Annotated in this window: 49 protein-coding genes (2 of these 49 running past the window's edge); 30 read left to right on the top strand and 19 right to left on the bottom strand. The window is 73.8% G+C overall.

The features are described 5' to 3' along the window. Positions 1 to 1721: the 3' portion of a CARDB domain-containing protein gene (locus tag HTZ77_RS09455; protein ID WP_175589088.1), read on the top strand. 1363 nt of this gene lie to the left of the window's left edge; 1721 of the gene's 3084 nt are visible here — the last part of the coding sequence; its start codon lies beyond the left edge, outside the window; the stop codon is at positions 1719 to 1721. 81 nt (positions 1722 to 1802) lie between these two features. On the opposite strand, the gene HTZ77_RS09450 is transcribed toward HTZ77_RS09455, so the two are convergent. After that, entirely contained in the window at positions 1803 to 3176 is a 1374-nt protein-coding gene (locus tag HTZ77_RS09450; RefSeq protein WP_175589087.1) for a helix-turn-helix domain-containing protein, read from the bottom strand. 205 nt (positions 3177 to 3381) lie between these two features. Between HTZ77_RS09450 and HTZ77_RS09445 the strand changes: the two genes are divergently transcribed. Next, on the top strand, positions 3382 to 5445 hold the full coding sequence (locus HTZ77_RS09445) for a SufS family cysteine desulfurase (RefSeq protein ID WP_175589086.1): 2064 nt from the start codon (positions 3382 to 3384) through the stop codon (positions 5443 to 5445). 229 nt (positions 5446 to 5674) lie between these two features. On the opposite strand, the gene HTZ77_RS09440 is transcribed toward HTZ77_RS09445, so the two are convergent. After that, complete coding sequence (locus HTZ77_RS09440; RefSeq protein WP_175589085.1) at positions 5675 to 6091, bottom strand: peptidase inhibitor family I36 protein; 417 nt, start codon at positions 6089 to 6091, stop codon at positions 5675 to 5677. Positions 6092 to 6272: 181 nt separating this feature from the next. On the opposite strand from HTZ77_RS09440, the gene HTZ77_RS09435 reads away from it, so the two are divergent. The 9 genes from HTZ77_RS09435 to HTZ77_RS09395 all read left to right on the top strand — a co-directional run bounded on the left by HTZ77_RS09435 (position 6273) and on the right by HTZ77_RS09395 (position 16018). Next, positions 6273 to 7373: a Gfo/Idh/MocA family protein gene (locus HTZ77_RS09435; RefSeq protein ID WP_175589084.1), complete on the top strand. Its 1101-nt coding sequence runs from the start codon at positions 6273 to 6275 to the stop codon at positions 7371 to 7373. After that, entirely contained in the window at positions 7370 to 8290 is a 921-nt protein-coding gene (locus HTZ77_RS09430) for a DUF6807 domain-containing protein (protein ID WP_175589083.1), read from the top strand. The genes HTZ77_RS09435 and HTZ77_RS09430 overlap by 4 nt, the downstream gene beginning before the upstream one ends. After that, on the top strand, positions 8287 to 9078 hold the full coding sequence (locus HTZ77_RS09425) for a cupin domain-containing protein (protein WP_175589082.1): 792 nt from the start codon (positions 8287 to 8289) through the stop codon (positions 9076 to 9078). The genes HTZ77_RS09430 and HTZ77_RS09425 overlap by 4 nt, the downstream gene beginning before the upstream one ends. Before the next feature lie 80 nt (positions 9079 to 9158). After that, a complete protein-coding gene (locus HTZ77_RS09420) occupies positions 9159 to 11711 on the top strand; it encodes a DUF7824 domain-containing protein (protein ID WP_175589081.1) in 2553 nt (850 codons plus the stop codon). Positions 11712 to 11788: 77 nt separating this feature from the next. Beyond that, positions 11789 to 12421: a hypothetical protein gene (locus HTZ77_RS09415; RefSeq protein ID WP_175589080.1), complete on the top strand. Its 633-nt coding sequence runs from the start codon at positions 11789 to 11791 to the stop codon at positions 12419 to 12421. A 173-nt stretch (positions 12422 to 12594) separates the two neighbouring features. Further along, positions 12595 to 13197: a hypothetical protein gene (locus tag HTZ77_RS09410; RefSeq protein ID WP_175589079.1), complete on the top strand. Its 603-nt coding sequence runs from the start codon at positions 12595 to 12597 to the stop codon at positions 13195 to 13197. A gap of 38 nt (positions 13198 to 13235) precedes the next feature. Continuing rightward, positions 13236 to 13691, top strand: a complete 456-nt coding sequence (locus HTZ77_RS09405; protein ID WP_175589078.1) for a hypothetical protein — start codon at positions 13236 to 13238, stop codon at positions 13689 to 13691. Between the two features lie 52 nt (positions 13692 to 13743). Continuing rightward, on the top strand, positions 13744 to 14682 hold the full coding sequence (locus HTZ77_RS09400) for a DUF72 domain-containing protein (RefSeq protein ID WP_175589077.1): 939 nt from the start codon (positions 13744 to 13746) through the stop codon (positions 14680 to 14682). 226 nt (positions 14683 to 14908) lie between these two features. After that, complete coding sequence (locus HTZ77_RS09395) at positions 14909 to 16018, top strand: LacI family DNA-binding transcriptional regulator (RefSeq protein WP_175589076.1); 1110 nt, start codon at positions 14909 to 14911, stop codon at positions 16016 to 16018. Positions 16019 to 16104: 86 nt separating this feature from the next. Here HTZ77_RS09395 and HTZ77_RS09390 read toward each other — a convergent pair whose 3' ends face one another. Next, a complete protein-coding gene (locus tag HTZ77_RS09390; RefSeq protein WP_175589075.1) occupies positions 16105 to 17460 on the bottom strand; it encodes an SWIM zinc finger family protein in 1356 nt (451 codons plus the stop codon). 130 nt (positions 17461 to 17590) lie between these two features. Here HTZ77_RS09390 and HTZ77_RS09385 point away from each other — a divergent pair, with 130 nt between their 5' ends. Beyond that, positions 17591 to 18565 carry a LysR family transcriptional regulator gene (locus HTZ77_RS09385; RefSeq protein WP_175589074.1) on the top strand — a complete coding sequence of 325 codons (975 nt, stop codon included), beginning with the start codon at positions 17591 to 17593 and terminating at the stop codon, positions 18563 to 18565. Between the two features lie 118 nt (positions 18566 to 18683). Continuing rightward, positions 18684 to 19847 carry an NAD(P)/FAD-dependent oxidoreductase gene (locus HTZ77_RS09380; protein ID WP_175589073.1) on the top strand — a complete coding sequence of 388 codons (1164 nt, stop codon included), beginning with the start codon at positions 18684 to 18686 and terminating at the stop codon, positions 19845 to 19847. A gap of 30 nt (positions 19848 to 19877) precedes the next feature. On the opposite strand, the gene HTZ77_RS09375 is transcribed toward HTZ77_RS09380, so the two are convergent. Genes HTZ77_RS09375 through HTZ77_RS09345 form a run of 7 tightly spaced genes read right to left on the bottom strand, consistent with a single transcriptional unit; the run spans position 19878 to position 26710 of the window. Beyond that, positions 19878 to 21008 carry a LacI family DNA-binding transcriptional regulator gene (locus HTZ77_RS09375; protein ID WP_175589072.1) on the bottom strand — a complete coding sequence of 377 codons (1131 nt, stop codon included), beginning with the start codon at positions 21006 to 21008 and terminating at the stop codon, positions 19878 to 19880. A 27-nt stretch (positions 21009 to 21035) separates the two neighbouring features. Next, entirely contained in the window at positions 21036 to 22124 is a 1089-nt protein-coding gene (locus tag HTZ77_RS09370; RefSeq protein WP_175589071.1) for an ornithine cyclodeaminase family protein, read from the bottom strand. Beyond that, on the bottom strand, positions 22124 to 22891 hold the full coding sequence (locus HTZ77_RS09365) for an amino acid ABC transporter ATP-binding protein (protein WP_328808501.1): 768 nt from the start codon (positions 22889 to 22891) through the stop codon (positions 22124 to 22126). The genes HTZ77_RS09370 and HTZ77_RS09365 overlap by 1 nt, the downstream gene beginning before the upstream one ends. An 8-nt stretch (positions 22892 to 22899) precedes the next feature. After that, positions 22900 to 23841: an amino acid ABC transporter permease gene (locus HTZ77_RS09360; RefSeq protein ID WP_175589070.1), complete on the bottom strand. Its 942-nt coding sequence runs from the start codon at positions 23839 to 23841 to the stop codon at positions 22900 to 22902. 37 nt (positions 23842 to 23878) lie between these two features. Continuing rightward, positions 23879 to 24787 carry a transporter substrate-binding domain-containing protein gene (locus tag HTZ77_RS09355; protein WP_175589069.1) on the bottom strand — a complete coding sequence of 303 codons (909 nt, stop codon included), beginning with the start codon at positions 24785 to 24787 and terminating at the stop codon, positions 23879 to 23881. 13 nt (positions 24788 to 24800) lie between these two features. Then, the gene (locus HTZ77_RS09350) at positions 24801 to 25679 is read right to left on the bottom strand and encodes a PfkB family carbohydrate kinase (protein WP_175589068.1); all 879 of its coding nucleotides are present in this window, start codon (positions 25677 to 25679) and stop codon (positions 24801 to 24803) included. Beyond that, positions 25679 to 26710, bottom strand: coding sequence for an SIS domain-containing protein (locus HTZ77_RS09345; RefSeq protein ID WP_175589067.1), 1032 nt, complete (start codon positions 26708 to 26710; stop codon positions 25679 to 25681). The genes HTZ77_RS09350 and HTZ77_RS09345 overlap by 1 nt, the downstream gene beginning before the upstream one ends. Before the next feature lie 174 nt (positions 26711 to 26884). On the opposite strand from HTZ77_RS09345, the gene HTZ77_RS09340 reads away from it, so the two are divergent. Continuing rightward, positions 26885 to 28654, top strand: a complete 1770-nt coding sequence (locus HTZ77_RS09340; protein WP_175589066.1) for a sigma-70 family RNA polymerase sigma factor — start codon at positions 26885 to 26887, stop codon at positions 28652 to 28654. 97 nt (positions 28655 to 28751) lie between these two features. Further along, positions 28752 to 30992 carry a hypothetical protein gene (locus tag HTZ77_RS09335; RefSeq protein WP_175589065.1) on the top strand — a complete coding sequence of 747 codons (2241 nt, stop codon included), beginning with the start codon at positions 28752 to 28754 and terminating at the stop codon, positions 30990 to 30992. A gap of 9 nt (positions 30993 to 31001) precedes the next feature. On the opposite strand, the gene HTZ77_RS09330 is transcribed toward HTZ77_RS09335, so the two are convergent. Further along, entirely contained in the window at positions 31002 to 31706 is a 705-nt protein-coding gene (locus HTZ77_RS09330) for a response regulator transcription factor (RefSeq protein ID WP_328808500.1), read from the bottom strand. 32 nt (positions 31707 to 31738) lie between these two features. After that, positions 31739 to 32875, bottom strand: coding sequence for a sensor histidine kinase (locus tag HTZ77_RS09325; protein WP_175589064.1), 1137 nt, complete (start codon positions 32873 to 32875; stop codon positions 31739 to 31741). Positions 32876 to 33013: 138 nt separating this feature from the next. Here HTZ77_RS09325 and HTZ77_RS09320 point away from each other — a divergent pair, with 138 nt between their 5' ends. The 6 genes from HTZ77_RS09320 (at position 33014) to HTZ77_RS09295 (ending at position 40311) form a co-directional block, all read left to right on the top strand. Then, entirely contained in the window at positions 33014 to 33688 is a 675-nt protein-coding gene (locus HTZ77_RS09320; RefSeq protein ID WP_175589063.1) for a hypothetical protein, read from the top strand. Between the two features lie 139 nt (positions 33689 to 33827). Continuing rightward, positions 33828 to 35102, top strand: coding sequence for a phytase (locus HTZ77_RS09315; protein WP_175589062.1), 1275 nt, complete (start codon positions 33828 to 33830; stop codon positions 35100 to 35102). A gap of 172 nt (positions 35103 to 35274) precedes the next feature. Further along, on the top strand, positions 35275 to 36789 hold the full coding sequence (locus HTZ77_RS09310) for a glycoside hydrolase family 43 protein (RefSeq protein WP_175589061.1): 1515 nt from the start codon (positions 35275 to 35277) through the stop codon (positions 36787 to 36789). Between the two features lie 230 nt (positions 36790 to 37019). After that, positions 37020 to 37964, top strand: coding sequence for an alcohol dehydrogenase catalytic domain-containing protein (locus HTZ77_RS09305; RefSeq protein WP_175589060.1), 945 nt, complete (start codon positions 37020 to 37022; stop codon positions 37962 to 37964). A gap of 6 nt (positions 37965 to 37970) precedes the next feature. Then, the gene (gene melA, locus HTZ77_RS09300; protein ID WP_175589059.1) at positions 37971 to 39266 is read left to right on the top strand and encodes an alpha-galactosidase; all 1296 of its coding nucleotides are present in this window, start codon (positions 37971 to 37973) and stop codon (positions 39264 to 39266) included. Next, positions 39259 to 40311: an amidohydrolase family protein gene (locus tag HTZ77_RS09295; RefSeq protein WP_175589058.1), complete on the top strand. Its 1053-nt coding sequence runs from the start codon at positions 39259 to 39261 to the stop codon at positions 40309 to 40311. The genes melA and HTZ77_RS09295 overlap by 8 nt, the downstream gene beginning before the upstream one ends. A 10-nt stretch (positions 40312 to 40321) precedes the next feature. Here the strand turns inward: HTZ77_RS09295 and HTZ77_RS09290 are convergent, their stop codons facing one another. Both HTZ77_RS09290 and HTZ77_RS09285 read right to left on the bottom strand, forming a co-directional pair. Continuing rightward, positions 40322 to 41314 carry an endo alpha-1,4 polygalactosaminidase gene (locus HTZ77_RS09290; protein ID WP_175589057.1) on the bottom strand — a complete coding sequence of 331 codons (993 nt, stop codon included), beginning with the start codon at positions 41312 to 41314 and terminating at the stop codon, positions 40322 to 40324. 407 nt (positions 41315 to 41721) lie between these two features. Then, positions 41722 to 42495, bottom strand: a complete 774-nt coding sequence (locus HTZ77_RS09285) for a hypothetical protein (RefSeq protein ID WP_175589056.1) — start codon at positions 42493 to 42495, stop codon at positions 41722 to 41724. A gap of 169 nt (positions 42496 to 42664) precedes the next feature. Here HTZ77_RS09285 and HTZ77_RS09280 point away from each other — a divergent pair, with 169 nt between their 5' ends. Beyond that, positions 42665 to 43009, top strand: coding sequence for a DUF4180 domain-containing protein (locus HTZ77_RS09280; RefSeq protein WP_175589055.1), 345 nt, complete (start codon positions 42665 to 42667; stop codon positions 43007 to 43009). A gap of 15 nt (positions 43010 to 43024) precedes the next feature. Here the strand turns inward: HTZ77_RS09280 and HTZ77_RS09275 are convergent, their stop codons facing one another. Continuing rightward, positions 43025 to 43495 carry an RrF2 family transcriptional regulator gene (locus HTZ77_RS09275; protein ID WP_175589054.1) on the bottom strand — a complete coding sequence of 157 codons (471 nt, stop codon included), beginning with the start codon at positions 43493 to 43495 and terminating at the stop codon, positions 43025 to 43027. Positions 43496 to 43573: 78 nt separating this feature from the next. Here HTZ77_RS09275 and HTZ77_RS09270 point away from each other — a divergent pair, with 78 nt between their 5' ends. Further along, the gene (locus HTZ77_RS09270) at positions 43574 to 44326 is read left to right on the top strand and encodes an SDR family oxidoreductase (RefSeq protein ID WP_175589053.1); all 753 of its coding nucleotides are present in this window, start codon (positions 43574 to 43576) and stop codon (positions 44324 to 44326) included. A gap of 12 nt (positions 44327 to 44338) precedes the next feature. On the opposite strand, the gene HTZ77_RS09265 is transcribed toward HTZ77_RS09270, so the two are convergent. Then, positions 44339 to 44881, bottom strand: a complete 543-nt coding sequence (locus HTZ77_RS09265) for an isochorismatase family protein (protein ID WP_175589052.1) — start codon at positions 44879 to 44881, stop codon at positions 44339 to 44341. A gap of 58 nt (positions 44882 to 44939) precedes the next feature. Here HTZ77_RS09265 and HTZ77_RS09260 point away from each other — a divergent pair, with 58 nt between their 5' ends. Beyond that, positions 44940 to 45380: a MarR family winged helix-turn-helix transcriptional regulator gene (locus HTZ77_RS09260; protein WP_175589051.1), complete on the top strand. Its 441-nt coding sequence runs from the start codon at positions 44940 to 44942 to the stop codon at positions 45378 to 45380. 245 nt (positions 45381 to 45625) lie between these two features. Here HTZ77_RS09260 and HTZ77_RS09255 read toward each other — a convergent pair whose 3' ends face one another. Further along, entirely contained in the window at positions 45626 to 47071 is a 1446-nt protein-coding gene (locus tag HTZ77_RS09255; protein WP_175589050.1) for a cytochrome P450, read from the bottom strand. Positions 47072 to 47285: 214 nt separating this feature from the next. Here HTZ77_RS09255 and HTZ77_RS09250 point away from each other — a divergent pair, with 214 nt between their 5' ends. From HTZ77_RS09250 to HTZ77_RS09235, 4 genes are all read left to right on the top strand, one after another. Next, the gene (locus HTZ77_RS09250; RefSeq protein WP_175589049.1) at positions 47286 to 47654 is read left to right on the top strand and encodes a nuclear transport factor 2 family protein; all 369 of its coding nucleotides are present in this window, start codon (positions 47286 to 47288) and stop codon (positions 47652 to 47654) included. A gap of 103 nt (positions 47655 to 47757) precedes the next feature. Continuing rightward, positions 47758 to 48381 carry a TetR/AcrR family transcriptional regulator gene (locus HTZ77_RS09245; RefSeq protein WP_175589048.1) on the top strand — a complete coding sequence of 208 codons (624 nt, stop codon included), beginning with the start codon at positions 47758 to 47760 and terminating at the stop codon, positions 48379 to 48381. Continuing rightward, positions 48381 to 50117, top strand: coding sequence for an ABC transporter ATP-binding protein (locus HTZ77_RS09240; RefSeq protein ID WP_175589047.1), 1737 nt, complete (start codon positions 48381 to 48383; stop codon positions 50115 to 50117). The genes HTZ77_RS09245 and HTZ77_RS09240 overlap by 1 nt, the downstream gene beginning before the upstream one ends. Continuing rightward, the gene (locus HTZ77_RS09235; RefSeq protein WP_175589046.1) at positions 50114 to 52066 is read left to right on the top strand and encodes an ABC transporter ATP-binding protein; all 1953 of its coding nucleotides are present in this window, start codon (positions 50114 to 50116) and stop codon (positions 52064 to 52066) included. Before HTZ77_RS09240 ends, HTZ77_RS09235 begins: the two co-directional genes overlap by 4 nt. Before the next feature lie 22 nt (positions 52067 to 52088). Here HTZ77_RS09235 and HTZ77_RS09230 read toward each other — a convergent pair whose 3' ends face one another. Beyond that, positions 52089 to 53072 carry a DMT family transporter gene (locus HTZ77_RS09230; RefSeq protein WP_205302325.1) on the bottom strand — a complete coding sequence of 328 codons (984 nt, stop codon included), beginning with the start codon at positions 53070 to 53072 and terminating at the stop codon, positions 52089 to 52091. Between the two features lie 154 nt (positions 53073 to 53226). Between HTZ77_RS09230 and HTZ77_RS09225 the strand changes: the two genes are divergently transcribed. Further along, positions 53227 to 54075, top strand: a complete 849-nt coding sequence (locus HTZ77_RS09225; RefSeq protein ID WP_175589045.1) for an AraC family transcriptional regulator — start codon at positions 53227 to 53229, stop codon at positions 54073 to 54075. Positions 54076 to 54078: 3 nt separating this feature from the next. Here HTZ77_RS09225 and HTZ77_RS09220 read toward each other — a convergent pair whose 3' ends face one another. Next, positions 54079 to 54831, bottom strand: a complete 753-nt coding sequence (locus tag HTZ77_RS09220; protein ID WP_175589044.1) for a glycosyltransferase — start codon at positions 54829 to 54831, stop codon at positions 54079 to 54081. 194 nt (positions 54832 to 55025) lie between these two features. Between HTZ77_RS09220 and HTZ77_RS09215 the strand changes: the two genes are divergently transcribed. Then, positions 55026 to 56487, top strand: partial view of an ABC transporter ATP-binding protein gene (locus HTZ77_RS09215; RefSeq protein ID WP_328808499.1) — the 5' portion only. Its footprint extends 293 nt past the window's final position; the window shows 1462 of its 1755 coding nt (coding positions 1-1462); the start codon lies at positions 55026 to 55028; its stop codon lies beyond the right edge, outside the window.

Below are 56487 nucleotides of genomic sequence, written 5' to 3'. Positions count from 1 at the left end.
CCAACTACCTCAGCGTCATGAACTACGCCTTCGACCCCGGCGGCATCCCGACGGGCCCCGACCCGCTGCCGCGCCGCCTCGACTACTCGCGCAGCGCGCTGCCCACGCTCGACAAGGGGCAGCTCCTGGAGGGCGACGGCATCCGCGACGGCGAGGACCTCACCCGCTGGCGGCTCCCCGGCGGCAACCCGCTGTTCGGCCCCGGCACCGGCGCGCTGAACTGGAACGACGACGCCGTGCCGAACGACCCGAACCGCGTGGCCGCCGACATCAACTCCGACGACGACGTCTGCGTCCTCGCCGGCACGGACGGCATCCTGACCACGATGCCCTCCGGCAACGACGTGCGGGAGGGCGACGCCATCCTCAACGGCGGCGACGCCTGCAACACGGCGCCCGGGCCCGGCGACACCGGCCGCGCCACCCTGCTGACCGGCCACGACGACTGGGGAAGCCTCAAGTACCGCGCCGCGGGCTCCCCGGACGCGGGCGCCCCGGCGGCCTCGCCGTCCGTCACCGAGATCGGGTTCCCGGCCGTGCTCGGTGCCGAGCTGGCCCTGCGCGACTTCTACGACCCGGACGTCACCGCCACCAAGACCGTGGACAAGCCCGAGGCGCTGCCCGGCGACACCCTCACCTACACCGTCCTCGTGCGCAACGAGGGCCGGGGGACCGCCGCCGACGTCAAGGTGACCGACACCTTCCCCGACGGCACCACGGCCGAGCAGCGGCTGCCCGACATCCGGGCGGCGGCGGAGCGCTCCGCCACGTTCACCTACGTCGTGCCGTGCACGGCCGACAACGACTCGGTCGTGACCAACAAGGCCACGGTGGCCGCCAAGAACCTCGCCGGCGGCGACGAGGCCGACACCACCGACAACACCGGCACGGCGAAGAGCACGGTCAAGGCGCCGCGCCTCACCCTGTCCGCCGCCACCACCCCGGAGGCGAACGCGGGCGAGGCCACGACCACCACCCTGACCGTCCGCAACACCGGCGGCGCCGCCGCCACCGGCGTCACGCTCACCTACGCGCTGCCCGACGAGGTGTACTACAGCACCGCCCTCGACCAGGGGAGCGGGCCCCGGCCCACGGAGGTCTCCGGCGGCACGCTGACCTGGCGCCTCGACCCGGTGGAGGCGGGCGCCACGGCGACCGTCGCGTTCACCACCCGCTCCAGCCTGCTCGTGACGGGCGGCACGGAGCAGACGGGGCAGGCCAAGGTGGTGTACGTCAACGCGAACGGCTGCGCGTACGACCCGGTGACGGCCTCGGCCACCTCGACGGTCACGGAGGTGGCGCCGAGCCGCGACCCGCGTCCGTCCGGGGTGTGGATGGCGATGCCGGCGCTGCGCACCGCCGAGCTGCTGGCCCGGGTGCAGGCCACCGACACCCGTTTCGACGGGGCCGACGGCTCCACCCCGGACGGGCTGCTGACGCAGCAGGAGGCCTCGGCCGCGCTCGCGCCGCCGCTCCCGCAGCCGCGGGCGCTGCGCACCGAACTGCTCGGCGCGTACCTCAACCTGGGCAGCCGCCGCATCAACGCCGCCACGGCGGTGCGCGGCGTCGCCATGGACCGGATCGGGGCGCGGACGGTCGGCGCCGCCGCCCGGCACGCCCGGACGGTGCTGACCCGGCCGCCGGGCGGCGACCTCGCGGCCTACCAGCAGGCCACGCTGGCCCTCATCGAGATCAACACGGGAGCCGCCGAACGCTACTGATCCCTTGAGCTGATCTCTCGTGGCGCACGCCGCGGGGCCACCGTACGGAGGCTCCGCGGCGTCGCCATCCCTCGGCATGGGTCAGGCGGTGAGGCGGGTCAGCTCGCGCAGCTCGCGGAGCTCGACCTGGGTGGTCGCGCAGTCCAGGAGGCGCAGCTCCGCCAGCAGCCGCACCGCCTGCGCCCCGTGCTTCAGCTCCTCCGGGCAGCTCTCCGCGACCTTGCGGAGCATGGTGGCGGCGGCACGCGGGGCGCGGTCGCGGGCGTGGGCCGCGGCCAGCGTCAGGAAGTGCCGCACGCGCAGGTCACGGGTGGTCAGGCGGGCCGGGTCGAGGTCCTCGGCGAGCCGCAGGGCCTGCCGGTGACGGCCCATGCGGACCGCGGCCGCCGCCGCGCGCAGGTCCAGCTCCACCAGGAAGCCGTCGCGCTCCTCGCCCTCGCCGAGCCGGGCCGCCAGCCCGCGGGCGCGGTTCAGCAGCTCCTCGACGCGCAGCAGGTCGTGCTCGGCCGCCGCGGCGAGCGCCGCCGCCAGCAGGCACGCCCCTAAGGCCGCCGCGTGCGCCGGGCGGTGGCGGGACGCCGGGCCGGCGGCGACGTGGGTGGTGACGTCGGTGGCGAGGTCGGTGGCGAGGTCGGCGGCCGTCAGGCACACGCGGCGGGCGTCGGCCGGGCGCCCCGCGAGCACCAGGACCTCGGCGGTCTCCGCCCAGGCCGGCGCCGCCGCCACGGGATCGCCACGCGCGGCCGACACCGCCCGGTCGGCCGCCAGCAGGGCGGGGGCGTACTCCCCGCTCGCGCGCAGCACCGTCGCGAACAGCCGGTACACCCGTCCGAGCTCCACCGCCGCCATCCCCGCGCTCTCCGAGACCGCGCTCTCCGAGACCGCCCCCTCCGAGACCGCCCCCTCCGAGGCGGTCCCTCCCGAGACCGTCCCTCCCGAGACCGTCCCTCCCGAGGTCGGCCCTTCCGGGGACGCCCCCTCTGCCCGGGCGGCGCGGGACGTGGCCTGGGCCGTCAGCAGCAGGCCGGGCAGGTCGCGGCGCAGCTCCGTGTACCGCCGCGGCGAGCGCCGCCACACCTCCCAGGCCGCCGTCACGTGCCGGCGCACCCGATGGACGTTCTCGGCCGGCCCGTCACCCGCCGGGCGGCGGGGGAGCAGCAGCGCGAGCACCATCTCCGCCGACCCGCCGAACCCTCCGTCCGGGTGCCCCGGGAGTCCGGTCACGGCGGGCAGCGCGACCGGCCCGTCCACCAGCTCCGACAGATCCTCCACCCGCAGGACGCCGGCGATGCGCATGAGGGTGGACAGCCGGTCCAGCGGCCGCACACCCTTCTCCACGAGCCTCAGCCACTCCTCGCTGCACCCCACGAGGTCGGCCAGGACCCGCCGGGACAGGCCGCGCGCCCGCCGCATGGCCATGATCCGCGCCCCGTCGACCAAGTAATCGCCGGCCATGCCGCCAGGTTAGGCGCCAGATCATCAACGGGCCGAAGGCCAGAAGCGGCGGCCGGTTCCTGCCACCCGCGCCCCGCGTCCCGGGCCGGAGGCGGGGCTATCGTACGGAGGACATCGTGGGATCCGCACGGCGCAACTCCAGTTGGGTCCGCGCGCGCCGGCCCGGGCGACACTGCCGCTACACCGCACGGCAGAGGAGGCCACGATGGCGATCGACGTCGAGTCGATTCGGAAGGCATTCCCGTTCTTCGAGACACCCGCTGACGGCTCCCGCCCGCCCGTCTACCTCGACAGCGCCGCCACCACGCAGAAGCCCGCCGCGGTGCTCGACGCCCTGGCCCACTACTACACGCGCGCCAACGCCAACGTCCACCGCGGCGTCTACCGCCTGGCCGTCGAGGCCACCGAGCTGTACGAGGGGGCCCGCCGCACCGTGGCGGCCTTCGTCGGCGCGACCCGCCCCGAGGAGATCGTCTTCACCAAGAACGCCACCGAGGCCGTCAACCTCCTGTCCAACTCCCTCATGTGGGCCGGTGACGAGCTGCGGGTCGGTCCCGGCGACGAGATCGTGGTGACCGAGATGGAGCACCACTCGAACCTCATCCCGTGGCGGCTGCTCGCCGAGCGGGCCGGGGCGACGGTGCGCTACCTCGGCATCACCGACGACGGCCGCCTCGACCTGTCCCGCCTGCCCGAGGTGGTCACCGAGCGGACCCGGGTGGTGGCGGTGGTCCACGCCTCCAACATCCTCGGCACCGTGAACCCGATCGCGCCCATCGCCGCCCGCGCCGCCGAGGTCGGCGCCCTGCTGGTGGTGGACGCCGCGCAGTCGGTGCCGCACCTGCCGGTGGACGTCGCCGCGCTCGGCGCGGACTTCGTGACGTTCTCCGGGCACAAGATGTGCGGGCCGACCGGGATCGGCGTGCTGTGGGGCCGGCACGAGCTGCTGGAGGCGCTGCCGCCGTTCCTCGGCGGCGGCGAGATGATCGAGACGGTCAGCGTCGACGCCATGCGGTACGCCGCGCCGCCACTGAAGTTCGAGGCCGGCACGCCGCCGGTCGCGCAGGCCGTGGGGCTGGGCGCGGCGTGCGACTTCCTGGGCGAGATCGGCATGGACGCCATCGCGGCCCACGACCAGGCCCTCGTCGAGTACGCGCTGGAGCGGCTCGGGCGGGTGCCGGGCATCCGGTTCATCGGGCCGGCCGACGGCGTGGACCGGCTGCCGCTGCTGTCGTTCGTGGTGGACGGGGTGCCGCTGCAGAAGCTGCGGACGGTGCTCGACGAGGCGGGCATCGCCGTGCGCTCCGGCCACCACTGCGCCCAGCTCGCGTGCAGCCGCTTCGGCATCCCGGCCGCCATCCGGTCGTCGTTCTACCTGTACAACGCCGCCGACGAGGTGGACCACCTGGCCGCCACGCTGGAAGGGACGACCAGGTCGGGGCGGGGCGGGGGCGCGGCGCCCGCGTTCGAGGCGGGCGGAACGGCGCGGGTCCGGCCGTACCGGGAGGTGCTGGTGCCGGCGATCTTCGGGCCGTGGGCGGAACGGCTGGTCGGCGCGCTCGCTCCCGCGCCCGGCGCGCGGGCCCTCGACGTGGGCACCGGGCCCGGGACGGTCGCGCGCGTGCTGGCCGCGGCCGTGGGCCCGGCCGGCGCCGTCGTCGGCACCGACCCGAGCCCGGCCATGCTCGCGCTCGCCCGCGAGGAGCCGCCGCCGTCCGGTGCGCCGATCCAGATCGCGTCCATCCAGTACGTCGAGTGCGGGGCCGCGCCGCTGCACGTGTCCGACGAGGCGTTCGACATCGTCACCGCGCAGCAGGTGCTCCAGTTCGTGCCGGACCGGCGGGCGGCGGTGGCGGAGATGCGCAGGGCGGCCCGGCCGGGCGCGCGGATCGCGATCGCCACCTGGCTGCCGCTGGAGCGCAACCCGCTGTTCCGCGCGCTGCGCGACGCCGTGGGCGCCGTGCTGGGGCCGGAGGAGGCCGAGCTGTTCGCCGAGCCGTGGACGCCGGCGGGGGAGGAGGTCGCCGTGCTGGTCGAGGAGGCGGGGTTCACCGGGGTCGAGCGATACGAGTGGACGGTCCCGGTCACGCTGCCGGGCGGGCCGGACGCGCTGTGCTGCCTGTTCGGGTTCTCGTCGGTCGCCTCGTCGTACGCCGCCGGCCACGGTGAGGCGCTGCGCCAGGCCGTACGGGAGCTGCTGGTCCGGCACACGGACGAACGCGGCCTGCACGGGGAGACGGCGGCGAGCGTCGTGACGGCCCGCGCCTGATCGGCGAGCCCGCGCCTGATCTGGCGCGGGCTTCGCCCTTCGGCATACAGTCGGTGAGAATCTTCCCGCGGGAGTCCGGCGGAGAGGGCCCGTGGGCGACGGACCGGAGGACCGATGGCCGAGCGACCTGGGACTGACGCGTCCCTTCTCCCGCTGACGCCGGGTCCCGGAACGGCTCCGGTCCGGCGCCGCGCGTGACCCCTCGCGCGCCGCCGGACCGGAGACCGGGTCAGCCGTGCGAGTCGGTGACCGAGCGGGAGAACGTCACCTCGCAGGAGGGGCCGTTCGGGCCGCCGACGCGGACGGAGTCGAAGAAGTCGCGGAAGGCGCTGTAGAAGTTGCCCTTGCCGCCGGGGCTGGTCACAGCCGAGCAGCCGCCGTAGTCGGCCTCGGAGTACAGGTGGATGTAGGAGCTCGTACGGTTCCAGTCGGACTTGGCGCGGTCCGCCATGTTCAGCGCGCCGAGGTCGGGGGTGTCGCTCTTGATCTCGACGATGTCGCCCGAGCCGTCTAGGCCGGAGAACAGGCAGTAGTAACCGGCGTGGCAGCGGTCGTAGCCGTCGGCGGCCTGGGCCGGGCCGGCGGTCACGGTGGCCAGCGCGATGGCCGCCGCCGGTAACGCCAGCAACTGAAGCTTCTTGCCCACTGTCCCTCCAGGGGTGAAACTTTTCTTCGCGAACGGATCTGACCATACCTGTTGAGATCTTGTAGGTGAAGGGGTGCGGTACCTCTTCCTCGGCCTGGCGACTCTTGACGCTGCCGCGACCCTCCGGGCAGACTTTTGGAAAGCGTTTTCCCACCTCTCTCCGTCCCCCAGGAGCCTCACCTTGTCTCAACGGAACTACCGGTCCGCCATCGTCGGCACCGGTGGGATCGCCACCGCCCACGCGGAGGCCGTCGCCGCCTCGGCCGGGCGGGCGGGCCTCGCCGCCGCCGTCGACGTGGACCTCGGCCGGGCCAAGGCGTTCGCGGAGACGTGGCAGATCCCCCGCGTCCACGCGAGCCTGACCGACCTGCTGCGCGAGGGCGAGGTGGACCTGGTCCACCTCTGCACCCCGCCCGCGCTGCACGCGCCGCTCGCCCTGGAGTGCCTGGAGGCGGGGGTGACGGTGCTGGTGGAGAAGCCGCCGACGCTCTCGCTGGCCGAGATGGACGCGCTGGTGGAGGCGGAGACCCGCTCGACGGCGCACGTCGCGACCGTCCTGCAGCACCGCTTCGGCGCGGGCGCGCTGCGGCTGCGCCGCCTCGCCGACGCGGGCGAGCTGGGCCGGCCGCTGCTCGCCACCTGCGCCACCCAGTGGTACCGCGACGAGGCGTACTTCGCGGTGCCCTGGCGCGGCACGTGGGAGAGCGAGGGCGGCGGCCCCACCATGGGGCACGGCATCCACCAGTTCGACCTGCTGTTCTCCGTGCTCGGGCCGTGGCGCGAGGTCACCGCGGTCGCCGCCCGCCGGGCCCGCGCCGTCGACACCGAGGACGTGTCGACCGCGCTGGTCACCTTCGACAGCGGCGCCGTCGCCACCGTGGTCAACTCGGTGGTGTCGCCGCGGCAGACCTCCGCGCTGCGCTTCGACTACGAACGCGCCACCGTCGAGGTGGAGCACCTGTACGGCTACACCGACGACGACTGGACCGTCACCCCGGCCCCCGGCCACGAGGACGTCGCGTCGCTGTGGAACGGGGAGCGCAGCTCCGTGCCGAGCGGCCACCAGGGCTGGTTCGCGGCGGTGCTCGACGCCCTCGACCGGGGCGAGGCGCCGCCCGTCACGGCCGGGGACGCCCGGCGGACGATGGAGTTCATCGCCGCCCTGTACCGCTCCGCCTTCACCGGCGAGCGCGTACGCAGCGGACAGATCACGCCCGGCGACCCGTTCGCGTCGCGGATGGACGGAACCGGTACACCCTGGGAAAAGGTGAGGAACCAGTGACTCTCCAGGTCGACCACGCCCTCGGCCGGTCGGTCGCCGTCTCGGCGGGCGGCGTCCAGCTCTTCACCTACGTCTACCGGCCCGGCACGCCGGTGCTGGAGTCGCCCAAGCCGTACCTCCACCCGGTGCGCACCCTCGGCGGCGAGCTCGTGTCGCTGTTCCGGCCGCACGACCACGTCTGGCACAAGGGCATCGCCTGGTCGCTGCCGCACGTCGGCGAGCACAACTTCTGGGGCGGCCCGACGTACGTGCACGGCCGCTTCTACGTGCAGCTCGACAACAACGGCAGCGCCACCCACCAGGAGATGACCACGCTGTCGGCCGAGGGCGGCCGGGCCGAGATCGGCCACACCCTCGCCTGGACCTCCCAGGCCGGCGCCCCGGTCATCGACGAGCGGCGCACGCTGGCCGCCTCGGTCCTCGACGACGCGACGTGGGCCCTGGTGTTCGACACGGCCATGACGAACGTGTCGGGCGCCACGCTGTCCTTCGGGTCCCCGACCACCAAGGGACGCGAGAACGCCGGCTACGGCGGCCTGTTCTGGCGCGGCCCGCGCTCGTTCACCGGCGGCCTCATCCAGTCGCCCGCCGGGGCGGGCGGCGGCGAGCTGCGCGGCACCCGCGCCGAGTGGTTCGGCTTCCGCGGCCGGCACGACGGCACGGGCGGGCACTCGACGCTCGTCATGGTGGACGACGCCGCCAACCCGCGGCATCCGCCGCAGTGGTTCGCCCGCACCGAGGAGTTCGCCTGCCTGTGCCCGGCGCCGTTCTTCAGCGAGGAGCTGGAGCTGCCGGACGGCGAGACGCTGCGCTTCCGGTACGCGGTCGTGGTGGCCGACGGCGACAGGGGGGAGGAGGGCACCGCGCTGCTGGCCGAGCGGGGCAGGGCGGCGCTGGCCGGGGGAGCGGCGACATGACCTTCCCCGGCGGCACGTCGTCCTCCGACCGCACGACGCCCTCCGGCGGCACGTCCTCCTCTGACGGCACGACGTTTCCCGGCGGCACGTCGGTGAGCCGGTTGTCGGTGTACTCCGGCGCGTGCGCGGCCGACGGCCTCGCGGGCGGGACGCCGCACCTGCACACGGCCTCGGCGGAGGCGTACGTGGTGGTCGGCGGACGGGGGGCGTTGCAGACCCTGGACGTGCGCGGGCCGCGCGAGACCGAGCTGGTGCCGGGCTCGACGGTGTGGTTCACGCCGGGGACGATCCACCGGGCGGTCAACCACGACGGCCTGGAGGTGGTGGTCGTGATGCAGAACGCGGGCCTGCCGGAGGCCGGTGACGCGGTCATGACGTTCCCGCCCGAGGTCGTGGCGGACCCCGTGCGCTATCGCGAGGCCGCCGCGCTGCCTGCCGGGGCGTCACCGGAGGAGGTCGAGCGGGCGGTGGCCCGGCGCCGCGACCTGGCGGTGGAGGGTTTCCTGCGGCTCGCCGAGGCCGCCCGGGGCGGCGACCTGGGGCCGCTGCGCCGGCTGTACGCCGACGCGGTGGCGTTGGTGCGTCCGAACGTGGGGCGCTGGCGGGAGCTGTGGGAGCGCAACGTGGCCGGGCAGGCGCGGCACACCGCAGCGGTCCTGGACGCGCTGGAGGCGGGCGACGCCGCCCACCTCACGGGATCGGCCCTCATGGAGAGCCCGCCCGAGGAGCGGTGGGGCATGTGCGGCCACCTCCGCGCCCACGACGTCACCCGCCCCGCCGTCCGCTGACCTCCGGTGGCCGGCCAAGATTGTCGGAAGGCGTCGCTAAGGTCGCCAATCCAGTGACCCCCCGTACTGGAGAGGCCCCCATGACCGCCTGGAACGACCTGTACCCCTTCATCCGCGGCGGCGACGTCGCCCGCACGGCCCAGCTCGTGGCCGGGCTCGACCCGGCCGAGCGCAAGGCCGTGGCGGCCGAGATGACGGAGCACGTGCGGAAGGTGTTCCGCAGCGGGCGGCCGTGGTGGGACGGGGAGCAGCGCCACCACATCCGTCCGCTCATCATGGTGGGCGCCGGCTGTCTCGGTGGTTCGGCGGCGGTCGCCGCGTGGCTGTTCCGGCGCGAGTTCCGCTGGCGGAGGGAGGACCCGCGCGACGTCGTCCGCATCCTCGACCTGGTGCGCGACCGGCCGGAGCCGTGGCGGGCCGACCTGGCCCGCCGCGTCGCCGCCCGGGTGCGCCTGCCGGAGCTGGACCACTGGGAGCTGGCCGCCGCCCTCGTCCGCGAGACCGGCGCCGAGCCGCCCGACAACCCCGCGTTCATGGCTGGCTGGCTGAACGGGCTGCGGGCCGAGACAGCGGCGACGGACCCGCTGCTGCCCGTCCTGGGGCCACGGATCTTCGAGAGCGACGGCCTGAGCGACGGCTTCTCGGCCGCCGAGGCCGTGGTCGTCAGCGAGCTGGTGCAGGGCGGGCTGCTGGACCGCCGCGCCGTGCTCGACGGCGTCGTCGGGCGCCTCCTGCGCGACGGGCAGAACGGCCTGCCCGTCCTCGCGAACCTGCACGACTGGCTCGCCCCCGACCTCGACGAGACGGCGGAGCGGGCCAAGGACTACGTCCGCCTGCTGCCGCCCGCGCCGGTCCCGGTGGCCGAGTCGGCCGTGGCGCGGCTGCGGGCGCTGGACGAGGCGGGACGGCTGGAGGAGGAGCTGTTCGCCGAGGCGGTGGAGGCCCTGACGTTCCGGCCGGAGCCGAGGCTGCTGCGGGCCGTGCTGTCGTGGCTGGGGTCCACGGCCGGTCCCCGTGCCGCCGGGCGGGCCGACGTCGCGCTGCGCGCCCTGGCCGAGATCATCGGCCACGAGGCGCTGGTGCTGCAGGAGCGGGCCGTACGGCTGGCCGTGCCCCTGGCGCCGGTCGCCGGGGAGGAGGGGCGCGAAGCGATCAGGGAGGCGGCGGCCACGCTGCCGGCCGAGCTGCGCGAACGGATCGCCGCCGCCTACGGCGAGCTGCCCGAGGAGGACGAGCCGGCCGCCCCGGCCCTGGTGGCCCCTCCCGCCCCGCAGCTCCCGCCGCCCGTCGCCTCGACGGAGGAGCTGGCCCGCGAGCTGGCCGGGTTCCGCGGGCAGCACGACGACGCGTACACCTTCGAACGGCTCCTCGCGGGGCTCGCCGAGTGGTCGCACCGCGCGCCCGACGCGCTCCGCGAGGCGCTGCGCCCCTGGTGGGAGCAGTCCCGCGACTACTACGGCCAGAACCTCGACGACGAGGCGGAGTACCTCCTCAACCGGGCCTTCCTCGCCTTCGCCGCCCCGGAGGAGAGCCGCGGCATCACCGCCGACAACTGGCCGAACGGCTCGTCCCCTGACTGCGGACCGATCGACCGGCTGTACCGGGCCCGCGCGTTCGAGCTGGTCGCCGTGTTCGAGGGCGGGGCGGGCTATCCGGTGCTGCTGGCCGCCCCGACCTCGGGCACCGGCCACGTGGACCCGGAGGTGCTGCTCGACCGTCTCGCCCTCCTGGAGGCGTCCGGGGCGCGGGCGCTGCCCGCCGACCTCGCGCAGGCCCTCCTCCGGCTGCCCCGTGACGTGGACGCGGCGACCGCGGCCCGGGCCCGGACCTTCACCTCCGACGCCGGCCGCGCCTGCGCCGCCTGGATGTCCGGCGACCGCCTGCCCGACCCGGCGGTGTCCTGCGAGCCGTTCAGCACGTCCGACTACTGGTCGACCCACAAGAGCATCCGGGTGGCCCTGACCCTGCCCGCCATGGAGGGGCTGGACACGGTCTGGTCCGGCTACTACCCCGACCTGCCGAACTGGTGGGCCCTGGCCCTCCCGTCCCACCGGGAGCTCGCGGCGGCCCACCTCCTCCCGCAGCTCGCGCATGCGGTGGAGGCGAAGAGCGGCGTGGCGGCCGTCCTGTGCGACCTCGCGCGCTGCGACGGTCCCGCGGGGACGGCCACCGCGTACGCGCTGGCCTACGGCATGGGCCACGCCGACCCCGCCTCGCGGTCCAGCACGGCCGACGCGCTGCTCACGCTGGCGGCGCGCGGCGAGACGCCGGTCGAGGCCCTCGGCGCCGCCCTCGCCGAACTGGTCACGCAGGGCTACCTCAAGCTCAACCGGGTCGCGGCTGCCCTGGAGGAGACCACGCGCGCGGGCGGCCACGAGGTGGTGTGGGCGGTGGCCGCGTGCCTGCTGCCCTCGCTGCTGCCCTCCCCGCTGCCGGCGGACGGTGAGCGGCCCCGCGCCGGGCTCGCTGACCTCATGGCCGCCGCCGCGACGGCCGCCCGCCCCGCGAAGGCCCGAGCCGACCTGCCGGCCCTCGCCGCCATGGCGTCCCGCAAGGGTTCCAGCCGGGTCGTGCAGGAGGCGCGGCGGCTGCACCGGCTGGTCGCGCCATGCGAATCCACGACGGTGAGCTGACCCGGCCCGTCACTCTCTGGCATCATTCCTGTGCGTGCAGTGATGATCGTCGTGTGCGGAACGACAGGAAGCGACGCATGGGACAGGGGCGGGACCCGTCACCGGTGACCTCGACGGCGACGGCGACGGCGACGGCGGGAGAGCGGGTGGGCTCGGCGGTGCTGCGGCACATCGCGGAGCTGGCCGAGCGCGACGCCCGAGCGGCCGACCGGGCGCTCCTGCTGCTCCGCGACGGGGCGCTGGTGGGGGAGGCGGGCGCCAGGCTGGCGGACGAGCTGCATCGGCGGGCGGGAGCGGTGCGACGGGCGTTCCTGGAGGCGTTCGACCAGGTGGCCGCCACCGTGCCGGGGCCGCCGCCCGCCCACCCCGCCCTCGGGCCACCCCCTGGTGCCTGGGAAGGCTTCACGACCGGCCCGGGAAGCGGACTCACGCGGGGTTTCGTGGGCGGGGACCCGGAACGCATGCGCGCCCTGGAGCAGCAGCTCGCGTCGGCCGGCCGTACGTGGGAGGACACGGGAACCACCCTCGCCCGGCTCCTGACGAGGGCAGGCACGGACCCCGTCACCCGCCCGGGTGATCGGCCAGGCCGGCAACGCAAGGACACGGTAACGATCCCGCCGACTTCGCCGACATCAGCCGGCTCGACGCCGGTGATTCGTTCGGGCACTCCGAGTACTACAAGCCGAACAGCGCCTCACTCGCCAACCTGAAGGCGATTCTCTTCGGCCGCCCGGAGAACCTGACCTTCACCCGGACGACTCTGGATCAGGAACAGCCAGGCGCCGCCGAAGCACGGATCTTCGTCGCATGGATGAAGTCACAGGTCCCCGGGGAGAAGGTTCCTCGCTTCAGCGCGGAACTGGACCCGATCATCCAAGACATCATGGAGGGGCGCACGAAGACGCCCGCCGACTGGTCGGGAGTTGTCCGGCGGACGAGGTCCGTCTTCATGAAGTACGGCATCACCGACGACATCACGCTGACCGAACTCGACACCGAACTCGGCGAGCTGGCCCGCCAGGTGGCCACGAAGCAGGGCGGGCTTCTCGCCGGCAACAGGGCGGAGTCCGCGGTCCACCTCACCACCTGGCTGCTGTCGCAGATGCCCCCGGAACAGACAGTCGCCTTCGGTGTCGAACTGGCGGGCGTCCTCGGGGACAAGAGCCTGGAGGTCCCCGAGACCGCCGTCAGGGTCGTCGGGCTGGTCAACAAGTACGACCTGCTCGACCACATCACCCCCACCGAATTGCAGGCCGTCCTCGTGTCAGGGAGCACGAAGCTGGTCTTCGAGAGCAGCTATGACAGCTTCCGCGCGGCCGGCCTGCCCGCGGTTCAGGCGTTCACCCAGGCGACCGTGGCGGCCTCGGCAGCGGGCGTCACCGTCTACACGGTCACCAGGCCCGTGGTCGTCGCGCTCGACATCCAGCGAGGCGCCGACAATCTCGTCGATCTCGGAGACATCGGCACGAAGAACAAAGGGGAGTGAGGCGGCGCGTGCGCAACACGGTCCACGGCAGGGAACTCATGGCCGCCGCCGGCGCTTTCCTGACGCTTTCGCTGGCCGCCTGCTCGCCTGGACAGGAGAACAGTGCCATGACCCCTGAGCAGTCACGGCAGAAACTCATCAGTGACATCACCGCGGTCATCAGGACGCTCGTGCCCGACGCCTCGGTCACATCGTTCACCAGAGGGAAGGACACGCCGTGCGGAGGCCCTGTCGGCACGGAGCACACGCGCGTCCGGAGCGCGATCGTGATCCATGCCGACGCGGGGATCGACGCGGCGGAGACCGACATCGTCACCAAGGCCCGCTCTTCGCTGGAGAGCCAGGGATGGAAGATCGGATGGAACCGTAAGGACGGCGAGATCTCCAACTTCTCCATCGAGAAGCCGGAGACGGGGAACGGGCTCTTCGGGGTGAGCTCGGACACCGTCACCTTCGACGGGGACACTCTGTGCGTGGACAATCCCGAGTACTGATCACGTACCGGAAATTGACGCACCTCCGAAGCTGTCCACGTACGGTGACGTCATGGGCAAGATCCTCGTCGGTACGGCGTCCTGGACCGACAAGTCGCTGCTCGCCTCCGGCTGGTATCCCCCCGAGGCCGCAACGCCCGAGGCCCGACTCCGTTTCTACGCCTCCCGGTTCCCCCTGGTGGAGGTGGACGCCACCTACTACCACCCGCCCTCCGAGCGGACCGCGGCGGCGTGGCGGGACCGCACCCCCGGCGACTTCACCTTCAACGTCAAGGCGTTCTCCCTCCTCACCCATCACCCCACCCGGCCCGACGCGCTGTACAAGGACTTACGGGCGGCGCTCGGCGAGCCGCGGCGCTCCCTCTACCTGCGGGACGTGCCGCCGGACGTGGCCGAGCAGGTGTGGAGCCGGTTCCTGGGCGCGTTGCGGCCGTTACGGGAGGCGGGGAAGCTGGGGGCGGTGCTGTTCCAGTTCCCGCCGTGGTTCCGGCCCGGGAGCGCGAGCCGCCGCCACATCCTCGAGTGCCGCGACCGCTGTCGGCCGGCCCGGATCTGCGTCGAGTTCCGCGCCGCGGCGTGGCTGGACGACGGCCACCGCCGCGAGACGCTCGACTTCCTCGCCGCCCACGACCTGCCGTACGTGGGGGTGGACATGCCGCAGGGCCACGCGTCGTCGGTGCCGCCCGTTCTGGCCGCGACCTCCGACCTGGCCGTGGTGCGCCTGCACGGCCACTCGGACAAGTGGACGAGCCGGGTCGTCGAGGAGCGGTTCGGCTACCTGTACGCGGAGGAGGAGCTGCGGGACTGGGCCGGCCGGATCGCGGCGCTGTCCCAGGAGGCGGCCACCACGCACGTGCTCACCAACAACTGCTGCGCCGACAACTCCCAGCGCAACGCCGCCCGCCTGGCCGAGCTGCTGGAAGAGCTCGGCGCCGACGTCATCCGACCCGCCGCGGACGACCTCTCCCGCCTTTCGGGCGACCTCCGCTGAGCGATCCCGGCGAGCGGTGCCGCGCCCATAACTGGTTGTGAAACGTTTCAGCCGCTTCGCCCCGGAATGCTCGGCCTGTTATCGAAGGGAGCCAAGAGGTTGCAGGTAAGTTTCGAGGTCACGACTGTGTCGCGACGATCGACGCTGTTGTTACGTTTCAATGATCGGTGCGGCCCTGTAGTACGCTGGCTCAAGATCCCGGTGTCCCGTCCCCGTGTGAGGAGCCATGGCGATAGCGAGCATCAAGGAGGTCGCCAAGCTGGCCAGCGTGTCAGTGGGGACGGTCAGCAACGTGCTGAACCGCCCCGACGCGGTCTCGCCCGCCACGCGCGAGCGGGTGCTCAACGCCATGAACGAGCTCGGCTTCGTGCGCAACGAGTCGGCCCGGGCGCTGCGCTCCGGCCGCACGCGCACCATGGGCCTGGTGGTGCTGGACGTCACCAACCCGTTCTTCACCGACGTCGCCAAGGGCGTGGAGGCGGTCGCCGCCGACAACGGGATGATCGTCACGCTCTGCAACAGCGACCAGGACGGGCCGCGCGAGCACCGCTACCTGCGCCACCTGGAGGAGCAGCGCGTCCAGGGCATCCTCATCACGCCGGTCGAACGGGAGAACGAGCGGCTGGAGCAGATCATCGAGCGGGGCACGCCGGTGGTGCTGCTCGACCACCGGGCCACGCGGCGCAACCGGTGCTCGGTCGCCGTCGACGACGTGCTCGGCGGCCGGCTCGCCACCGAGCACCTGCTCGGACAGGGTCACCGGCGGCTGGGCTTCGTGGGCGGCTCCTGGTCGATCAGCCAGGTCGCCGAGCGGCACAAGGGCGCGGTCCAGGCGGTGGAAGCCGCGGCCGCCGCCGCGTCTCGGCCGGGGAGCCGCGAGACGGAAAGCGCCGAGGCGTCCCGGGCCGGGGGAAGCGCCGCCGCGTGCGGGACCGGAGGGAGCGCCGAGGCGCCCTCGCTCACACTGATCGACGTGCCGTCGCTGAGCTTCGCCTCCGGACGGCACGCCGCCGAGCGGCTGGCCGCGATGCCCGGGCCCGACCGGCCCACCGCGCTGTTCTGCGCCAACGACCTGCTCGCGCTCGGCCTCATGCACGGGCTGACCGCCGCCGGCCTGCGGATCCCCGACGACGTGGCGCTCATCGGTTACGACGACATCGACTACGCCGCCGCGGCGGCGGTGCCGCTGTCGTCGATCCGGCAGCCGCGCGCGGAGCTCGGCCGGGTCGCCGCCGAGCTGCTGCTGGAGGAGATCGACGAGGGTGAGCGCCACCGGCACCGGCAGGTGCTGTTCGACCCGGAGCTGGTCGTCCGCGCCTCCAGCGGGCGCCGCTGACCCGTCACACGCCGGCGGGGGCGTCCGACGTGTGCCGCTGGCCCTTCACACGCCGGCGGGGGCGTCCGACGTGTGCCGCTGACCCGTTACACGTCGGCGGTCATGCCGGCGGGGACGTCCTCGGTGGCGCGGGCGGCGATGCGGGCGGCCAGCACGTGCTTGCACGGCCCGCGCGAGCCGCGGTGGTCCCACCACCACGGGCAGGTGCACGAGCCGTCCGACAGCCTGACCTCGCGCAGGCCGCCGTCGGTGCGCACCCGCGCCACGTCGCCGTCGAGCTGGACGGCGCCGCCCTCGACGAGCTTCCTGGCCGAGGTGAGCCGCGGGTTGAGGTGCTGGACGTGCTCGCGGTCGTAGGGCAGCTCGCGATGGAAGTGCGCGGCCTCGGCCAGGTCGTAGCCCACGCGGCCGGCCGTGCCGAGCTGGGTGAGGGCGGCCCGGACCCGGTCCACGGGCAGGCCGGCGCGGTCGGCGAGCAGGCCGATCTCCACCTCCGGCTCGAAGTTGAGCAGCATGCCGACCACGTCGGCGTCGGCCTCGGCCTCGTCGGTTGCCAGGTCGGCCAGCACGGCGCCCTCGCCGGAGAAGCCGCGCCAGCGCTCCGGCGACAGGGCGAGGGTGTAGCGCATGCCCGGCAGCTCCAGCTCCCAGGCGCTCGACAGCGGACCGTCGCCGCCCGCCGGGCCGTACACCTTGAGGCTCTTCGCGAAGCGGAGCAGGGGGTGCAGCGTGGCCAGGCGTCCCGCGCCGGACAGGCACACCGCGCCCGCGCCGGGCCGGTCGGTGACGCGCAGGTCGCGGCCCGCCGGGGCGACCCACAGGTCGGCCGTGGCGCGCTTGGGCAGCGACCGCAGGAACCGCACGGCGCTCATGCCGGTCAGCTCCGCCCGCAGGTCCATGCCCGCCGCGATGACCTGGACCTCGGCGAAGCCGCGCAGCCACCGCTCCGGCAGCGGCACCTTCTTCTCCACGACCGCGCCGTCGAGCGTGGTGACGACCAGCTCGTCGGTCCCGACGCCCAGGTGCAGCGGGTCGCGCCCGCCCACCCTGGCCAGCGCCTCGCGCAGCGGGCCGTTGACGTCGACGTTGGTGGTGCCCCGGTCGAAGACCTCGCCGTCCAGGGCGCCGCCGAGCAGGTCGAGCCGGGCGTAGACGCCGCCGCAGGCGGAGAACGACTCGAAGCGCAGCCGGTCGCCGCCGCAGGTCACGACCGGGTCGCGGGTCCAGCCGGGACGCGGCTGGTGGTAGCGGGCGAGAGCCACGTCGGCCACGCCGAGCAGCGCGGCGGCGGCGGGCGCGGCCTGGGTCACCAGCCCGCTGAAGAACCGGGGCGCCACGGCGGGGCCGCTCAGGGCCCGGCCGCCGGAGGTGGACAGTCCGAGGCGCCCGTCCACCATCGCGGAGGGCGCGGCGTAGCTGTAGGTCTGCGTCGCTTGGCTCATGGCCGGGACAGTAGAGATCACCACCGACAAAAGCCCGCCGCGCGTGTCCGGCATGTGAGTTGTGGCTGTTCACGGGCCTGGAGGTACGGGAGAATGCCAGTAATTGGTACATGTAAGGACAGATCTGCTGATGCTCAACCCGGTGCACCTCCGGACGCTGGCCGCCGTGCTGAACGCCGGGTCGTTCGCCGCCGCGGCCAGGAGCCTCGGTTACACCGGCTCCGCGGTCTCGCAGCAGATCGCCGCGCTGGAACGGGTGATCAAGGTGCCGCTGTTCGAGCGCGGCGCCCACACGATCACGCCGACCCCGGCGGCCCGATACCTCGTCCAGCGCTCCGTGGACGTCCTGTCGGCGCTGGACGCCCTGGAGGAGGACGTCCGCGGCCTGTGCGAGGGCACGATCGGCCGGCTGCGGCTCGGCAGCTTCCCCACGGCCAGCCAGCGGCTCCTGCCGATCGCTCTGGCCGGGTACGCCCAGTCGCACCCGTCCGTGGAGACCCTGCTCGACGAGGGCGAGCCGGACGAGCTGATCCCGCTCGTCCGCGCCGGGGAGCTGGACATGGCCCTGGTCTACCGCTACGACCTGGTGCCCCGGGCCTGGCCGAGAGACCTGCACCAGGTCCGGCTGCTGGAGGAGGAACTGCTGGTGCTGCTGCCCGAGCGGCACTCCCTGGCCGGCGCCGGGGCCGTCGGTCTCGACGACCTCAAGCACGAGACCTGGGTGGCGACCCGGGAGGGCACGGCCGGGGCCGCGTTCCTGCGCGGCCTGTGCGCCCAGGCGGGCTACCAGCCGCAGGTCGACTACCGCAGCAACGACTACGGCGTCATCCGTGGCTTCGTCCGCTCCGGCCTGGGCGTCGCCCTCGTCCCGGCGCTCGCCCACCAGCCCAGCGAGGGCGTGGCCGCGGCCCGGCTCGACGGGGTCGGCGCGCGCCGCCGCATCGGCGCCGTGTACCGTTCCGAGACCACGAACCCGGCGATCACCGGCGCGGTGCGCGCCCTGCGCCAGGCCGCGGCCCGGCTGGGCGGCGTCTTCCCCGGCCTCGCCTGCGCGGAGCGCTCGCCCACCGCGGAGCGCTCGCCTGTCGCGGAGCAGCAGCGATGAAGCATAAGAAGTTCTTCCGCCACGCCCACAGATGGCCGCGCTCGGCCGCTTCCTCCGGCGTCGCCCGCTCCGCGATGCTGGACGCGTCATCCCTCATGCTGCCGGAAGGAGCCGTCCCATGAACGAGTCCGGGCGCGAGCTGCCGTCGCGAGCCTCGGTCGTGATCATCGGGGGCGGCGCCATGGGCGTCAGCTCGGCCTACGCGCTGGCCGCCGCCGGGGTGCGGGACGTGGTGCTCGTCGACAAGGGGCCGCTGGGCTCCGGCTCGACCTCGAAGGCCGCCGGGGGAGTGCGCGCGCAGTTCTCCGACCGGGTCAACATCGAGCTGGCCGTGCGCAGCCTGGAGACGTTCGACGCCTTCGCCGAGCGGTTCGGCCAGGAGATCGACCTGCACAAGCCCGGCTACCTGTTCCTCCTCGACACCCCCGCGGCCGTCGCCGAGTTCGAGAAGAACGTCGCGATCCAGAACGACCTCGGGGTGCCCAGCCGGATGATCTCGCTGCGCGAGGCCGCCGAGCTGTCGCCGCTCGTCGACACGGAGGGGCTGCTCGGCGCCGCGTACTCGCCCACCGACGGCCACTGCACGCCCGAGTCGGTCGTCCTCGGCTACGCGGGAGCGGCCCGCAGGCTCGGCGCGCGGCTGCTGCCGAACTGCGCCGCGACCGGCGTCGAGACCGTGGACGGCCGCATCACCGCCGTCCTGACCGAGGGCGGCCGGATCGAGACCGACACCGTCGTCTGCGCGGCCGGCGCCTGGTCGGCCCCCGTCGGCGCGTGGGTGGGCGTGGACCTGCCGGTGACCCCGCTGCGCCGCCAGGTGCTCGTCACCGAGCCGGTCCCGGACCTGCCGCCGACGGCGTTCACCATCGACTTCGGCACCACGTTCTACTTCCACCGCGAGGGGCCCGGCCTGCTGCTCGGCATGTCCGACCCCGACGAGACGCCCGGGTTCAAGCTCGACCGGTCCGACGCCTGGCTGCCGAGGCTGGGCGAGGCCATGGCCCGCCGCGCCCCGGCGCTCATGGAGACCGGCATCGCCACCGGCTGGGCCGGCCTGTACGAGGTGACCCCCGACCACAACGCCCTCATCGGCGTCGCCCCCGAGGTGGACCGGTTCATCTACGCCACCGGGTTCTCCGGCCACGGCTTCCTGATGAGCCCGGCCGTCGGTGAGGTGGTGCGCGACCTGTACCTCGGGCGGGAGCCGTTCGTGGACGTCAGCGGCTTCGACGCGCGCCGCTTCGCCCTCGCCGGCGCCCGGCCCGAGCTCAACATCGTCTGAGGCTCGCCCTCGCCCGGCGGGGCGCGCGGGTCAGGGGGCCGCGCCGGCGCTCTCGCGTTCGATGAAGCGCGTCGGGACCACCGTGCGGTCCCCGCGCCCCGCGCCCGTCCCGGTCGCGTCCGTCCCGGTCGCGTCCGGGCGGGCGATCTGGGCGAAGAGCTGGTCGGCCGCGGCCCGCCCCATGTCGTACGCCGACTGCACGACGACCGAGATCCGCGGGCGTACCAGGGTGGTCCATTCCAGGTCGTCGAACCCGATCAGCGACATCTCGCCCGGGATCGCGATGCCGCGCTCCGACAGCAGCGAGAACGCGCTGCGCGTCATGTAGCTGTCGGCCGTGAACAGCGCGCTCGGCCGGGGCTCGGCCGCGAGCACCCCCGCCACCGCCTCCAGACGGCCGTCCGGCGCGTCGTGCGGGGCGAACGCGATGAGCTCGCGCTCCACGGGCAGCCCCGCCGCGGTGAGGGCGCGCAGGTAGCCCCGCGCCCGGTCGAGCGAGGGCCGGGACGGGCCCACGACGTTCGCCCGCACCTTGCCGACGCGCAGCACGGGCGGCTCCTCCCGCTGCACCGAGCCGAGGAAGGCGATCCGCCGGTGCCCGAGGCCGATGAGGTGGTGGATCGCCCGCTCCGTGGCCGCCTCGTTGTCGGCCACCACGCTGTCGATGCCGATGTCGCTGAGCTGCCGGTCGAGCGAGACGACCGGCACGCCCGCGCCGGTGATGGCGTCGATGTGGGCGGGCTCGCGCACCGAGACCGGGGTGATGATGACGCCGTCCACCTTGTGCGACAGCAGCACGCGGGTGGCGTCGCGCTCCTGGCCCGGCTTGTCGTCGGTGTTCATGACGATGACCTGCGCGCCCTCGCGCAGCGCCACGTCGCAGATGCCGCGCATGGCGCCGGAGAAGAAGGCGTCGGAGATGTCGGCGCAGACGAAGCCGATCACGCCGGACTTGCCGCTGCGCATCGTACGGGCGACCCGGTCGGGCTCGTAGCCCAGCTCCCGGACCGCCGCCATGACCCGGTCGACGACGTCCTGGCTGGAGTAGCCGTAGCCGCCCAGCACGCGCGAGGCGCTGGCCCTGGAGACCCCGGCCCGCGCGGCGACGTCCTTGAGGCTGGGCCGTCTGGAGCCCGACCCCGCTCCGGGTTCAGTCGCCACGATCACTTCCTTCCAGGGTCGGCGTGCTCACAGGCGGACACGGGTGCCGAGGCCGTTCGCGCGAGCGCGAGTGTACGCACGCCAGGCCAGCGCCGCATCCTGGACCCCGAGGCCGTTGCTGTGGAACACCACCGTCTCCCCGTCGCCGGCGCGTGCCGGGTGGTCGCCGCGCAGCACGGCGGCGAGCGGGCGCACCGCCCGCGCGTCCAGCACCCCGGCCTCGACCGCCGCCACGACCGGGCCGTTCGAGCGCAGCGCCTGCTCGGGCAGGTCGGCGTAGGTGCGGGCGGCGCGCGCCGAGCAGGCGAGGTCGATCTCGCGCCGGTCCGGCGCGTACGAGCCCATCGTCAGCACGGTCGTGCCCGCCCGCAGCCAGGCGCCCTCCACCACCGGGGTACGGCTGAGCGTGCAGGTGGCGACGGTGCCGCTCCGCTCGCACAGGTCACGGGAGGAGGCGGCCACCTCGACCGGCAGGTCCGCGAGCCGGGCGTCGAGCCGGGCGCGCCCGCGCGCCGCCAGCCCCGGGCTCCACATCAGGAACCGCTCGACCGGCGTCACCGCGGCCATCAGGCACACGAACTCGGTCGCCTGCGCCCCGGCGCCGAGCACGCCGACGGTGTGCGGGCGGCCGGGGGACAGGGCGCGGGCGGCGGCGACCAGGCCGCCGGCGGTGCGCAGCGTGGTGATCGTCGTGCCGTTCAGCACGGCGACGGCCGCGCCGGTCTCCGGGTCGTGGACGGTGACCGTCGCGTGGACCGTGGGCAGTCCCCGCCGCGCGTTGGCCGGGTGCTGGGTGCCGGTCTTGAACACCACGCCGGTCCCGCCTTCGGGAACCGCGCCGGTCTCGGACGCCACGTCGGTCCCGTCTTCGGGAACCGCGCCGGTCTCGGACGCCACGCCGGTCGCGCCTTCGGGCAGAGCGCCGGTCTCCCCGGCGGCCACGGCCGCGTGGGCGAACGCCATGCCGTCCGGGGCGAACGTCGCGTGGTGGGTGTGCGCGGCGCGCACCCGCCCCGGCTCGCCGGCCAGCAGGAACGCCCGCTCCTGGGTCGCCACCACCTCGGCGGCGTCCAGCGTGGCCCGGATGTCGGCGTCCGAGAGGATCAGCACGTCCACTACAGCACCCTCGACAGGAACGAGCGGGTGCGCTCGTGCTCCGGCGCGCCGAAGATCCGCTCCGGCGGCCCGGCCTCCACCACCCGGCCGCCGTCCATGAACACCACCTGGTCGGCGACGTCGCGGGCGAAGGCCATCTCGTGGGTGACCACGACCATGGTCATCCCGTCGCGGGCCAGGTCGCGCATGACGTCGAGGACGTCGCCGACCAGCTCCGGGTCGAGCGCGGAGGTGGGCTCGTCGAAGAGCATGAGCGCCGGCCGCATGGCGAGCGAGCGGGCGATCGCGACGCGCTGCTGCTGGCCGCCGGACAGCGACTCGGGGAAGGCGCCGGCCTTGTCGGCCAGGCCCACCTTGGTCAGCAGCCCCATCGCCTGCTCGCGGGCCGTCGCGCGGTCGAGGCCGTTGACGACGACCGGGCCCTCGGTCACGTTGTCGATGACGCGGCGGTGGGGGAACAGGTGGAAGTTCTGGAAGACCATGCCCATCCGGCGGCGCTGGGCCGCGAGCTGGGCGGAGGTCATCTCGTGCAGGCCGTCGCCCGTCCAGCGGAAGCCGACCGGCTGCCCTTCGAGGTAGACGTACCCGCTGTCCGGGACCTCCAGCCGGTTGACGCAGCGCAGGAGCGTGCTCTTGCCGGAGCCCGAGGGGCCGATGACGCACAGCACCTGGCCGGCGTGCACGTCCAGCGACACCTCGCGCAGCACCTGGTGCCGGCCGAACGCCTTGCCGACCTTCTCGATCCGGAGCAGGGGGATCTCGGACATGTGGCGCCTCACGCCTTTCCGAACGAGGGGAGGAAGCGCAGCCGCCGTACGTCGCCGGCCCGGCCCGCCGCGGCCCGGGTCAGCTGCATCCGCCGTTCCACCTGCTGCTGCGCGAGGGTGAGCAGGGTGGTCAGCACGAGGTACCAGATGGTGGCCACGAGCAGGAGCGGGATCGTCCGGTAGTTGCGCGAGTAGATCATCTGCGCGCTGTAGAGCAGGTCGGGCGTGGCGAGGACGCTGACCAGCGAGGTGAACTTCAGCATCGAGATGAGGTCGTTGCCGATCGGCGGGACGACGATCCGCAGCGCCTGCGGCAGCACGACCCGCCGCAGCACCTGGAAGCGGGACATCCCGACAACCAGCGCCGCCTCCGTCTGCCCCTGGGGCACCGCCTGGATGCCGGCGCGGATCATCTCGGCGGCGTACGCGCTCTCGGTGAGGGCGAGGCCGAGGATGGCCGCCGAGAACGACGAGACGACGGTGTTGGTGTCCCAGGAGGCGAGCGCGGGCCCGAACGGGACGCCCAGCTCGATCACCGGGATCAGCGTGGCCAGGTTGAACCAGAACACCATCTGCACCAGCGGCGGCACCCCCCGGAAGAACCACAGCCAGAGCCAGCTCACGGACCGGAACAGCGGGTTGGCCGACAGCCGCATCACCGCGAGGACGACGCCGAGGGCCAGGCCGAGCACCATGGCCAGCACGGTCAGCTCCAGGGTGGTGACGAGCCCGCCGAGGATCTCCCCGTCGAACAGGTACTCCAGGACCACCGACCAGCGCATGTTCTCGTTCGTCACCAGCAGCCGCGCGAACAGCGCGATCAGCAGGACGAGGACCGCCCCTCCGGCCCACCACCACGGGTGCCGCAGCGGCACCCTCCGCGCGCCCTCCGCGCTGCGGAACGCGCCGCCCCCGGCGCTCTCCCGGGCCGGGCTGCCGGCAAACGTCATCGACGACTCCTCACGGTGACGGGACTGGTCCTTGCGGTCAGCCCTCGGGGTTGGCCTTGGTGATGAGGACGGCGGTCCTGAGGTCGCCCTCGCTGGTCACGCCCCAGTCGGAGCGGATCTTCGCGTACGTGCCGTCGTCGATGACGGCCTGCAGCGCCGCCTTGAGCGCGGGCCCGAGCGGGCTGTCCTTCTTCACGCCCAGGCCGTTGTAGACGGCGTTGACCAGCAGGGCGGAGGTCTCGAGCTGGCCGGTCTGCTTCGCGCTGTACTTGAGCTTGCCCGAGCCGGCGGCGACGAGCTGGACGCGGCCCGAGGTCACGGCCAGCTCGGCCGAGGGCTGGTCCTTGAACTGCTCGATCTTCATGGGGGTGGCGCCGCAGGTCTTGGGGTTGTGCTCGGTGAGGTACTTGTACTCCCAGGCCCCGGTGAGCACGGCCACGGACTTGCCGCACACGTCCTCGATCCGCGCGATGCTCAGCCCCGCCCCCTTCTTCCAGCCGAAGGCGGTGCCCTCCTTCTGGAGCGGGACGAAGTCGAGGCTCTCCAGCCGTTCGGGGGTGACCCCGAGCGAGGCCACGGCCACGTCGTAGCGGCCGTTGTCCAGGCCCGGGATGATCATGTCGAAGCCGGTGGCCGTGTAGGTGAAGGTCACGCCCATCCTGGCGGCCATGGCCTTGGCCAGGTCGACGCTCCAGCCCTTGATCTGGCCGCTCTCCACGTACTCCTCGGGCGCCCAGTCCCCGAAGACCGCGACCTTGGCGTTCGCGAGGTCCTTGGGGACGAGCCTGGCGACCGCGGGGTCGGCGGCGGTTTGCCGGGCCCGCTGGGCCGTCCCCTGGGCCGGCGTGCCCGCGGACCCGCCGCCGCAGGCGGACAGGAGGAGCGCCGCGCACACCGGCAGCGCGATCAGGGCCGCGCTCGTGCGGCCACCACTGATACCGGTCATGTCGATTCCTTTGCTACTGGGGGGTCGGTGCTGCTCGGGAGCCTTCGTGGGGTCGAGGGATGTCCGGGGTGAGCGGCGCGGCGTGCCCGAAGGCGCCGAGCGCGGTGCAGACCCGCGCGGCGTGCGCGGAGGCGCGCCGCAGGGTCTCGCGCCCGCCCAGGCCGGCCGCGAGGCCGGTCAGGACGTGGGCGATGAAGGTGTCTCCCGCGCCGAGCGTGTCGACCACCTCGACCGGCACGGCCGGCTCCGCGATCAGCTCGCGGCCGTCGAAGAGCCACGCGCCCGCCGCGCCGCGCGTCGCCAGGGCCACGCGGGCGCCGGTCGTGCGGGACGCGCGGTGGCGGGGCCGGCCGACGGCCCAGCGCAGCAGGTCGCGGGTCTCGGCCTCGCCGAGGTGCGAGGCCGAGAAGAAGGCGTAGGCGACGTACGGGACCAGCGCGGCGGCGTAGTCGTCGCCGGTGTGGGAGTCGAAGTCGAACGAGAGCGGTACGCGCTCGGCGAGGGCCGGGAGCTGCTCCTCCAGGTCCGCCGAGTAGCTGGAGTGCGCCACGTCGTGGGCCGCGACGAACTCCACGTCCTCCTCGTCGAGCCGGAAGCGCGCCACCCCGCGGTCGTACGGGCCGAAGACGCGCTCGCCGCCGACGTTGACGACCGTGGCGTAGCCCGTCGGCCCGGCCGGGCGGCGCAGGCGCGAGACGTCCACGCCCTCCTGGCGCAGCGCGGCGGCGAGCCGGTCGCCGCGCTCGTCGCGCCCGGCGGAGCCGACGTAGGAGGCGCGCGCGCCGGCGCGGGCGGCGTGGACGGCCACGTTCACGCAGTTGCCGCCCGGGTACATCCGCCCCGCGTCGAGGTAGCAGTCGGTGATGTTGTCGCCGACGGCCGCGAGCCGCATCAGTACTCGACCCGCCACATGTAGCGGCGCTCGCTCAGCGGGCGGCCCGAGAACGCCTCGAAGTGCTGGGCCAGCCGGGCGGTGACGCAGCTCGCCATGACGAACGAGCCGACCGTGGCGCGCAGGCGCGCCGGCACCCCGGGCAGCGACAGCGAGGCGCCGTCGACGACGTGGTTGCGCTGGTTGTAACGCTCCAGGAAGGAGACGGCGCGCGCGCCCATCGGCCGCGTGGCGTCCTCGCCGAGCAGCACGATCACCGGCACCGTGCCGTCGACCACCTCGAACGCGCCGTGCAGGAACTCGCCCGAGCCCGTGGCCACGGCGTGCTTGGTCTGCATCTCCTGCAGGTAGCAGGCGGCGAAGGTCTGGGCCGCGCCCTCCAGCGGGCCGGAGCCGAGCACGTACACGCACGGCTCGTCCACGCAGGCCGCTGCGATGTCGCGCAGCCGCTCGTCCAGCTCGCGCACCGAGGTCTCGAACGCCTCCGAGCAGGAGCGGAGGACGGCCAGCGCCTCGTCGTAGTCGTCGGCCACGCCCTGCGCCCGCAGCAGCGCGTACGCGATGAGCCCCTGGAGCACCTGCTTGGCCTCGACGCTGCGGTGCAGGACGACGTCCTCGGCCTCCTTGGCGACGAGGCTGTCCGGGTCCTTGGTGACGAGCAGCACCGGCGCGCCGGCCTCGCGGGCGAAGCGCACGGCCCGGGCGGTCTCGGGGGTGCCGCCGTTGGTGCTGCTCGCGATCACGACCGAGCCGGGGCCGAGGGCGGCCGGGCGGCGCAGCATGAACTCGTCGGCGTTGAGGGCGACCACGGGGATCGGGGAGCGTTCGAGGAGGAAGCGCATGGCGCCGAACATGAACAGCGATCCGCCGCAGCCCACGAGGTAGATCACCCGGGTGGCCGGGCTGAGCGCCTTGTCGACGAACGCGGTCACCTGGGCCTCGATCTGAGGCGTCACCGCCGCGTCCAGATCGGCACGGAAGGTCTCCGATATCGCTCCGAGCGGGCGGACGGGCACGCGGACCTGCGACATTCTGTGCTCCAATGTGAGATCGATCTCAGATTGGGGTCGATGATGCCTCTCGCGGAGCGGGCGCGTCAAGGGTCCCGGGGCCCACGCTCCGGCGGTCACGTGGTCGGAGGGGCCAAAGGTGGAAGGGGGGTACATGCGACAAATGCGAAAATGTGGTCCGGAATGAGGTGATGGATGTCCACGCGGCCGACGTACGAGGTCGAGACGGTGCGCGCCGCCGCCGCGGGCGACCGCGGGGCCGTCGACGAGCTGGTCAGGAGCCACCTGCCGCTGGTGTACAACATCGTGGGCCGCGCCATGGACGGCCACCCGGACGTGGACGACGTCGTCCAGGAGACGATGGCCAGGGTCGTGACCGGCGTGTCCGGGCTGCGCGACCCGGCGAGCTTCCGCTCCTGGCTGGTCGCGATCGCCCTGAACCAGGTGCGCGAGTGGCGGCGCTCCTCGGGGAGCGCCCTGGCCGGCCTGGACGAGGCGCTCGGCATGGCCGACCCCGGCTCCGACTTCGCCGCGCTCACCGTCACCCGGCTCGGCCTGTCCGGGCAGCGCAAGGAAACGGCCGAGGCCGTCCGGTGGCTCGACGCCGCCGACCACGAGGTGCTCGCGCTGTGGTGGATGGAGCTGGCCGGCGCGCTGTCCCGGGCCGAGCTGGCCGCCGGGCTGGGCATGAGCGAACCGCACGCGGCCGTGCGCGTCCAGCGGGCCAAGGGCAGGCTGGAGACGGCCCGCGCGGTGGTGCGCGCGCTGTCGGGACGGCCGCGCTGCGAGGGCCTGGCCGGGGCCGCCGCGTCGTGGGACGGCACGCCGTCCGACCTGTGGCGCAAGCGGCTCGCGCGGCACGTGCGCGACTGCCCGGCCTGCACGGGGCGGCTGTCCGACCTGGTGCCGGCCGAGCGGCTGCTGGCCGGCCTGGGCCTGGTCGCCGTCCCGGCGGGGATCGCGGCCGGGGCGCTGGAGCTCGCCCGTACGGTGGCGCCGGCGGTGAAGGGCGGGCTGCTGGCCAAGGGCAAGGCGGCCGTCGGCGCGGCGGGCTCCTCGCTGGCGGTCAAGCCGATCGCGGTCGCGGTCGTCGGCGCCACGCTGGTCGGCGGGGGAGTGGTCGCCGTCCAGAGCCTGCGGCCGGAGCCTCCGCCCCGTCGGGCCGCACCGGCCCCCGCCCCGTCGACCCTGGTGCGGCCCACGCGGGGAACGCCCACGCCCGCCGCGTCCCGGCGCGCGGCGACGCCGAAGCCGTCCCGCTCGCCGTCCCCCGAGCCGACGCCCTCCCCGGCCGGGACCCGCCGGACCGGGCCGTACGGGCGCACCGTCGACCAGGCCGACCAGGCCCCGCCCAGGAACCGGCCGCCCGCCCGGCTGCCCCGCCGCCCCGCCGCAGCGATCACCGTCGGCGGCCGGCACGGGTACTCCCGGTTCGGCGGAGCCCCGTCGATCACGCACCGGGGCGACTATGTCACGATCACCGGCCGGGGCTACGTCCAGGTCCGCTGGGGCATCCTGTACCGCAACCGGATCGGCCCGTTCGTGCCCGCCACCTGGACCGGCCTGAAAGGCAGGCTCTTCCACGTCGCCTCGGGCGGCGGGCGGCGCATGGACGACGAGCAGGCGCCGGGCGTCACGTGGATGGGCTCGCCCGAGACCGGATTCGTCCGGCTGCCGGCCGGCCAGCAGCAGATGTGGCAGAACGAGTTCTACTACCTGGACGGCAGCGTGACGTTCCACAACAACGAGGCGGGCACGGACGTGGACCTCACCGTCGCGCCCCGGACGTGGAACGAGGTCTGGGCCGACCTCTCCGCCCGGCCCGACCCCGGCAGGGGCGTCCTGCGTTACGGCCTGACCCGCGACACCGGCGACGACCGCGCCCCCGTCCCGCAGTACCTCACCCGGTCACGCCCGGCCGACCCGGCCCGCGTCCCCCAGCGCAGCCGCGTCTCCACCGGCTGAGGACCGCGCGGAGCCGACGCCACGGACCCGCGCCCGCGCGCCGAACCGTGTCTCCACCGGCCGACCCGAGACCGAGCCCCGCCCCTAGGGTGATCACATGATCGATGAGGCGACCCTGCGCCGCGCCGCCGCCACCGGCGAGGCGCTCCGCTCGCTCGACGGCGACGACCTCGTCGTGTCCGGCGGCCTGCTGCGCGAGCTGTTCCGGCGCGACCCGCAGGACGTCGATCCCCGCGGCCTGACCCTGGAGGGCGCTCGCGTGGAGGGCGGCCTCGACCTGCGCGGCATGCAGGTCCCGTTCCCGCTGCGCTTCGTGGACTGCGCGTTCGACCGGCCGCTCGACCTCGACGGCGCCGAGCTGCACGCGCTGGTGCTGGACGGATGCGACATCCCGGGCGTCGTGGCGAACGGGCTGCGCGTGCGCCGCGATCTCGACCTGTCCCGGTCCCGCATCCGCGGCGCCCTGTGGACCTCGGCCAGCACCTCGTGCAGCGCCGCGGTGTGGCTGTGCGAGTCGGAGATCGGCGGACGGCTGCTGTGCGTGGACACCGTCATCGACGGCGCGGTCCGCGCGGTGCAGGCCGACCGGATGCGGGTGGGCGGGACGATCCGGCTGCTCCACGGGTTCGAGGCGCGCGGCGGCATCCGGCTCCTCGGCGCGGACGTGGCGGGCTCGCTCGACCTGACCGGCGCCCGCCTGACGAGGCCCGACCGCGGGCTGGCCCTCGACCTCGGCGACGCGACGATCGGCGGCAGCGTCTTCGTCATCGCCGACCAGACGGGGCGCCGCCCGCTCATCCGGGGCCGCCTGGACCTGGGCAACGCCCGGATCGCCGGCCAGCTCCTGATCCGCGACGCCGACTTCGAGCCCGCCGGGCCCGCCGCGGGCTCCGGCTACGACAGCCGGCGCCACGTCGCCGCCGTGGTCAGCGCGCCCGGGCTCGTCGTGAACGGCGACGTCAGCATCGAGGGGGAGTGCCGGTTCGGCGGCGGCGTCGACCTGTCCATGGGGACGTACAGCACCATCCGGATCCACGAGGGCACGGTGCTCGCCGCCCCCGGAGAGCGGGCGCTCGACCTGACCAACGCCGAACTCCGCTCCAGCCTCGTCCTCGCCGAAGGGGTGGCCGTCGAGGGCGCGCTGCGGCTGGCGGGCGCGCACGTCAGGGGCGACCTCGTCCTGAAGGGCACCCGGTGGAGCGGGCCGGAGGCCGGCACGCTCGTCGCGGCGCAGGGCTCGACCGTCGACGGCAACGTGGACCTGCGCGGGGTCGAGACCCACGGCGGGAGGATCATCTTCCGCTCCGCGACGATAGGCACCGCGCTGGACGCCCACCGCGCCCGGCTGCGGAACCCCGGCGGCGAGGCGCTCTCCCTGCGCCAGGCCGTGGTCAGGGGATCGGTCCTGCTGGCCGGGGGGTTCGCGGCCGACGGCTCCGTGCTGCTGAACCGCGCCGTCATCGAGGGGCGGCTCGACTGCGCGGGCGGCACGTTCGGCGATCTCGGGGCCGTGTCGGCGACCGCGCGCGGCGGCATGGACCTGCACTGGGCGGCCCCTCCGGAGTCGGTGGACCTCACGGGCGCCGTGACGACCGTGCTCGCCGACGATCCCGCGACGTGGCCGCGCCGCTCGGCGATCGCGGGCTTCGTGTACGACCGGTTCGACGGCTCCTGGGACTGGCGGACCCGCCGCGACTGGCTGCGCGGGATGGAGCCGTTCGACGCGGGCCCGTACGAGCAGGCGGCCAGGGTCTTCCGCCAGCACGGCCGCCCGGTGGAGGCCGAGCGGCTGCTCATGGAGCAGCGCAGGCGCGCCAGGCAGGCCCGGCCGCCGGGCGCTCGCCCGCCCGCCCGCGTCCTGCGCGACCTGCGGGACGTCCTGTACGGGGTCACGGTCGGCTACGGCTACCGCCCGGGACGTACGCTCTGGCTGCTGGGGGCGCTGCTGGCCCTGGTGGGAGCCCTGGTGGCGACCCCGGCGGCGCAGGCGACGTTACGCGCCACGGATCCCCGCGGCAACGTGTACGCGGTGGACGGCCGCCTGGTCACCGTGGACGAGACCGGGCAGGCGGCCGACGCCACCGCCACCAGGGCCCGCGCGGCGCCCCGGCCGGGGCCGTGCGGCGACGGCCAGGTCCGCTGCTTCGACCCCGTCTTCTACACGATCGACACCGTCGTCCCGCTGATCTCGCTGGGGCAGCGCGCCGTCTGGTACCCGGAGACGCGCACCACGGCCGGCCGGGTGACCTCGGCGCTGCTGAACGTGGCGAGCGTGCTGGGCTGGCTGCTGTCGACGGTCGTGGTCCTGTCCTTCGCCAGGCTCGCCCGCCCGGCCTGACCGGACCGGCTAGGAGGGTTCGCCGGGGCGGATGACGCCCGACTCGTACGCGTATCGCACCGCCTGGGCCCGGTCGCGCAGCGACAGCTTGGCCAGCAGGCGGTTGATGTGCGTGCTGACCGTCGCTTCGGTGATGGACAGCCCGGCGGCGATCTCGGCGTTGGACAGCCCGCGCGCCACCAGCAGCAGCACCTCCTCCTCCCGCGCCGTCAGCCCCGTGACCGGCCGGGACGCCGGCGGCGCCGTACGGCGGTAGGCGTCGACCACCCGGGAGGTGACCGCGGGGTCGAGCAGGACGTCGCCCCGCGCGGCGCTGCGGATCGCGGCGAACAGGTGCTCGGGCGGCGACACCTTCAGCAGGAACCCGCTCACGCCCGCGTGCAGGGCCCGGTCGAGGTTGTCGTCCGTGTCGTACGTCGTCAGCATGATCACCCGTGGCGGCTCCGGCGCGGCGAGGATCCGGCGGGCCGCCTCCAGACCGTCCAGGCGGGGCATCGCGATGTCGAGCAGCACGACGGCGGGGCGCAGGCTCCGGGCCAGCTCCACCGCGCGCTCCCCGTCGGACGCCTCCCCGAGCACGGCCAGGTCGGGCTGGGTGCCGACCACCAGCCGCAGCCCGGCCCTGATCATCGCCTGGTCGTCCGCGATCAAAATCCCGATCACACCGGGCACGCCCGCGCCCGTGTGAGTCCCGTCCGCGTCCGTCTCGTCCACCTCACCCCTGTCCCCGTCCCCTCGTGCGGCGGTCACCGTGGCAGCACCGCCCGTACGGCGAAGCCGCCCGAGCCGTCCGGACCCGCCGTCAGCGTGCCCTGGAACAGCGCCACGCGCTCCCGCATGCCGATCAGCCCGTGCCCGCCCGCCCCGGCGCCCCGCGCCGGGGCGCGACCCTCGCGCGGCCCCTCGTCGACGATCTCCAGCCGCAGCTCGCCGGGCCGGTGGGCGACGGTCACCGCCGCCCGTGTGGGGCCCGCGTGCTTGAGCGTGTTGGTCAGCGCCTCCTGCACGATCCGGTACGCCGACAGGTCCAGGCCGGCGGGCAGCGGCACCGGCTCGCCCCGCACGTCGAGGCGCACGTCCAGCCCCGCCGCGCGCACCTGCTCCAGCAGGTCGCCCAGCCGGTCGAGCCCCGCCTGCGGCACCGTGCCGCCGCCCTCCGGACCGCGCAGCAGGCCGAGCATGCGCCGCAGCTCCTCCAGGGCGCCCCGGCCCGTCTCCTCGACCGTGGTGAGCACGTCCCGCTCACGGTCCTGGTCCTCGCGCAGCAGCAGCCGCACGCCGCCCGTCTGCATGGTCATGACGCTCACGCTGTGGGCCACGATGTCGTGCAGCTCGCGGGCGATGCGGGCGCGCTCGTCGGCCACGGCCTCGCGGGCCAGCAGCTCCCCGCGCTCGGCGGCCAGCACGGCGAGCACCCGGTGACGCCGCACGGCCAGGCCCGCGCCGGCCGCGATCATGGTCATCACCAGGGCCACGGCCACGTCGCCCCAGCCGGCGGGCGGCGACGAGGTGAGCATCATGGCGACGACGTACGCGCCGGTCGCGACGACGCCGACGGCGGCCTTCACGCCGCGTGGGCGCACCTCCGACAGCAGCGTGAACAGCAGCACGAGCTGCGTGTAGAACTGCCAGGCCGCGGCGTTCTCACGCAGCAGCGCGAACAGCGCCACGTTGACCGCCGAGTAGACCGCCAGGACGCCGAACGGGGCACGGCGCCGGAACAGCACCCCGACGGCCGTGACGACCCCGCCCGCGACCCACAGCGGAAGGTACTCGCGGGAGGGCGCCATGGAGCGCCCGCTGACCTCCTCCGCGACCGCGAACAGGCCCACGACCGCCGCGACGAGCCAGTCGACGGGGGTGGGGGGACGGCGGTGGAGCATGAGCAGAGGGTAACCGGGGCCGGGACCATGCCATTCCGCCCCTCTCCGAGCGAGCGCCCTGAAATCACCCTGGAGGGGGACGGCCGGTCAAAGGACGCCTTGACGACGGGCCCGGCACCCCGTCCGTACGGTCCACCCATGATTGCGAACGCGAACTCCTTCCGCCGCACCGCGGCCGGCGTCAGCCTCGTCCTCGCCCCGCTCTGCCTGCTCCTCGGCATGATCACCGACCCGTCCGAGCCCGGCGTCGAGGACCCGCTGGCGTACGCGCACAACCCGGGCGCCGTCGGCGTCAGCGCGACGCTCCTCCACTACGCCTGGGTGCTGTTCGTGCCCGGCGTGCTCGGGCTGGTCCACCTCGTCCGCCGCAAGGGCGTGGTGCTGGCCAACCTCGCGGGTGCCGTGACGGTCCTCGGCCTCATCAACTTCTCGTCCCTCATGATCTCGGACTTCTTCGACATCGTGCTCTTCCAGGCCCTGCCGGTGGCGCAGGCCGAGAAGCTCATGCAGGACGCGGCGCAGCCCGCGATGGTCGCCGCCTGGCAGTTGCCCGGGATGATCGGCTCCTTCCTGGGCCTGGCCCTCGTCGCGGTCGCCTACGCCCGCGCCGGCCGGGCGGGATGGTGGTTCCCGGCGGGCGTGCTCGCCGGCATCGCCGTCTGGCTCTTCGGCGCGAGCGCGTGGAACATGGTGCTGGGGCTCGGCGGCCCGGTCATCCTGCTGGTGGTCTTCGGCTTCGTCGGCGTCTCGCTGATCCGCATGCCCGACGCCGAGTGGTCGCCGGCGCCCGCCGTGGAGCCGGCCAGGGCGTGACCCGTCTCCCGTTCCCGGGGTCCGCCACGGCCGACGTGCGAAGGCATCGCGGCGTTCACCGGCCCGTCACCCGGGCCGGAGAGACTCGCCCGGGCCGCCTGCCCGGCCCGACGTCTACGACCCCGAAGGAGGAGGCGCGATGCGTCCCCTGTCCAGGCTGCTCCTGGCCGCTCTGACGTGCGCACTGGTGGGAGGGCTGGCGGCGCCCGCGTCCGGTCGCGGCGTCGCGACGGTCGACCCGGAGGTGGAGACGCCGTCCCTGTTCGACGACGAGGCGGGCGGCAACGCCAACGGCGACGACCCGGCGATCTGGGTCCACCCGTCCGACTCCCGCCGCAGCGTCGTGATCGCCACCGCCAAGGAGGGCGGGCTCTACGTCTACGACCTCGGCGGGCGGCAGGTGCAGCGCGTCGCGGCGCCCGCCGCACCGGGGCCGGAGGACGAGCCGGGCCGGTTCGACAACGTCGACGTCACCTACGGGTTCGGCGGCCGTGACCTGGCGGTCGTCTCCGACCGGGGCCGTGACACGTTGCGCGTCTACGCCGTCGCCGGCGGCCGGCTCACCGACGTGACCGACCCGGCCGCGCCGTTCGTCTTCAACACCACCCAGGAGCAGGTCAACGACGCCGAGACCGCGTACGGGCTGGCCGCCTGGAAGGACTCCACCGGCACCTACGCGCTGGTCAGCCGCCGCCACCGGACCTCCGTCGCCCTGGTCAGGCTGCTGGCCCGGCCCGGCGGCACGGTCGGCTACCGGGTCGTCAGGACACTCGACCTGCCCGCCTCGTTCACCCTGCCCGACGGCACGAGCTGGACCCCCTGCCTGGAGCCGGGCGAGCAGCCGCAGGTGGAGGGCATGGTCGTGGACCAGGAGAGGGACGTCCTGTACGCGGCGCAGGAGGACGTCGGCCTCTGGCGCGTGCGGGCCGACCTCACCGGGACGCCGGTCCTGATCGACCGGGTCCGCGAGTACGGCGTGCCGGGCGCGTACGACCCGGACACCGAGGAGTGCGCCCCCGGCGCCGACCCCGGATACGGCGGCCGGCACCTGAGCGCGGACGCCGAGGGCCTGACGATCTACTACCGCAAGGGCGGCAGGGGCTACCTGCTGGCCTCCAGCCAGGGCGACAGCACCTTCGCCGTCTACCGCCGGGAGGGCCCCAACGCCTACCTCGGCCAGTTCGAGGTCGGCGAGGACGACGGCGTGGACGGCGTCGAGCACAGCGACGGCTCCGCCGTGCTGAACGTGCCGCTGGGCGACTTCGACGAGGGCCTGTTCGTCGCCCACGACGGCGCCAACACGCCGGCCGACGGCGACCGGGAGAACACGAACTTCAAGCTCACCGGCTGGGACGCCGTCGCCGGCGAGCTCGGCCTGGACGTGGACCCGGACGGCTGGAACCCCCGCGGCTGACGCGCGAGCCGGGCGGGCCGGCTGAAACTTTCGGCCGCCCGCCGCCCGCCTCGGGCGCTTCTGGTCGCACGTCGTTGACGGGTTCGGGGACGTCCGCCTAGAGTCCGGGCTTGGTGATCGGCTTTCCCGGCCGAAAGCTTTCGGGAGAGGACTCCATGACGGCGCGAACTCCATGACGGCGCGGACGTACGGCAACCCGGTGGTGCCCGGCTTCCACCCCGACCCGAGCGTGTGCCGGGTGGGCGACGACCACTACCTCGTCTGCTCCAGCTTCGAGTACTTCCCCGGCGTGCCGATCTTCCACAGCCGCGACCTGGTGCACTGGCGGCAGATCGGCAACGTCCTGGACCGGCCCTCGCAACTGCGCCTGCCGCCGGGGCTGCCCGCCTCCGGCGGCGTCTACGCGCCGACGATCCGCCACCACGACGGCGTCTTCCACGTGATCACCACGGTCGTCGGCGGCGAGGGCACCCTCCTCGTCACGAGTGACCGCCCCGAGGGCCCGTGGTCCGACCCGGTCCGGATCGACCTGCCGGGCATCGACCCCGACCTCGCCTGGGACGAGGACGGCTCGTGCTGGTGCGCCTTCTCCGGTGTCAGGCTGGCGCGGATCGACCCCGTGGCGGGCAAGGTGCTGGAGGGGCCGTACGAGGTGTGGTCGGGCACCGGCGGCAAGTACCCGGAGGCGCCGCACCTGTACCGGGTGGACGGATGGTGGTACCTGCTGCTGTCGGAGGGCGGCACCGAGCGCGGCCACGCCATGTCGATCGCCCGGTCCCGCTCGCCGCGCGGCCCGTTCGAGCCCGGCCCGGTCAACCCGATCCTCACCCACCGCGGCACCGACCGGCCGATCCAGAGCACCGGCCACGCCGACCTCGTCCAGGCCGCCGACGGCACCTGGTGGATGACGCTGCTCGGCACCCGCCCGCGTGGCCACACGCCGGAGTTCCAGGTGCTGGGCCGGGAGACGTTCCTCGTGCCGGTGGAGTGGGTGGACGGCTGGCCGGTCGCCGGGCCCGTCGAGGAGCGCCATCCCGCACCCGCCGCGTGGCACCCGTTCCCGGCCGAGCCCGCCCGGGACGACTTCGACGCCGACCGCCTGGCCCCGCACTGGATCTCGCCGCGTGCCCGCCCGGACGGCTCCTGGTCGCTGGGCGGCGGCCGGCTCACGCTGCACGCCACCGGTCCCACCCTCGACCGGCCGGGCCACACCTTCGTCGGCCGCCGCCAGCAGCACCACGACTGCCGCGTCACCGCCCTGCTCGACCCCGGCTCCGCCACGGCCGGGCTGTCCGTGCGGATGGACGAGGCGCACCACTACGACCTGGAGGTGGGCGGCGGCTCGGTGCGGGTGATCGCCCGCATCGGCCCGCTGCGCCAGTGCGTGGCCGAGCGGCCGGTGCCGCCCGGCCCGGTGCTGCTCGCCGTCGAGACGCGCACCCGCGACGTGCTCCCGCCCTCCGTCGTCGGCCCGGACGCCGGGTCGATCGGGGAGTCCGCCGGCGTGGGGAGCTGGGGCCCGGACATGATCGTCTTCTCGGTCGGCGACCTGCCGCTGGCCGAGCTGGACGGCCGCTACCTGTCCACCGAGGTCGCCGCCGGTTTCACCGGGCGGGTCATCGGCATGTACGCCACGGAGGGCAGCGCGAGCTTCGACTGGTTCGCGTACGAGGCGACGGGGGCCTGATCCGGCGTCCTGGATTCTGGTGAGCAGGGCGGCCGTTCCATCTCCCGGAACATGCCGGTGAAGGGCGGAAACGCCGTGAAACGTCAGCCATCTGACGTGGAGGGGAGTTCTGGCGTAGCTCTTGACATGCTCTCAGCCCCGATGATCTGCTGTCAGTGAATCGGAACGTCGTTCCGTATAATGGAATGGAGCTTCATGGAGCAGGAGCATGCGATCGCCGGTGAGCCGCGGTGAAGGCCCTCGTCTTCACCGCGCCGGGCGTCGTGGAGCCGCGCGACGTGCCCGAGCCCGAGGTCGGCCGGGGCGAGGTGCTGGTCCACGTCGTCACGTCCGGCATCTGCGGCAGCGAGCTGCACGGCATCAGGACCCCGGGCTTCCGGGTGCCGCCCCTGGTGATGGGGCACGAGTTCGCCGGCCGCACCGACGACGGGCGGGCGGTGGCGGTCAACCCGATCCTGTCCTGCGGCACGTGCGACGTCTGCGCCGCCGGGCTGCGCAACGTGTGCCGGAACCGGCAGATGATCGGCGTGCACCGGCCCGGCGGGTTCGCCGAGCGCGTCGCGGTGCCCGCGGGCGCCGTCGTGCCGCTGCCCGACGGGCTCGGCTGGACCGCCGCGGGCCTCGTCGAGCCCACCGCCAACGCCGTGCACGCCTGGCGGCTGGCCGGGCGCCCGGCCGGGGCGCGGATCGGCGTGCTCGGCGCCGGCGCCATCGGGCTGACCTGCCTGCTGGCCGCCCTCTCCGGCGGCGCCGCCACCGTCGAGATCGCCGACCGCTCGCCGGAACGGCTCGCCATCGCCTCCCGGCTCGGCGCCGCCGCCACGGGCCCCGAGCTGACCGGCGAGTACGACGTGGTGTTCGACGCCGTCGGCGTCGCCGCCACGCGCGAGCAGTCGCTGGCCCGCCTGCGCCCCGGCGGCGCGGCCGTCTGGCTCGGCCTGGCCGACCAGGCGGCCGGCTACGACGCCCGCGACCTGGTACGCGGCGAGAAGCGCGTGCTCGGTTCCTTCGCCTACGACGACGCCGACTTCGCCGGCGCGCTCGGCCTGGTCCCCGGCTGGGACCTGAGCTGGGCCGAGACCTTCCCCCTGGCCGAGGGCGCGGACGTGTTCACGGCACTCATGAACGGCGGCGCCACCCCCGTCAAGGCCCTGCTCACCCCCGGAACGAGGTAGAAGACCATGGCCCGCATCGTCCTCGTGGGCGCCGGCAGCATCACCTTCGCCAAGAACCTGCTGTCCGACCTCCTGACCTTCCCCGAGCTGTCGGAGTCGACGATCGTCCTGCACGACATCGACCAGGCCCGGCTCGACACCGCCGAGGCCATGGCCCGGTGGATGGTCGCCGAGCTGGGCATCGGCGCGCGGATCGAGGCCCACGCCGAACGCCGGGCCGCGCTCGCCGGCGCCGACTACGTGATCAACGAGATCGCCGTGGGCGGCCTGGAGGCGGTCGAGCGCGACTTCGCGATCCCCGCCTCGTACGGCATCCGGCAGACCATCGCCGACACCCTCGGCATCGGCGGCATCTTCCGCGCCCTGCGCACGATCCCCGTGATGGTCGGCATCGGCGAGGACCTGGCCGAGCTGGCGCCGCGCTCCACCCTGTTCACCTACACCAACCCGATGTCGATGATCCCGTGGTCGGTGTACGCGGGCACCCCGTTCCAGAACGTCGTCGGCGTCTGCCACGCCGCCCGCGACACGCAGAGCACCCTGGCCAGGATGGTCGGCGTCCCCGAGGAGGAGATCTCCTTCCTCACCGCGGGCGTCAACCACCAGGGGTTCGTGCTGCGCTTCGAGCGCGACGGCGAGAACCTCTACGACCGCCTGGACGAGCTGATCGCCAAGGACCCCGAGCTGGCCCGCCGGGTCCGCGTCGAGGTCTACCGCGCCTTCGGCTACTTCCCGACCGAGTCCAGCGAGCACGGCTGCGAGTACCTGCCCTGGTTCCTGCCGCACGAGGAGGAGGTCGAGCGCTACCGGATCCCGGTCGGCGTCTACCTCGACTGGCTGGCCGACGGCTTCGAGGAGTACGAGGGGTACAAGCGCTCGCTGGAGGAGGGCCGCGGCGTGCCGATCCAGCGCGGCGAGGAGCTGGCGTCCCTGGCCATCCACTCGATGGAGACCGGCACCCGCCGGATGATCCACGGCAACGTCCGCAACGGCGGCCTCATCTCCAACCTGCCGCCGGAGGCCACCGTCGAGGTGCCCTGCCACGTCGACCGGGCCGGTGTGCAGCCGGTGCGCGTCGGCGAGCTGCCCGCCCAGGTCGCCGCGCTCAACCGGACGTTCCTCAACGTCAGCGAGCTGACCGTGAAGGCCGCGCTCGAGGGCCGGCGCGACCACGTCCACCAGGCCGCGCTGCTCGACCCCAACACCGCCGCCACGCTCCCCGTCCGGCGGATCCGCGAGCTGGTGGACGACCTGATCGCGGCCCACGGCGACCTGCTGCCGGAAGGGATCAGGCGTGGATGACGCGGACGTGCCCCTCTCCCGGTACCGGCCGGTGCCGCAGCTTCGGGTCGCGGCCCACCGGATCGAGCGCGCCCGCGTGCCCGCCGTGGACGCCCACATCCACCTCGGCCGCTGGCTGACCGAGGACGGCGACTGGATGGTCAAGGACGTCCCGGCCCTCGTCGGCCTCATGGACGAGCTGAACCTGCGCGGCATGGTCAACCTCGACGGCCGCTGGGGCGGGGAGCTGGCCGAGAACATCGAGCGTTACGACGCCGCGTACCCCGGCCGCTTCGCCACCTTCTGCCAGGTCGACTGGTCGCGGACGGCCGAGCCCGGCTTCGGCGAGCGCCTGGCCGCCCAGCTCACCCGGTCCGTGGCCGAGGGCGCCGCCGGGCTGAAGGTGTGGAAGGACGTGGGGCTGCGGGTCCGCGACCACCGCGGCGAGCTGGTCATGCTCGACGACCCCCGGCTCGACCCGCTGTGGGCGGCGGCCGGCGCGGCCGGCATCCCGATCGCCCTGCACACCGCCGACCCGGTCGCCTTCTTCGAGCCGGCCGACGAGCGCAACGAACGCCTCGAACTCCTCGCCGCCCGGCCCGACTGGAACGTCTCCGGACCCGGGTTCCCGCCGTTCGAGCGGCTGATGGAGGCCATGGAGGCGATGGTCGCCCGCCACCCGGCCACCACGGTGATCGGCGTCCACGCGGGCTGCTGGCCGGAGAACCTGGGCTTCGCGAGCCGGATGCTGGACACGTACCCGAACTTCCACATCGACATCGCGGCCCGCGTCGCCGAGCTGGGACGCCAGCCCCGCGCCACGCGCGCCCTCATGCTCCGGCACCCCGGCCGGGTGCTGTTCGGCACCGACGAGATCCCGCCCCACCCGGAGGTCTACCGGATCCACTTCCGGTTCATGGAGAGCGACGACGAGGCGTTCGCGCACTCCCTGGACGACCCGCCGCTGATGGGACGCTGGACGATCTCCGGCCTCGACCTGCCGGACGACGTCCTGGAACGCGTGTACGCCGCCAACGCGCTCGCGCTCGTGCCCAGGCTGGCCTGACGGCCGGGGCTCACCTGCAGGGCGCGTACGGCTTGTCGAACAGGGAGTAGTCCTCGGGCTTCTTGAGCGAGTTGAACTTCAGCGTCTTCGACTTGGCGCAGAAGCTCGACGGGGCCGTCGCGTACTCGACGTGGAAGACCGGCTTGCCCGCCTTGACGAAGACGTTCAGCTCGGAGCACTCGTCGAACTGGAAGCACTCCTCGTTGACGGCGTAGTCGAAGGAGGACACGAGCTCCTCGGCCTGGCTGAGGTCGTTCTTCAGCGCCACGGACAGGCCCTTGGCGTGGGCGAGGGCGGCCAGCGCCTTGTTGTAGGTGAGCTGGGTGGCGGGGCTGACGGTCCAGCCGGTGACGGACTTGCCCTCCTCGTGGGCGTTGACCACGTCGAACTCGACGCCGTCGAAGCCGGCCTGCGCGCACTTGTCGACGCGGGCCGCCATCATCTTCAGCAGGAAGTCGCGCTGGCCCTTGTCGTTGTTGATGTTCGCCCAGCGCTCGTTGGGGAACTCCTCGCTGAACGGCTTGCCCAGCAGGGACTTGCCGTGCGCGTTGTGCCAGTCGACGAACTCCTGGTAGTCGGGCCGGAACTCCTCGATCGAGCCGGCGTCGACATAGCAGATCGCCTTGGCGCCCTTGGCGTGGATCGCCTTGACAGCCGCCGTGTTGAGCGTCGTGTTGTTGCCGGTGACCTCCGCGGCTGCGTACAGGTCGATGTCGAAGACGCTCGGCCGCACGCACGCCCCGCCGCTCTGGGGCACCCCGCAGATCTCGACGTTGACGCCGCCGGTCGAGGCGTAGGTCTTGCTGCCCTGGAGCTGGTACTGCCAGCGGCTGTCCACCGGCGGCCGCCAGATCCCCGCCGCCTTCGTCGTCGAGGTGGGCGTGAGCGTCACGGTCGCCTGCGCCGCGGCCTGGGACGGGGCCTGGAGGCCGAGCGCGGCGGCCGGCACGAGGGCCGTGACGGCGGTGAACCGGGTCAAGAACGTGCGGAGGCTGACCACCACGTTACCTTTCTGTCGCTTTCCATTCCACAATACGGAATGTGGTTCCGCCTATAAGCAAAGCGAGGATCACGCGGCGTTGTCAACCGGAACGCCGAAACCCCGCCGCGCGTCCAGGCCGGCCGTCCCGATGCCGTTCGGCGGCTGGAGCGATCCAGCGGGGCGAGTGATCGGAGGGCCTTTCGGGGCGCCGACCTGGTGAAAGGCCGCGCCCCATGCCGCGCCGGGCGGCATGGGGCGCGCGGCTCGTCCCGGCCGTCAGAAAGTGGCCGTGGGGAGCGGCCGGGAGACGGCCGCGGGAAGTGGCCACAACGTGACGGCCGGGACGGCTCGCGACGTGATGCTCATGACGTGACAGTCGGCACGTGGCGGTCGGAACGTGACGGCGGGGATGTCGGCGGCGGTGGCCGTCAGGAGGTGGTGGTGGGGGAGGCGCTCGGCTCGGCGCCGGGCGACGTGCTCGGCGGCGTGCCGGGCGAGGTCGGGGAACTGGGCGAGGTCGGGGAACTGGGCGGCGTCGGGGAACTGGGGGTCGGCGAGGAGGTCGGCGGCTCGCCGGGCCGGTGATGGTCGCCGTCGCGCCACCGGCCGCCCCGGCCGTCGGGGAACGGCCGGCCGCGCCATCCCTGTCCGCCGCGCAGGGACACGTCGCGCACCGCCACGGCGGTGGCCGTCTCGCCGTCCACCTTGGCCATGACCATGACCTTCGCCCCGGCCTTCACCGAGGCGATGCCCGCGTCGCGGTTGACCCGGGTGTCGGCGTTGACCGCGTACTCCTTGGTGTAGCCGTCCTCGCTCTTGACCGTGACCGAGTCCTGGTCGACTGCCGTGACGTCGCCGTACTGGGTGGCGACGGTCGTGTACGTGCCCTCGCCGTCCGGCACGACGAACTCGCCGTGCAGCGCGGGGCCGCCGAAGCCCATCCGGTGACCCCAGCGCCGGCCCTGTCCCGGCCCCTGGTCGGTCGGGGGCGCGGACGGACTGGCGGTCGGGAGCGGGGTGTCGGTGGCTGTGGGAGACGGTGACGGCGCGGGGGAGAGGGCCGCCGCGGTCGCCACGCCGGCGCCGCTCACCACGACGAGCGCGGTGGCGGCGGCGAGCAGCAGGGAACGCGGCACGCGGCGCCTCGGCGGCTCGTCGGCCAGGGTCTCCGCGGAGCTGAATCCGTCCGGCTCAGGGCTCATCTGTTCCTCCCGATAGGTGTACAGACGACCACACTCCATGGAACTGGCTAAAACCGCCGTAAACGCCGCCACCTACACCCTCAGATACCTTAAACCTCCCTCTTTTCCTGCATGATGGGGAAGAAAAGAGAAGGTTGAACCATGAGCAATGACATCTTGGAGGTCCGCGATGCGTGACGACGTCTTCCTCTGCGACTCCGGCGGGACGCCCCTGCGCGACACCTCCGACCTGATGGACATCCTCGGCGAGGCCGCCTGGGGCGGCGCCCGCTGGGTCGCGCTCCCCGTCGCCCGCCTGCACGACGACTTCTTCAGCCTGCGTACCGGCGTGGCCGGCGAGATCGCGCAGAAGTTCGCCAACTACCGGGTCGGCCTCGCGATCGTGGGCGACGTCTCCCGGCACGTCGTCGCGAGCACCGCGTTCCGCGACTGGGTACGCGAGTCCGACCGGGGGCGGCACATCTGGTTCGTCCGCGACCTGGAGGAACTGGAGGCGCGCCTGGCCGACGGGTGAGGTCTCTCCTCGCCGCTACGCGCCGGCGAGGCGCGCGCGGGTGCGGGCCGGCGCCGACGGGGGGATCGCGGCGAGCACGTCCGCCAGCGACACCCCGGCCAGGCTGGCCCGCCACGCGGCGTGCGCGTCGGCCATCTTCTCGGCGAGGACGCAGGTGCGCCGGCAGTCCTCGGGCGGCAGCGCCCCCCGGCCGCGCTGGCGGATCTCCCGGCACTCGTACGGCGGCGACGTGCCGTCCACGGCCTCGACGATGTCCAGGAGCGTGACCTCGGAAACCGCCCGCGCGAGCCTGAACCCGCCCCGCGGGCCCGTCGTCGCGGCCAGCACTCCGGCCTTGACGAGGGCCTGCAACTGCTTGGCGAGATAGGGCGCCGGGAGGTCGTAGTACAGCGCGAGCTGCGCCGTCGACGCGGTGGCTCCCGGTTCGAGCTGCGCCAGGGTCGTGGCGCAGTGCAGCACCCACTCCGTGCTCACAGGCAGTTTCACGCTCCCCAGCATATCGGAGACATTGTGGACCTATATAGTCCGTGATAGCGTCCATGCCGAGACAGAGGAGAGATCATTATGCGGATCGCAGTCGCCGGCGCGACCGGCAACATCGGGGGCCTGACCGTCGCCGCCCTCGAAGCGGAGGGCCACGAGGTCGTGCGCGTCAGCCGCTCCCTCGGCGTGGACCTGCTGACCGGCGAGGGCCTCGACGACGCCCTCACCGGCGTCGAGGCGGTGATCGACGTCACCAACGGACCGGCGTCCGACGTGGCCGAGACCGTGGCGTACTTCGGCGCCGCCACGCGCAACCTGCTCGCCGCCGAGGAGCGGGCCGGCGTCCGCCACCACGTGCTGCTCTCGATCGTCGGCATCCACAAGGTCGAGGGCAACGCCCACTACGCCGGCAAGCGCGAGCAGGAGCGCCTGGTGGCCGAGGGGCCGGTGCCGTGGACGATCGTCCCGGCCACGCAGTTCCACGACTTCGCCGCGATGGTGGCGAGCTGGACCGAGCGGGACGGCGTCGCCACCGTCGCGCCGCTGCTCGTGCAGCCGATCGCGCCCGCCGACGTGGCCGGCGTCCTCGCCGGGATCGCGACGGGCGAGCCCCGGGGCCGGTACGCCGACGTGGCCGGGCCCGAGCCGCAGGACCTCGTGGACATGGCCCGGCGCACCCACCAGGCGCTCGGGCGCGCGGTGAAGCTGGTGCCGACGTGGTCGGGGCTGTTCGGCGAGGCGATGGCGGGCAACGTGCTGCTGCCCGGCGAGGGCGCCCACATCGCGCCCACCACGTTCGACGAGTGGCTCGCGGACCAGCGCCGGGACGCCTGACCCGCCGGCGCTTCACACCAACTGGTGCAGCGCGGCGATGACCTGCCGGCCGACGGGCGTGGTGAAGTCGCGGACCATGTCCGAGACGACGCCGGCCACCGAGGTCACCACGCCGCCCGCGGCCTCGATCTGCCGCAGGGCGGCCTGCTCGGTGCGGGCCGTCATGCCGCCGCACGCGTCCACCGGCACCTGCACGGACAGGCCGTGCGCGAGCGCGTCGAGGGCGGTGCGCAGCACCACGATCTCCGTGGTCACGCCGCAGATCACCAGGTTGCGGCGGCCGGTGGCCAGGACCGCCTCGCGCCACGCGGTGTCGTCCCAGCAGGACGGGCCGGTGCGTACGTACGGCTCGGCCTCGGGCAGTTCCTCGATCACCTCCGGACCGCCCGGCCGGGGCGCGGCCGAGACGGTGAACGGGATGCCGAGCACCGGGGCGAGCGCCCCCAGCACTCCGGCCGCGCGGCGCAGGGAGGAGGCCGGGTTGGTGGCGCCGGCGGGGACGATCGAGTCCTGGAGGTCGGCGAAGACGAACTGCACGGTGGCGGGGTCGCGCATGATTCACGCTCCAAATCGTTCACAATCTGAATGATGAAGAGACGGTAGCATTGCCACCATGAACGCCGTCAAGCTCACTTCGACGCTCACCTTCCGGCTCGGCACCCTCGGGGCCGTGGTGACCGACCGGTTCTCGGCGCGCCTGGCGGCCCACGACCTCAAACCCAAGCACGTGGGACTGCTGGCGGTGCTGGATTCCGGGGCGGCGGCCTCGCAGCTCGACGTCGCCAAGATCATGAACGTGGCGCCCAGCCTGGTGGTCTCGCTCGCCGACCGGCTGGAGGAACTGGGGGCGGTGCGGCGCGAGCGCGACCCGTCCGACCGGCGCAGGCAGATCCTCACGCTGACGGCCGAGGGGCGCGACCTGCTGGCCGCGTGCGCGCGGGCGGCGGCCGAACTCGACGCGGAGCTCCTGGAGGGGCTCGATCAGGACGGGGCGGAGACGCTGCGCGCCGCCCTGGGCGCGCTCGCCCGCCACACCGGCCTCCCCGCCGACTGACCTCCCACCCACGCCACGCGCCCAGTCCGCGCGCTCACCCGCCCACGCCGCTCGTCCAGTACGCGCGCCCATGCACCCGCCCGCCCGCGCCGCTCGGCGTAGGCGCGCGCGCCTACGCCGCCGCTCGTCCAGGTCTCTCGCCCAGGCCGTGCGTCCCCGCTGCCCGCCGCCCCAAGCCCATGGCCCGCCGCCCAGGCCCGCGTCATCCGGCAGGCCCGCGTCATCCGGACGGTGGCCGCCTGGAGTCAGGGCTCGACGGGGTGGAACGCGGCACGCAGGCCCGCCGGTGCGAGGCGTCCGCAGAACGCGGGCACCGCGGCGGCCGCGTCCGGCGCGCGTACGTGGAAGCGCTGGGCGATGCGGGACGTCGCGAGGGTGAGCTGGCGCATCGCCGCCGCCGCGCCCAGGCAGCGGCGGGGGCCGGACCCGAACGGCAGATACGTGCCGGGCGACGGACGCGCGGCCGGCCACCGGGACGGGTCGAAGACGTCCGGGTCGGGCCACCAGCGCGGGTCGCGGTGGATCAGGTACGGGATGGACAGCACCTCCTCGCCCGGGCGCAACCGCCACCCGCCGAAGTCGACGGCGGCGCACGCGACCCGCGTCATCGTCCACGCGGGCGGACACAGCCGCAGGACCTCCCGGACCACCGCCTCGGCCAGCGGCAGCCGCGCCCGCGGACACCCACCCCCGGCCGGTATTCCCTCCGGCCCCGGCGGCCCGTCCTGACCGTGAGCCCCGCCCACCCCCCGTGGCCCGTTCCGACCGTGAGCCCCGCCCACCCCCGGCAGGCCGCCTTCGTGTGGCCGCTCGTCTCCGCCCCAGGGGGCGGCGTCGCCTGGCCGCCCGTCTCCGTCCCAGGGGCCGGCTTCGGCGGCGAGGGCGGCGGCCAGGTCGGGTCGGATCGCGAGCTCCCGGACGACGGAGGTCAGCGCCGCCGCGGGCACCCCGTGCCCGCCGATCAGCACGGTCCACAGTGCGGACGTCACCGACGCGTCGCTCATCGCCGGACGCGCCGCGAGCAGGACGTCGAGCAGATCCCGGGGCGGCGTCCCGGCGGCTCCGGCGCGTCGCGCGCGCACCAGCCCCGTCAGCGTCTCGGACGTACGGCGATGGACGCGGAAGAACCGCCGGTTGCGCGGCAGCGGGATCCACCCGGGAAGCTGGTAGCCCGCGTCCTCGAACGGCAGCAACGCCGCGTGGACGGCCGCCAGCAGGCCGGGAACGCCCGCCGCGTCCTCGCCGAGGCACAGCTCGGCCACGGCCCGCCCGGCGACGTCGAGCATCAGCGGCAGCACCTCGACCTCGCGGCCCGCCGTCCGGTCCAGCGCGTCGTCCAGGAGCGCGACGAACCGCCCGTCCATGCCCACGACCATGGGCGCGGCGTCGGCGAGGGCGGGACGCAGCGCACGGCGCGCCCCCATCCACGGACGGGCCGCCTCGCCCGCGTCGTCCGGAGCCGACGTCCCGGCGAACGGCGCCGGCTCCGTGACGTAGTCCCGGTTGGTGGCGGTCAGGACCTGGTGGGCCAGCCGCGGATCGACGGTGAAGACGATCCGCTCGTCGAAGGAGAACACGTCGCCGTAGTCACGGTGATGACGGCGCAGGAACCCGACGCGGTCCTTCTCGTACGCGGCGACGTTGCCCAGCAGCCAGTGACCTCGGGGCCCCGGCGGGCGTGCCGTGTCCAACCGGCGAGTGCCGGCTACTCGCCGCCGTGGTACGGCCAGTACGGGTACTTACCGCTGACCCGGACCTTGCCGACAAGACGGGCGGCAACGTGACGCAACAATCGCACGACTCCCTCACCATCCTCGCTGGTCTTGCTGGTCTTGCTGGTCGAAAGGACAACGTGACTATCCATCACGTTCTTCTCCCGGTCAAGCGGCCGTTAGGGTTCGTGGCATGACAGATCAGCGGACGGACCCGGTGCGGGCCGCCATGGCCGGAGAGCTCCGGCTTCTCGACCGGGAGGTGAGGTCGTCGGCGCGGCTCATGGCCGAACTCCTGGATCCCGAGTTCACGGAGATCGGCGCGTCCGGCCGGTTCTGGAGCCGGTCGGAGATCATCGCCAGTGTCGTGGAGACCACGCGGCCGTCGGATCCGCCGATCACGGTGAGCGAGATGACCGGTGTCCTGCTCGCCCCCGACCTCGTCCATCTGACCTACGTCAGCGACAACGGCGGGCGCCGCGCCCGCCGCAGCTCCGTGTGGCGCCGGTCCGGGGACGCCTGGCGGGTGTACTTCCACCAGGGAACGCTGAGCTCGCTCTGAGCGGCCCTCGCCGGCCCGCATGGACGCGGCAATCGACGCCATAGCCGGACGAGCGGGTTAAATCGGTTGAGCGAGTGAGTACTCGCTCATTAAGCTCCCTCGCATGACCAAGAGGCGAAGGGTGCCCGCCATGGCGCCCGAGGACCGCCGCGCCGCGCTGATCGCCGCAACGATCCCCCTGTTGCGCGAGCACGGAGCTGCGGTCTCCACCCGCCAGATCGCCGAGGCCGCGGGCGTGGCCGAGGGCACGATCTTCGGCGTCTTCCCCGACAAGGCCTCGCTGCTGCGCGCGGCGCTGGCGAGCGCGTTCGACGCGCAGCCCGCGCTGGACGCGCTCGCGGCCATCAGCACCCGGCTGGAGCTGCGCGTCCGGCTGCGTGAGGCGGTCACGCTGCTGCGGGCGGGGATGAGCGCCAACGCCAAGCTTCTGGTCGTGTCCGGGGACCTGTCGGCTCACGACCCCGGGCTGCACGAGCGGATGCTGGACAACCGGCGCCGGATCGGGACGGCGATCGCCGCCCTGGTCGAACCCGACCGCGACCTGCTGCGCCGCTCTCCCGAGGGCGCGGCGCACCTCCTCCTCATGCTGATCGCGGTGAGCGTGCACCGCGGCTTCGGCCTGGGCGGCGACTTCGGCGACATGGACGACGAGGAGATCGTCTCCGTGCTGCTCGACGGGCTGCTCGTGCGCCCCTCCTCCACTCCTCCCACAGAAAGCGCCTCGTGATGCTGCTCCGGCTCCTGCGGGCCCGGCTCAGGCCGTACGGGAAGGAGATCACGCTCGTGGTCCTCTTCCAGTTCGTGCAGACGCTGGCCACGCTCTATCTCCCCACCCTGAACGCCGACATCATCGACGACGGCGTCGTCAAGGGCGACACCGGTTACATCGCCCGCGTCGGGCTCGTGATGCTCGGGGTGACGCTCGTCCAGATCGTCTGCTCGATCGTGGCCGTGTACTACGGCGCGCGGACCTCGATGGCCCTGGGCAGGGACCTGCGGGCCGCGATCTTCCACCGGGTGCAGGAATTCTCCGCCCAGGAGGTCAACCGGTTCGGCGCGCCGTCCCTGATCACCCGCACCACCAACGACGTGCAGCAGGTCCAGTTGCTCGTGCTGATGACGCTCACGATGATGGTGGCCGCGCCGATCATGTGCGTCGGCGGCATCGTGCTGGCGCTGCGCCAGGACACGGCGCTGTCGTCGCTGCTGCTCGTCCTGCTGCCCGTGATGATCGTCATGGTGGGCGTGATCGTGATGCGGATGCGCCCGCTCTTCCGCACGATGCAGGAGCGCATCGACCGGATCAACCAGGTGCTGCGCGAGCAGATCACCGGCATCCGGGTCATCCGGGCCTTCGTCCGCGACCAGCACGAGCGCGAGCGCTTCGGCGTGGCCAACGAGCGGCTGACCGACGTGTCGCTGCGGGTCGGCCGGCTGATGGCGCTGATGTTCCCCTCGGTGATGCTGGTGGTGAACGTCTCCAGCGTCGCGGTGGTGTGGTTCGGCGGTCACCGCATCGCCGACGGGAGCATGGAGGTGGGCGCGCTGACGGCGGTGATCTCCTATCTCATGCAGATCCTCATGTCGGTGATGATGGCGACCTTCATGTTCATGATGATCCCCCGGGCCGAGGTGTGCGCCGAGCGCATCGAGGAGGTGTTCGGCGCCGAGCCGACCGTCGCCCCGCCGGCCGCCCCCGTCACCCCGCGCAGCCGGATCGGCGAGCTGGAGCTGCGCTCCGTCGACTTCCGCTACCCGGGCGCCGAGGAGCCGGTGCTGTGCGGCGTGAGCTTCGAGGCGCGGCCGGGCCGTACCACCGCGATCATCGGCAGCACGGGCAGCGGCAAGACGACGCTGCTCAACCTCATCCCGCGCCTGTTCGACGCGACCGCGGGCGAGGTGCGCGTCGACGGGGTCGACGTGCGCGACCTCGACCCGGCCGCCCTCTCCCGCGCGGTCGGCCTGGTCCCGCAGGCGCCCTACCTCTTCTCCGGCACGGTCGCCTCCAACCTCCGGTACGGCCGGCCGGACGCGACCGACGAGGAGCTGTGGCGGGCCCTGGAGGTGGCCCAGGCCCGGGAGTTCGTCGAGGCGATGCCCGGCGGCCTGGAGGAGCCGATCGCCCAGGGCGGCACGAACGTCTCCGGCGGCCAGCGCCAGCGCCTGGCCATCGCCAGGGCCCTGGTGCACCGGCCCGAGATCTACCTGTTCGACGACTCCTTCTCCGCCCTCGACTACGCGACCGACGCCCGGCTGCGCGCCGCGCTGGCCGAGGAGATCACCGACGCCACGATCGTCATCGTGGCCCAGCGGGTGAACACGATCCGCGACGCCGACCGCATCCTCGTGCTCGACGACGGCCGGGTGGTGGGCAGCGGCGACCACGCCGAGCTCATGGCCACCTGCCCGACGTACCGCGAGATCGTGCTGTCCCAGCTCACCGAACAGGAGGCCGCGGCATGACGAACCAGGCGCCCGCGCGCCGGCCCCAGCCCGCCTTCGGGCCGGGCCGGATGATGTCCGGACCCGCAGAGAAGGCCCTCGACTTCGGCGGCTCCCTGCGCCGCCTGCTGCGGCTGCTGCACCCCGAACGCGCGCTGCTGACCGTCGTCCTGGCTCTCGGGACGGCCAGCGTCGCCCTGACCGTGACCGGCCCCAAGATCCTCGGTCACGCCACGGACCTGATCTTCTCCGGCATCATCGGGGCCCGCCTGCCCGCGGGGATCACCAAGGAGCAGGCCGTGGCCGGGCTGCGCGCCCGGGGCCAGGGCACGTTCGCCGACATGGTCTCGTCGATGAACGTGGTGCCCGGCCACGGCATCGACTTCACCGCGCTCGCCCAGGTGCTGGGCTGGGTGCTGGCGATCTACCTGCTGGCGGCGCTGCTCGGGATCGTCCAGTTCCGGCTGACCACGACCGTCGTGCAGCGGGCGGCGTCCCGGCTGCGCGAGCAGATCGAGGCCAAGCTGGCGCGGCTGCCGCTGAGCTACTTCGACGGCCAGCCGCGCGGCGAGATCCTCAGCCGCGCCACCAACGACACCGACAACATCGCGCAGACGCTGCAGCAGACGATGAGCCAGCTCATCTCGTCGGTGCTGACGGTCGTGGCGGTGCTGGTGATGATGTTCTGGATCTCGCCGGTGCTGGCGCTCATCGCGCTGGTCACGGTGCCGGTCTCGGTGTACGTGACCGCGGCCGTCGGCAAGCGCTCGCAGCCGCAGTTCGTCAAGCAGTGGTCGTCGACGGGCAGGCTCAACGGCCACATCGAGGAGATGTACGGCGGGCACACGCTGGTCAAGGTGTTCGGCCGGCAGCAGGAGGCCGCCGAGACCTTCGAGCGGCACAACGAGGCCCTGTTCGCCTCCAGCTTCCGCGCCCAGTTCATCTCCGGGATCATCCAGCCGGCGATGATGTTCATCGGCAACGTCAACTATGTGCTGGTGGCCGTGGTCGGCGGGTTCAAGGTGGCGTCGGGCTCGATCTCGCTGGGCGACGTGCAGGCGTTCATCCAGTACTCGCGGCAGTTCAGCCAGCCGCTGACCCAGGTGGCCGGCATGGCCAACCTGGTGCAGTCGGGCGTCGCCTCGGCCGAGCGGGTCTTCGAGCTGCTGGAGGCGCCGGAGCAGTCGCCGGAGCCGGCCGAGCCCGCGCGGCCCGAGCGGGTCAGGGGACGGGTGGCGTTCGAGGAGGTGTCCTTCCGCTACGCGCCCGACCGGCCGCTGATCGAGAACCTGTCGCTGACCGTGGAGCCGGGCCAGACCGTGGCCATCGTCGGCCCCACCGGGGCGGGCAAGACGACGCTGGTCAACCTCATCATGCGCTTCTACGAGGTGACCGGCGGCCGGATCACGCTCGACGGCGTCGACATCGCCGAGATGTCCCGGGAGGAGCTGCGCGACCAGATCGGCATGGTGCTGCAGGACACGTGGCTGTTCGGCGGCACGATCGCGGAGAACATCGGCTACGGGGCGCAGGGCGCCACCCGCGAGCGGATCGAGGCCGCCGCGCGGGCCGCCCACGTGGACCGCGTCGCGCACACGCTGCCCGACGGCTACGACACGGTGATCGACGAGGAGGGCGCGACGGTCAGCGCGGGCGAGAAGCAGCTCATCACGATCGCCCGGGCGTTCCTGTCCGAGCCGGCGATCCTCATCCTGGACGAGGCCACCAGCTCGGTCGACACCCGTACCGAGGTGCTCATCCAGCGGGCGATGAGCTCGCTGCGCGAGGGCCGCACCAGCTTCGTGATCGCCCACCGGCTCTCCACGATCCGCGACGCCAGCCTGATCCTGGTCATGGAGAACGGGCGGATCGTCGAGCAGGGCACGCACGAGTCGCTGCTGGCGGCCGACGGCGCCTACGCCCGGCTGTACTCGGCCCAGTTCGCCCAGGCGGTCGCCGAGGTGGACTAGCCCAGGCGGTCGCCGGGACGGACTAGAGGTCCGGCTCGGCGGAGGCGGCCTCCGTCCGCGGGATCCCGTCCCGCGGCGCCCCCGGCCGCCTCCGCCTCGCCGGCAGCCTGCCCTGGGTGACGGCGAGGACGGCTCCGGCGAGCAGCACGCCCGCTCCGGCCGCCTGGACCGTGCCGAAGGACTCGCCGAGGAACACGGCGGAGCACGTGGTCCCGATGACGGGAACCAGGAACATCATGATGGACGCCGACGCGGGCCCCACGGCGTGGACGCCCCGGTAGTAGAGCACGTTCGCCACCGCGGTGGGGCCGAGCGCCACGAAGACCACGTTCACCCAGACGTGGGCGGGCACGCTGCCCCAGTCGACCTCGGCGGCGGCCGGCGCGCTGGAGAGGGCCAGCAGCACCGACCCGCTCAGGGTCGCGTACGTCGTGGCCCTGAGCGGGTCGATGCCGGCGAGGACGCGGCGACCGGACAGCGTGAACGCCGCCCAGCAGCAGGCGCTGAGCAGGAACAGCAGATCGCCGGCGAGCCGCGCCTGGCCCGCGTCCGACGCCCCGCCCGAACCCACGAAGAACACCACGGCGCCGGCCGCCCCGGTCGCCAGCCCCGCGACCCGCGCCGCCGACGCCTTCTTCCGGCGCGTCACCAGGAGGAACGCGGTCGTCAGCACGGGACTCATGACGGGGACGATGGTGCTCCCGTCGATCGCCGGGGCGAGCGACAGCCCCCAGAAGAACAGCAGGTTGTAGACGAAGACGCCGAGCACGCCCGCCCCGGCCGCCCGCGCCCAGTCCCGGAGCGACGCGCGCCGGCCACCGTCCGGCCGGGACGACCGCAGGGCGACCAGGAGGGCCAGCGCGCCGCCGCCGAACCGCAACGTCGCCACCACGGAGTGGGGCAGGTGGTCGACGATCACCTTCGAACTGCTGAAGCCGACTCCCCACAGCACCATCGTCGTGGCCAGGAGGAGGTAGGGCTGGGTCCTGACGGCGTCACTCGGCACGGGGGTCACCTCTCCATCGCGTCTTGCGCGCCCGAGCCCGAGGAGCCGGGCGCTCCGGCGGAATCATCCTGGTCCGGGGGTGACCGCCCGGTCTTGTACGCTCGTGCGCCTGATCCCGTACGCACGTCCACGTGAGGAACGAGGTGACGAGGAGATGACCGGCGAGGGCCGCCCGGCCCGGGAGTGGACCAGCTACTGGCGCTCGGCCGAGCTGCCGCTGGAGGCCATGTACGCGAGTTTCCTGCGCCATCGCTACCACCGGCACAGCCACGAGACGTACTCCTTCGGCGTGACCGAGCACGGCGCGCAGACCTTCACCTGCCGCGGCGCCGGGCACACGAGCGCCGCCGGGATGGTGATGGCGTTCAACCCCGACGAGGTGCACGACGGGCACGCGGCCCACGAACTGGGCTTCACGTACCGCATCGTCCACATCGGCCGGGAACTGCTCGCCGACGTGCTCGCCGACAGGGCCGGGCACGCCGTCGGGCTGCCCCTGTTCGCCGCCCCGGTCCTCGACTCGCCCGTCCTGGCGACGCGGCTGCGCCGGCTGCACACCGCGCTGTCGCGCGGCGCCGCGCCGCTCGAGCGCGACGAGGCGCTCTCCTCCGCCGTCGCCGCGCTCGCCGGTCTGGCCGCGCGTACGCCGGCGGCGCCGCCGGCCGCCGTCCGCACGCCGGCCCTCACGCGGCTCGCCGCCAGGGCGCGCGAGCTCATCCACGACCGCTACGCCGACCCGATCAGCGCCGACGACCTCGCCACCTGGACCGGCGGCAGCCGGTACGCCGTCTACCGGGCCTTCCGCACGGCCTACGGGCTGGCGCCGAGCGAGTACCAGCGCCAGGTGCGCCTGCGCGCCGCCCGCCGCCTGCTCGCCCTGGGGCACCCCGCGGCCCGGGTCGCCGGCGAGGTCGGCTTCACCGACCAGGCCCACCTCACCCGCTGGTTCGGCCGCTCGTACGGCGTCACCCCCACCCAGTACCGGCTGGCGCGAGCGGGCTGACGGTCAGACGCCGACGACGTCCGGCCAGAGCTTGCGGACCGTCTCGGCGCGCTCCTCGATCAGCCGCATGCGCAGGCTCCACTCCATGGGCGCGTAGTGGCCGGCGGCCGCCGTCTCCTGCCCCGGCCACTTGCGGTAGAGCAGGCCCGCCTCGCCGTGGAAGTAGCCGTGGCTGACGACGCTGGCCGGCACCAGCAGGCCCGTGTCGTCCGAGCCCGGGACGCCCATCCAGCCGCCCAGCGCGACGGCCAGCGGCCGGCGGATGCAGATGCTCGTGGGGTGCACCGGGAGCCGGTAGCCGTGGGTGCGCCAGTGCTCGAACACGTACCCCGGCTCCAGCCGGCCCGGCGCCGGGTCGCTGTCGAAGGCGACCGTCGAGCCGTCGGGCAGCAGGTCCAGGACCGGGGAGGTCGTCCACTGCACCAGCGGGTCCGACACCAGGACCTCGATGTCGCGGGCGAGCACGCCGGGGGTGAGGACGTCGTCGTGGTCCAGGTTCTTCACCAGGTCACCCCGGGACCGCGCGAGCGCCATGTTCCGCGTCAGGGCGACGCCGCCCCGGCGGCCCGTGGCGAACCTCACGACGGGATCCTCCGGCAGGATGTCGAGGGCCGCGCCGGTGTCGCCGTCCTCCTGGATGACCCACTCGACCTCCCAGCCCCGGGGTAACCGCTGCGAACGCACGGACTCGTAGGCTTCCAGGAGCTGCTCGCGCACCGGCCGGTGGCTGGGCGTGATGACGGAGATCAGGGGCACGTGACAGGACCGGCCTTTCCCGCTTCATGGTGTAGATGGGGCACAAGGAACATGAGACACCATTCGTGCGCGGCCTCGTGACGGCACTACTCCCGGCGGAGTAGTCCGGCCGGTCGTTGATCCCGGTGGGGTAGCGGCAGGTGACTCCGCTCGCAGGACGCCCCCGGAAGGGCGGCTGCACGACGATTGCGGCCGTGAGAAGTCCAGGGCTGCTGCGCCCCTACGTGTGGAGTTTCGCCGCCGTCGTCCTCCTGCAGGTCATCGGCGCCCTCGCCGGTCTGGCCCCGCTGCTGGCGGTCGTCGAGCTCGGCCGTGTCCTGCTGTCGCCCGGCCCGGTCGACCACGGTCGCGTCTGGACCGTCGTCGTCGCCGGCGCGGCCGGCCTGCTGGTCCGGCTGCTGTTCACGGCCGCGTCGTCCGGGATCGGGCACCTCGTCGACGGCCAGGTGCAGCTCGCGTTGCGCCGGCGGCTCGCCGCGCGGCTCGGACGCGTGCCGATCGGCTGGCTCTCCCGGCGCCGGACCGGCGAGCTGGCCAAGGTGGTGGGCGACGACGTGAGCGCCGTGCACCCGTTCATCGCCCACGCCCCCGGCGAACTCGTCGCCGCCTTCGTGGTGCCGCTGGTGTCGCTGGTCTACCTGTTCACCGTCGACTGGCGGCTGACGCTGATCACGCTGGCGCCCGTGGTGCTGGCGGTGGCGCTGGTGCCCCTCATGATGACCCCGGCCCGGCTGCGCGAGCAGAAGGAGTTCGACGCGGGCATGGGCCGGATCTCGAACGCCGCCGTCGAGTTCGCGCAGGGCATCGCGGTGGTCAAGGCGTTCGGCGGAGCCGGTCGCGCCCATCGCAGGTTCCGCACGGCCGCCGACGAGTTCACCGACACCTTTCTGCGCTGGGTGCGCGGCATGGCGCCGATCGCCGCGGGGATGCAGCTCGCGCTGTCGCCGCCGTTCGTGCTGCTCGTCGTGCTCGTCGGCGGCGCGGCGCTGATCACGAACGGCGCCATGGAGCCGGCCGGCCTGCTGCCCTTCCTGCTGCTGGGACTCGGCCTGACCGCTCCGGTGGCGGCCCTCGGCCACGGCTTCGACGACCTGCAGGCCGCCCGGCGCGCCGTCGGCCGGATCGGCGACGTGCTCGCGGTGCAGCCGCTGCCGGAACCCGCGCACCCGGTCGCGCCCCAGGGACACCGGGTGGAACTGCGGGGCGTGCGCTTCGGCTATGAGGGTGGGCACGAGGTGCTGCGCGGGATCGATCTGGTGCTGGAGCCGGGGACGGTCACCGCGGTCGTCGGGCCGTCGGGAAGCGGGAAGTCCACGCTGGTCCAGCTCCTGCCGCGGTTCTTCGACCCGACGCACGGCTCGGTCGTCCTGGGCGGCGCCGACCTGCGCGAGATCGGCGGCCGCGAGCTGTACCGGACGGTCTCCTTCGTCTTCCAGGACGTCCGCCTGCTGCGCGCGTCGGTCGCGGACAACATCGCGCTGGCGGTGCCGCACGCCGGCCACGACGACGTGGTCCGCGCCGCCCGCCTGGCCGACATCCACGACCGGATCCTCGAACTGCCCCGCGGCTACGCGTCGGTGATCGGCGAGGACGCCGGGCTGTCGGGCGGCGAGGCGCAGCGCATCGCGATCGCGCGGGCCCTGCTCGCCGACGCGC

Source organism: Nonomuraea montanisoli, from assembly GCF_013363975.1.
Classification (GTDB): Bacteria; Actinomycetota; Actinomycetes; order Streptosporangiales; family Streptosporangiaceae; genus Nonomuraea; species Nonomuraea montanisoli.
This window is presented reverse-complemented; position numbering and strand designations above follow the sequence as displayed.

What these genes read in the sequence shown, in the direction of transcription:
- HTZ77_RS09405 (WP_175589078.1), top strand. Translation starts at nt 13,236, where the DNA reads ATGGCCGCCGCCGGCGCTTTCCTGACGCTTTCGCTGGCCGCCTGCTCG.
- HTZ77_RS09355 (WP_175589069.1), bottom strand. Translation starts at nt 24,787, where the DNA reads ATGACCGGTATCAGTGGTGGCCGCACGAGCGCGGCCCTGATCGCGCTG.
- HTZ77_RS09340 (WP_175589066.1), top strand. Translation starts at nt 26,885, where the DNA reads ATGTCCACGCGGCCGACGTACGAGGTCGAGACGGTGCGCGCCGCCGCC.
- HTZ77_RS09270 (WP_175589053.1), top strand. Translation starts at nt 43,574, where the DNA reads ATGCGGATCGCAGTCGCCGGCGCGACCGGCAACATCGGGGGCCTGACC.
- HTZ77_RS09395 (WP_175589076.1), top strand. Translation starts at nt 14,909, where the DNA reads ATGGCGATAGCGAGCATCAAGGAGGTCGCCAAGCTGGCCAGCGTGTCA.
- HTZ77_RS09385 (WP_175589074.1), top strand. Translation starts at nt 17,591, where the DNA reads ATGCTCAACCCGGTGCACCTCCGGACGCTGGCCGCCGTGCTGAACGCC.
- HTZ77_RS09420 (WP_175589081.1), top strand. Translation starts at nt 9,159, where the DNA reads ATGACCGCCTGGAACGACCTGTACCCCTTCATCCGCGGCGGCGACGTC.
- HTZ77_RS09380 (WP_175589073.1), top strand. Translation starts at nt 18,684, where the DNA reads ATGAACGAGTCCGGGCGCGAGCTGCCGTCGCGAGCCTCGGTCGTGATC.
- HTZ77_RS09245 (WP_175589048.1), top strand. Translation starts at nt 47,758, where the DNA reads ATGACCAAGAGGCGAAGGGTGCCCGCCATGGCGCCCGAGGACCGCCGC.
- HTZ77_RS09240 (WP_175589047.1), top strand. Translation starts at nt 48,381, where the DNA reads ATGCTGCTCCGGCTCCTGCGGGCCCGGCTCAGGCCGTACGGGAAGGAG.
- HTZ77_RS09450 (WP_175589087.1), bottom strand. Translation starts at nt 3,176, where the DNA reads ATGGCCGGCGATTACTTGGTCGACGGGGCGCGGATCATGGCCATGCGG.
- HTZ77_RS09280 (WP_175589055.1), top strand. Translation starts at nt 42,665, where the DNA reads ATGCGTGACGACGTCTTCCTCTGCGACTCCGGCGGGACGCCCCTGCGC.
- HTZ77_RS09390 (WP_175589075.1), bottom strand. Translation starts at nt 17,460, where the DNA reads ATGAGCCAAGCGACGCAGACCTACAGCTACGCCGCGCCCTCCGCGATG.
- HTZ77_RS09235 (WP_175589046.1), top strand. Translation starts at nt 50,114, where the DNA reads ATGACGAACCAGGCGCCCGCGCGCCGGCCCCAGCCCGCCTTCGGGCCG.
- HTZ77_RS09285 (WP_175589056.1), bottom strand. Translation starts at nt 42,495, where the DNA reads ATGAGCCCTGAGCCGGACGGATTCAGCTCCGCGGAGACCCTGGCCGAC.
- HTZ77_RS09260 (WP_175589051.1), top strand. Translation starts at nt 44,940, where the DNA reads ATGAACGCCGTCAAGCTCACTTCGACGCTCACCTTCCGGCTCGGCACC.
- HTZ77_RS09410 (WP_175589079.1), top strand. Translation starts at nt 12,595, where the DNA reads ATGGAGGGGCGCACGAAGACGCCCGCCGACTGGTCGGGAGTTGTCCGG.
- HTZ77_RS09225 (WP_175589045.1), top strand. Translation starts at nt 53,227, where the DNA reads ATGACCGGCGAGGGCCGCCCGGCCCGGGAGTGGACCAGCTACTGGCGC.
- HTZ77_RS09350 (WP_175589068.1), bottom strand. Translation starts at nt 25,679, where the DNA reads ATGCGGCTCGCGGCCGTCGGCGACAACATCACCGACTGCTACCTCGAC.
- HTZ77_RS09250 (WP_175589049.1), top strand. Translation starts at nt 47,286, where the DNA reads ATGACAGATCAGCGGACGGACCCGGTGCGGGCCGCCATGGCCGGAGAG.
- HTZ77_RS09315 (WP_175589062.1), top strand. Translation starts at nt 33,828, where the DNA reads ATGCGTCCCCTGTCCAGGCTGCTCCTGGCCGCTCTGACGTGCGCACTG.
- melA (WP_175589059.1), top strand. Translation starts at nt 37,971, where the DNA reads ATGGCCCGCATCGTCCTCGTGGGCGCCGGCAGCATCACCTTCGCCAAG.
- HTZ77_RS09365 (WP_328808501.1), bottom strand. Translation starts at nt 22,891, where the DNA reads ATGTCCGAGATCCCCCTGCTCCGGATCGAGAAGGTCGGCAAGGCGTTC.
- HTZ77_RS09345 (WP_175589067.1), bottom strand. Translation starts at nt 26,710, where the DNA reads ATGTCGCAGGTCCGCGTGCCCGTCCGCCCGCTCGGAGCGATATCGGAG.
- HTZ77_RS09400 (WP_175589077.1), top strand. Translation starts at nt 13,744, where the DNA reads ATGGGCAAGATCCTCGTCGGTACGGCGTCCTGGACCGACAAGTCGCTG.
- HTZ77_RS09445 (WP_175589086.1), top strand. Translation starts at nt 3,382, where the DNA reads ATGGCGATCGACGTCGAGTCGATTCGGAAGGCATTCCCGTTCTTCGAG.
- HTZ77_RS09335 (WP_175589065.1), top strand. Translation starts at nt 28,752, where the DNA reads ATGATCGATGAGGCGACCCTGCGCCGCGCCGCCGCCACCGGCGAGGCG.
- HTZ77_RS09425 (WP_175589082.1), top strand. Translation starts at nt 8,287, where the DNA reads ATGACCTTCCCCGGCGGCACGTCGTCCTCCGACCGCACGACGCCCTCC.
- HTZ77_RS09310 (WP_175589061.1), top strand. Translation starts at nt 35,275, where the DNA reads ATGACGGCGCGGACGTACGGCAACCCGGTGGTGCCCGGCTTCCACCCC.
- HTZ77_RS09320 (WP_175589063.1), top strand. Translation starts at nt 33,014, where the DNA reads ATGATTGCGAACGCGAACTCCTTCCGCCGCACCGCGGCCGGCGTCAGC.
- HTZ77_RS09415 (WP_175589080.1), top strand. Translation starts at nt 11,789, where the DNA reads ATGGGACAGGGGCGGGACCCGTCACCGGTGACCTCGACGGCGACGGCG.
- HTZ77_RS09325 (WP_175589064.1), bottom strand. Translation starts at nt 32,875, where the DNA reads ATGCTCCACCGCCGTCCCCCCACCCCCGTCGACTGGCTCGTCGCGGCG.
- HTZ77_RS09265 (WP_175589052.1), bottom strand. Translation starts at nt 44,881, where the DNA reads ATGCGCGACCCCGCCACCGTGCAGTTCGTCTTCGCCGACCTCCAGGAC.
- HTZ77_RS09360 (WP_175589070.1), bottom strand. Translation starts at nt 23,841, where the DNA reads ATGACGTTTGCCGGCAGCCCGGCCCGGGAGAGCGCCGGGGGCGGCGCG.